The sequence below is a fragment of the Variovorax boronicumulans genome (assembly GCF_019352895.1).
GTDB classification, from domain to species: Bacteria; Pseudomonadota; Gammaproteobacteria; order Burkholderiales; family Burkholderiaceae_C; genus Variovorax; species Variovorax boronicumulans_A.
In genome coordinates, this window is the sequence record NZ_JAAAFX010000009.1 from 169,219 (window position 1) to 223,082 (window position 53,864).

Below are 53,864 nucleotides of genomic sequence, written 5' to 3' on the forward strand. Positions count from 1 at the left end.
GTTCGAATTTCATGAGGTGCTGGCCGCCATCCACCAGCAGCGTGGTGCCGGTGATGGAGCGGTTCTCCAGCGCGAATTTCACGGTGGCCGCCACGTCGGCGGCGGTCGAGGAGCGGCCCAGCGGGCTGGCCGAGTGCAGGTCGCGGAACTTCTCTTCGCTGAGCATGTGGCTGGTGAGCGTGAGGCCCGGCGCGACGCCCACCACCCGCAGCTGCGGCGCGAGTGCCAGCGCCAGGATGGTGTTGGCGGCCTCGAGCGCGGCCTTCGACAGCGTGTAGCTCAGGAAGTCGGGATTCTGGTTCCAGAGCTTCTGGTCGAGCAGGTTGACCACCGCACCCTGCGTGTCGGCGCCGCGCGTGAGCAGGTGCGTGTGCAGCGCCTGCGCCAGCAGCACCGGCGCCGCGGTGTTGGTGCGCAGGTGCGCGTCCAGCGTTGCGAAGCTCATCGTGGCGGCGTCGTCGTGCTCGAACAGCGAGGCGCTGTTGACCACCGCATCGAGCTGGCCGAACTGCGCCACCACCTGCGGCACCAGCGCGCGCACCGCCGCCTCGTCGGCCAGGTCGGCGCCGACCAGCGCTGCGGGCCTGCCCGAGCGCGCGGCGCAGTCGGCCGCGGTCTGGCGAGCCTCGTCGGCCGAATGGCGGTAGTGCACCGCGACCTGCCAGCCGCCGTCGGCCAGCGCGAGCGCGATCTCGCGGCCCAGCCGCTTGGCGGCGCCGGTGACGAGAACGGTGCGCAAGGGGGGCGCGGACGGGGAGGTGGAAGGGGGCAGGGGCATCGGGAGACAATCGGCGGCGTGAAGACCGCTCCTCCAATTTTAACGACCGCCCTCGACCGCCTGATCGGCCGGGCCATTCAGCGCGCCGGTGGCTGGCTGCCGTTCGACCGCTTCATGGCGCTGGCGCTCTACGCGCCCGGCATGGGCTACTACGCGAACGCCAGCCGCAAGTTCGGCCACATGCCCTCGTCCGGCAGCGATTTCGTCACCGCGCCCGAGCTCACGCCGCTGTTCGGCCAGGCGCTCGCGGTGCAGGTGGACGAGGCGCTCAAGCAGACCGGCACCGACGAGGTCTGGGAATTCGGCGCCGGCTCGGGCGCGCTGGCGCTGCAACTGCTGGACACGCTGGGCGAGCGCATCGCGCGCTACCGCATCGTCGACCTGTCGGGCTCGCTGCGCGTGCGCCAGCAGGAGACGCTGGCGGCGCATGCGGGCAAGGTCGAGTGGCTCAGCGAACTGCCCGCGGCGATGCGCGGCGTGGTGGTCGGCAACGAGGTGCTCGACGCGATGCCGGTGCAGCTGCTGGCACGCGCCGGCGGCCATTGGTTCGAGCGTGGCGTGGTCGCGGGCGCGCAGGGCGGCTGGGCCTGGGAGGATCGCCCGACGCTGCTGCGGCCGCCGCTGGACATCGAGGGCGAGCACGACTACCTGACCGAGATCCATCCGCAGGCGCAGGCCTTCGTCGCGACCCTGGCCGACCGGCTCACGCAGGGCGCGGCCTTCCTGATCGACTACGGCTTCCCCGAGTCGGAGTACTACCACCCGCAGCGCCACATGGGCACCGTGATGTGTCACCAGGGCCACCAAGCCGACGGCGACCCGCTGGTGGCGGTGGGCGCCAAGGACATCACGGCGCACGTCGATTTCACCGGCATCGCGCTGGCCGCGCAGGACGCGGGCCTGGCGGTGCTGGGCTATGCGAGCCAGGGGCGGTTTTTGATCAATTGCGGGCTGCTGGCGCTGTCGGACCAGGCCAGCATCGCACAGCGTGCGCTGGCCGCGCACCTGGTGCACGAGCACGAGATGGGCGAACTGTTCAAAGTGATCGCGCTGGGCGCCGGCGAGCCCTGGGAGCCGCTGGGCTTCGCCGAGGGCGACCGCAGCCACACGCTGTAGCCGCGGGGAACGTTCAGCGGTTGCGCACCTTGCGCAGTTCTTCCCGCAGGAACTCGCCGGCCTCGCGCGGCGGTGCATCGCCGACCTTCACCTTGTAGGGCTTGCCGGTCATCTCCGAGCGCGAGGCGCAGAGGTCGATGAAGTCCTCGGCGCTCGTGATCTTCTCCTTGAAGTAGGCGTACTTCGCCTGCATGTGCTGCGCCGCCTCGGCCGAGGTGTGGGCCGTGCCGTTGCGCATGAAGCTCAGCGTCGTCATCTGCTCCACGCGCTGGATCAGCGCGGTGATCGTCGCGTGCTCGTCGGCCGAGGGCGTGGCCAGCGCGAGCGACGCGCAGGTCAGCAGCACGGCGGGCAGCAGCCGCTTCAGCCATCGAACCCATGCCATGCCGTGTCTTTCGTGAACCTGAGATGAGCCCATGCTAGACAGGGCTGCCATGCCATGTCAAACGCGCTCGGGTCTAATCGACCCTCCGCAACGGCTTCCGTCCTCTTTGCTTCCCATGCGCCCCCTGCCCGACCTGCTCCGCACTGCCCATGCCCTCGCCGACGCGGCGGCGGCCCAATCGATGGCGTATTTCCGCACGCCGCTGGACATCATCACCAAGGCCGACGAAAGCCCGGTGACGCTGGCCGACCGCGCCGCCGAGACCGCCATGCGCACCGCGCTGGCCGCCGCACTGCCGGAAGACGGCATCTACGGCGAGGAGCACGGCCAGGAGCGGCTCGAGGCCGGCCGCGTCTGGGTCATCGACCCGATCGACGGCACGCGCAGCTTCATCACCGGCTCGCCGCTGTGGGGCACGCTGATCGGCGTGCTCGAAGGCGATCGCGTGGTGCTCGGCATGGTCGACATGCCGGTGCTGGGCGAACGCTGGGTCGGCCAGGCCGGCGTGGGCGCCCACCGCAACGGCGTGGCCGTGCGCGTGAGCGGCTGCAGCGAGATCGCCCAGGCGCGCATCGTCACCACCTCGCCCGACATCTTCGATGCCGCCGACTGGCAGGCCTTCGACGCGCTGAGCCGGCGCTGCGCGATGCGCCGCTTCGGCGGCGACTGCTACGGCTATGCGCAGCTGGCCGGCGGCACCATCGACCTGGTGGTCGAGACCGGCCTGCAGCCCTACGACTACCTCGGCCCGGCCGGGCTGATCGAGGCCGCGGGCGGCGTGATCACCGACTGGGAAGGGCGCGCGCTGGGCCTGCAGTCGAACGGCCGCGTGGTGGCCGCCGCCACGCCCGAACTGCATCGCCAGGCGCTGGCCGCGCTGGCGGCATCGGCCGCCGCTTGAGCGCTGCGCGATGATCCGCTGGCTGATCGTCGTGGTGCTGGCGCTGGTGCTCATGAGCGGGCTCACGACGTGGCTGCGGCGCTTCGGCTTCGGGCGGCTGCCCGGCGACTTCGTGTTCCGGCTCTTCGGGCGCGAGTGGCAACTGCCGATCGCCAGCACGCTGCTGCTGAGCATGATCGCCGCGCTGGTGGCGAAACTGATCTGACGACAGAGAAGAAAAGGAAGAGACGACATGAGAGCGTGCGTGGACATCGGCGGCACCAAGGTCGCCGTCAGCCTGGCCGAAGCCGGCAGCGAACAGCTGCAGGCCCGCCAGACCGAGCCGACCGCCAAGACCGGCGACAACGATGCGGTCGCGCAGCAGGTGCTGCGCCTCATCGATGCGGCCTGCGCCCAGGCCGGCGTGTCGGCCCAGACCATCGAGAGCGTGGGCGTCTCCTCGGCCGGCCCCTTCGTGCTCAAGGACGGCTGCGTCGAACTCGCCACCCCCAACATCTGCGGCGGCCTGGCCGGCCCGGCCCGAGGCCTGCCCAACGACTGGATGACCGCCGTGGTCGAGGCGCCCTTGCGCCAGCGTTTCGCCCGCGTGCGCGTCGAGAACGACGCGGTCGCGGCGCTCGAGGCCGAGCGCCGCTGGGGCGCGCTCCAGGGCATGGACCATTGCGCCTACGTGACCTGGAGCACCGGCGTGGGCGTCGGCCTGTGCGTCGACGGCCATGCCTTGCGCGGCAAGAACGGCAACGCCGGCCATGCGGGCCACACCTTCGTTTCGGACGACGACAACCATGACGCGCTGTGCGGCTGCGGCAACGTGGGCGACGTCGAGGGCCTGATCGCCGGCAACTCCGTGGAACGGCGCTTCACCCAACCCGCGGCCGCGCTGTTCGCCGCGGCCGTGGCCGGCGAGCCGCAGGCGCTGCAGCGCACCGACGCGCTGTGCCGCGTGATGGGCCGCATGCTCTACAACCTGGTGGCCACGCTCGACCTGCAGGCCATCAGCCTGGGCGGCAGCGTGTACTGGCACAACCGCGAATTCCTGCTGCCACGGCTGCAGGCCGAGATCGACGGCCGGCTGCTGCCGCTGACGCGCGGCGTGCGGCTGCTGTCGGCAGGGCTGGGCGACAAGGTCGGCGACTACGCGGCGCTGGCGCTGGTCGACTGAGTCGGCCTACAGGAACATGCCGCCCGACGCCTCGATGCGCTGACCGTTGATCCAGCCGTTGCCCGGCTGCAGCAGCAGCGAGATCGCGCCGCCGATGTCGTCAGGCAGGCCGACGCGTCCCAGGGCGGTCTGGCTGGCGATCATGGCGTTGAGCTGCGGGTTGTCGCGCACCATGCCGCCGCTGAAGTCGGTCTCGATCGCGCCCGGCGCCACCACGTTGACGGCGATGCCGCGCGGCCCCAGCTCCTTCGCGAGGTAGCGCGTCAGCACCTCGATGGCGCCCTTCATCGACGCATAGGCCGAAGAGCCGGGCAGGGTGAAGCGGGCCAGGCCGCTCGAGACGTTGACGATGCGTCCGCCGTCCGCGAGCAGCGGCAGCAGCGCCTGGGTCAGGAAGAAGGGCCCTTTGAAATGGACGTCGACCAGGGTGTCGAACTGCGCCTCGGTGGTGTCCGCGAAGGCCGCATGCGTGCCGATGCCGGCGTTGTTCACCAGATGATCGAAGGTCGCGCGCTGCCAGGTGCGGGCCAGCGCCGCCTTCACCTGCGCGGCGAAGGCCGGGAAGCTGGCGCTCTGCGCGACGTCCAGCGGCAGCGCCACCGCGCGGCGGCCCAGCGCTTCGATCTCGCCCACCAGCTGCTGTGCTTCGTCGGCGCCGCTGCGGTAGGTCAGGATCAGATCGGACCCTTGGCGGGCCAGGTGCTGGGCGGTGTTCCTGCCGAGGCCGCGGCTCGCGCCGGTGATGAGGGCGATGGGTGCGTTCATGGTCTGTCCTGAAGGGGTTGTGATCGGTGAATGGACTTTAGGAAAAGACAGTCCAGCGATAAATCCCCGAAAGAAGACCTGACTGTTCAGATGTGGAGAACAATGCGCCCATGAGCATGGACCTCGGCGCGCTGCGCACCTTCGTCAAGGTCGCCGAACTGGCGAGCTTCACCCGCGCCGCCGAGCAGCTGGGCATGCCCAAGGCACGGGTCTCGACCACGGTGCAGCAGCTCGAGGCCGAGCTGGGCACGCGGCTCCTGCACCGCACCACGCGCACGGTGCGCCTCACAGCCGATGGCGAGCAGTTCCGCGAGCGCTGTCTGCTGCTGCTGGCCGACGCGGACGAGTTGCAGTCGCTGTTCCAGCGCGCCCCCGGCGCCTTGCGCGGCCGGCTGCGGGTCGACGTGCCGATCGGCATGGCGCAGGCGGTGCTGATGCCGCGGCTGCCCGCCTTCCTGGCCGCGCATCCGCAGCTGGCGCTCGAACTCAGCACCACCGACCGCCGGGTCGACCTGGTGCACGAGGGTTTCGACTGCGTGCTGCGCGTGGGCGCGCTCGAAGCCTCCGAACTGGTGGCGCGCCGGCTGGGCGAACTGGCGCAGGTCAACGTCGCCAGTCCGGCCTATCTCGCGCTGCATGGCGTGCCGCACACGCTCGACGACCTGGCTTCGCACCGGCTGGTGCGCTACGCGCCGGGGTTGGGCGCCGGGCCGGCCTTGTGGGAGTACCAGGAAGAGGGCCAGTACCGGACGCTGGCCATGCCGAGCGCGCTGACCGTGACCAGCAGCGACGCCTACCAGTCGGCCTGCCTGGCCGGCCTGGGCCTGATCCAGGCGCCGGTCATCGGCATGCAGCCGCTGATCGACGCGGGCCGGCTGGTGCGGGTGCTGCCCGGCTTCGATGCGCCGGCGATGCCGGTGTCGCTGCTCTATGCGCACCGGCGCCAGCTGTCGAAGCGGGTGCAGGCGCTGATGGCCTGGATGGACGAAGTGCTCGCGCCCTTCCTGGCCGGCAAGCCCTGAACGCGGCGTTCAGCGCACCTGGGGCATGGCGCCGAGCGTGTCGAGGAAGGTGCGGCGCCACCAGTGCACGTCGTGCTCGCGGATGCGCTGCAGCAGCTTCTGATGGCGTGCGCGCCGCTCTTCCAGCGGCATCTGCAGCGCCTGCTGCACGGTCTCGGCCGTGCCGTGCACATCGTAGGGGTTGACCAGCAGCGCTTCCTTCAGCTGCTCGGCCGCGCCCGCGAAGCGCGACAGCACCAGCACGCCCGGATCGGCCGGGTCCTGTGCCGCCACGTACTCCTTGGCCACCAGGTTCATGCCGTCGCGCAGCGGCGTCACCAGGCCCACGGCCGCGGCGCGGCACAGGCCCGGGACGCGCTTGCGCGCGACCATGCGGTGGATATAGCGCACCGGCATCCAGTCGAGCTCGCCGTAGTCGCCGTTGATGGCGCCGCACAGCGACTCGAGCTCGCGCCGGATGTCGGCATAGGCGTCGACCGATTCGCGCGTGGGCGACGCGATCTGGATCAGCGTGGCGCTGCGGCGGTTCTCGGGATAGTTGGCCAGCAGCTCGCGGAAGGCGCGCACCCGGTGCGGAATGCCCTTGGAGTAGTCCAGCCGGTCGATGCCCAGCAGCAGGCGGCGGCTCGCGTACTCGCGCTTCATGGTGTCGTACATGTCGCGCGATTCCTTGGCGTGCGTGAGCGCCGCGAATTCGTCGACGTCGATGCCGATCGGGAAGGCGGTGCAGCGCACGGTCTGGCCGTAGGCGCGGTACATGTCGTCGCCCAGCGCCTCGCCGCGGGCCTCGTTCTGCACGTAGTGCGCGAAATGCTGCACGTCCTGGTTGGACTGGAAGCCGATCAGGTCGTAGGCGAACAGCGAACGCGCAAGCCATTCGTGCTGCGGGATCGCCGCCATGATGATCTGCGGCGGCAGCGGGATGTGCAGGAAGAAGCCGATGCGCTGCCTGCAGCCCATGGCGCGCAGTTCGGCGGCCAGCGGGATCAGGTGATAGTCGTGCACCCAGATGATGTCGTCTTCCTTGAGCAGCGGCATCAGCTTGCGGGCGAACAGCTGGTTCACGCGGCGGTAGCCGCCGATGAAGCCAGCGTCGAAATTGGCCAGGTCGAGGCGGTTGTGGAACACCGGCCACAGCACGTCGTTGCTGTAGCCCGCGTAGTAGCTGTCGTGGTCCTCGCGGCTCAGGTCGATGGTGGCCAGCGTGACCTTGCCGGCCTGCTGCTTGTGCAGTTCGCCTTCGCCGGTCGGTCCGTCCTCGACGATGGTGCCGCTCCAGCCGAACCACAGGCCGCCGGTCTGCTGCAGCGATTCGCCCAGCGCCACCGCCAGGCCGCCGGCAGCGGGCTTGCGCGGGTCGGCCACGCGGTTGGAGATCACGACCAGGCGGCTCATAGCTTGACCTCCGGGCGCGGCCCGTTGGCGAGCAGGTCGCGCGCCTCGAGAAGCCACTCGTAGACCGCCAGCGTTGAGTCGAGCCGGTGCAGCGCCTGCGTGGGCCCGGAGCCGACCTTGATCGCGATGCCGCCGCGCGGCTGCACGACGGCGAAGCCGCTCTCGTCGGTGGTGTCGTCGCCCGCAAAGACCGGCACCCGGCCGGCGAAGGGGGCCTCGTGCAGGAAGGCGTCGATGGCGATGCCCTTGTTGATGCCCGCCGGCTTGACCTCGAACACGAACTTGCCGTGCAGCAGTTCCAGCTGCGGCTGGCCATCGAGCACACGGACCATGGCCTCGCGGCAGATGGCTTCCAGGTCGGGCGCCATGCGGTAGTGCAGCGCGATCGCCGCATGCTTGCGCTCCACCAGCAGGCCGGGATGGGCGCCCGCGAGCTCGTTGCAGGCCTCGAGCACGAAGCCCAGGTCGGGCGCGCGCTGCTCCTGCATGTGGCCTTCGGCATCGCGGCGCTGCACGCCGTGCTCGCCGGCGGCCGGCAGGCGCAGCGGTGCGAGGAAACGGTCGATCGCGTCGATCTGCCGGCCCGACACGATGGCCAGTGCGCCGCCCAGCAGTTCGTGCAGATCGGTCAGCAGGGCGACGAGGGCGGGTGGGACTTCGATGGCCTCCGGCGTTTCGGCGAGGGCCACGAGGGTCCCGTCGAAGTCGAGGAAGAGGGCGGCGTCGGGGGTGAGTCTTGGAGGCGTCTGCATCGGTCTGTCACCTTAGCAGCGCGCCGTGCCGTGCCGCGTCGGCCAAAGCCGCGACCCTTGCGTTCAGCCCGAAGTCTGGAGCCAGGCGGCGACGGCGGCCGTGCGCGCACGTGCCACCGCCTCGCCGATCGCCGGCCCGGTGGCGCCGGCCGCCGCCGCAGCCTGCGCGATCGGGCGCGTGGCCACCGCCAGTGCGGCGTCCAGTGCGGCCTGCAGGCGGTCGCGCTGGGGGTAGGCGCGTTCCTCGAAGCCCAGCCGGCCGCGCGCGTCGCATTCGCAGGCCTGCAGCACCTGCGTGAAGCGCTGCGGCTTGCGCAGCGCGTCGCAGCGCTCCAGCAGCCGCATCAGCGCCGCGGCGCCCAGTTCGGCGCTGCGGTGGATGTTGCCGTGCTCGCGCGCCACCACCTCGGCCAGCTCGCGCAACTCGACCGGCACACGCCAGCGTTCGCACACCGCCTGCAGCAGCTTGACGCTGCGCTGCTCATGGCCGATGTGGCGCGGCAGCACGTCGGCCCGCGTCGTGCCCTTGCCCAGGTCGTGCACCAGGCAGGCGAAGCGCACCGGCAGGGGCGCTTCCAGCTGTGCCGCCATGTCGAGCACCAGCATCAGGTGCACGCCGGTGTCGATCTCGGGGTGGTGCGCCTCCGGCTGCGGCACGCCCCAGAGGCGGTCCACCTCGGGCAGCAGCACGGCCAGGGCGCCGCAGTCGCGCAGCACCTCGAACATGCGCGAGGGCTTGGCTTCCATCAGGCCGCGCGACAGCTCCTGCCAGACGCGCTCGGGCACCAGCGCGTCGACCTCGCCGGCGGCCACCATCTCGCGCATCAGCCCCAGGGTTTCCGGTGCGATCCCGAAATCGGCGAAGCGGGCCGCGAAGCGCGCCACGCGCAGGATGCGCACCGGGTCTTCGCGGAAGGCGTCGGTGACATGGCGCAGCACCTTGTCCTTGAGATCCCGCTGGCCATGGAAGGGGTCGACGAGGTCCGCCGCCTCGGGTGCGGCGGCGCCTGCGCGTTCCGCCGGCAGCGCGATCGCGTTGACCGTGAGGTCGCGCCGCGCCAGGTCCTGCTCGAGCGTGACGTCGGGCGACGCATGCACCACGAAGCCGCGGTAGCCCGGCGCGCTCTTGCGTTCGGTGCGGGCCAGCGCGTACTCCTCGCGCGTGCGCGGATGCAGGAACACCGGGAAATCGCGCCCCACGGGCAGGTAGCCGAGTGCGCCCATCTGTTCGGGCGTGGCACCCACCACCACCCAGTCACGGTCGCTCCCGGAGCGGCCCAGCAGCGCATCGCGGATCGCGCCGCCGACGAGGAAAGTCTTCATGGGTCAAGTGTAGGGAGAATCCCTTGGTGAAAAAAGCACGATCGTTCGTTAAGCTGCCGGAGCCGGTCAGCGGACCCCCCGCGGCGTGCCGGCGGCAATCCATGGAGGCTTTCGTCAAATGAAGAAAACAATGTATGCCCTCACGGCCCTGGCCGTTCTGGGATCGGGCAGTGCCCTGGCCCAGAACGCGGGCGACTGGGTGCTCGGCGCGGGCTGGATTCATCTCGCGCCCCAGGATTCGAGCAAGCCGCTGACCTTCACCTCGCCGATCAACGCGGTCGTGCCGGGCTCCGGCTCCGGCGTGGACAGCTCGAACACCCTGGGCCTGAGCGCGGTGTATTTCATCGACAGCCGCTGGGCCGTCGAGGGCGTGTTCGGCGTGCCGCCGAAGTTCAACCTGCAGGGGGAAGGCTCGCTGGCACCCATCGGCAAATTGGGCGAGGCCAAGCAATGGAGTCCGACGCTGCTGGCCAAGTACTACTTCGGCAACGGCAACGATGCCTTCCGTCCCTTCCTGGGCGTGGGCGCGACCTACGTCTGGTACAGCGACGTCAGCCTGACCCCGGGCCTGCAGGGTGCGCTGGGCGGTCGCCTGGGCCTGCCGCCAGGCGCCACCAGCACCAGCGCCAAGCTCGACAAGTCCTTCGCGCCGGTGTTCAACCTCGGCGCGGCCTGGCAGTTCGACAAGCACTGGGGCGTGTCCTTCTCGGTCTCGTACATCCCGCTCAAGACCACCGCCAAGCTCACCACGCGCACCCTCGGCGGGACCACCGTGGCGACCAGCGAGGCTCGCCTGAAGCTGGACCCGATCGTGACCTACCTGTCGGCCACCTACCGTTTCTGATCGTCATTGCTGTCACACACGAAAAAACGCCGCGCATCGCGCGGCGTTTTTCGTGGCACGCGGCCGTTGTTCAGTCGCGCAGGCGGTAGGGCTCGTCGACCACCACGAAGGCGTGCTCTTCGAGCGCCGCGTCGGTCCAGGTCTTGACGCCAGGCAGCGCATGCACGCGCGCGACATAGGCCGCGACCTCGGGCGGCACCGGCAGCGCGTAGGTCTTCAGGCGCGAAGCCATGGGCGCGTAGTAGGCGTCGGCGATGCTGAAGTCGCCGAACAGCATCGGCCCGCCATGGCGGGCCAGCAGGCCGCCCCACAGTTGCACCAGCCGCGCCAGTTCGCCGCGCACGTCGGCGCGGTCGCGCATCAGCAGCCGGCCCTGCGATGCCAGGTCGGCCTCGACGTTCATGCCGCAATGGTTGCGGATGGCGCGGAAGCCCGCATGCATCTCGGCGCAGGCGCTGCGCGCTTCGGCCCGCCGCGCCTTGTCCGCCGGCCACAGCGCCCTCTCGGGGAAGGATTCGGCCAGGTACTCGGCGATGGCCAGGGTGTCGGACACCACGATCTCGCCGTCGACCAGGAAAGGCACGGTGCCCGCGGGATTGAGCGGCTGCACGGTCTTCCTGAACTGCGAATCGGGCTCGGAGAAATCGTCGCCGAAGCGGACCATCACCTCCTCGAAGGGAATGCCGGCCTGGGTCATCAGCACCCAGGGGCGCATGGACCACGAGGAGTAGTTCTTGTTGCCGATGTAGAGCTGGAGCATGGCGATTCTTCCGCGACCAAAAGACACCATGCTAGCGCCGCCGCGGCCGCCGATTGATGCCCAAGCGCGGCGCCACTGATGCGTTCAGCGTGGCGGCGGCGGTCCGGGGTCCTTCGAGAGCAGGGTCTGCGACAGCGCGGTGGCGGGCCGGAAGCCCGGCACGCGGCCCAGCAGGGTCACGATGCGCGGCACCAGGCCCAGCACGACCAGGGCGAGCAGCGTGCTCAGCACCGCCGTCACCTCGCGTCCCAGGCCGCAGGCCATGCCGATGGCTGCGGTCAGCCAGAGGCCGGCCGCGGTGGTCAGGCCCTGCACCTGCTGTTCGTCGCGGCCCGACTTGAGGATGGTGCCGGCGCAGAGGAAGCCCACGCCCGCCACCAGCCCCTGGATGACGCGGCTCATGTCGGCCGGCAGAATGCCGGTCTGCTGCGGGATCAGCACGAACATCGCCGAGCCGATGGCCACCAGCATGTGGGTGCGCACGCCCGCGGCCTTGCCGTGCTGCTCGCGCTCGAAGCCCAGCATGAAGCCGAGCACGGAGGCGAGCAGCAGCCGCACGAGGATGCGCACGAATTGCGCGAGGTCGGGGACATCGGAGAACTCCGAGGCGATCACCGCAGTGACGTCGTTCCACCAGTCCATGGTCGTGCGTATCGGGCAGTTGAGAAGCCCGCGAGTGTCGCGCGACGGGGCGCCTCGGCCTGTAGGCTGGCGCCCTGTTCGGCGCGACCGCTCAGATGCGCGCGCCGGTCGGCGAGGCCGCCACGGGGGGCGGTGCCTCGTGATGCGCGGTGATGCCGACGTGCACCGGCAGTCCCGGCAGATGCCCGTGCCAGCGGCGCACGGCGCGCTGGAAGAACATGCTGTTGGGGATCTTCAGCGTGGTGCCGGCCTCGGCGCTGCCGCTTTCCTCGAGCGTGGTGTAGACCAGGTTGATGTCCAGCACGCGGCCGCGCAGGCCGGGCTTCTCGCCGTTCTCGAGCACCTCCACCACATCGTCGAGCCGGAACATCCGCGTCATGAAGATCAACAATGCGCAGAAGATGTTCGACAGCACGCTCCAGGCCGCGAAGAAGGCCACCGCGCCGACGGCCGCGAAGCCGGTGAAGGCGGTCCAGAGCACCGTGCCCGAGACGCCGATGCGTCCCAGGCTCCAGAGGATGGCACCGCCGTAGATCAGGAAGCCCGCGACCCGGCGCGAGGCCATGGCCACCTGGGTGGGCAGCGCATAGCCGGTCGCGACCCGCAGGATCAGGCGCCGGACGATGCGGTAGAGCAGCCAGGCGCCCAGCAGGATCAGCACGATCTGCACGGTGGGGACGATGAGCTCGAGCCATTCGAGCACCCACTCGGGCAGGCTGGCCCGCAGGTTCTGCAGCGATCGGTTCATGTCGTCGGCGCGGCGCTCAGGGCAGGTCCTTGCTGGGGTCGGGCTCGCCGGCGTTGCGCGGGCCCACACGGCCCAGGCGGCTCTTGAGCGACTGCGGCTGGCCGCTGATGATGGCGGCGTAGTTGGTGGTGTTGGCCAGCACCTTCTTCACGTAGTCGCGCGTCTCCGCGAAGGGCACGTTCTCGGCCCAGATGGCGGCGTCGAGCACCGGCCCGTTGCGCCAGTTGCGTGGCCGGCCCGGGCCGGCGTTGTAGGCCGCGGCGGCCAGCGCCATCGAGCCGTCGAAATCGTCGAGCGCCAGCTTGAGGTAGGCGGTGCCGATCGTGATGTTGGTCTCGCGGTCGTTGATCTGGTTGGGCGTGAAGCCGGCCAGGCCGATCTTGTTGGCGGTCCACTTGGCGGTGGCCGGCATCACCTGCATCAGGCCCGAGGCGCCGACGCCCGAGCGCGCGTCCATGATGAAGCGGCTTTCCTGGCGGATCAGGCCGTAGACGTAGGCCGGGTCGAGGCCGATGTCCTGGCTCTTGCGCAGCACCGTGTCGTGGAAGGGCATGGGGAAGCGCTGGTCGATGTCGATCGCACCCTTGGTGCGCTCGCTGGTGTTGATGCAGCGGTCCCAGACTTCGCGCTGGCAGGCCAGGTCGGCCGCGGCCAGCAGCTCGCGGTCGCCCAGGCCGCCGGCGTCGTGCAGGTTGGTGGCGTAGTTCCACTCGCGCACGCCTTCGGGCCGCAGGCCGATCGCGATCGCGTAGAGCCCGCGGGCCAGCGAGGGGTTGTTGCGCGCGGCCTGCTTTTCCTCGGCGGTCAGCGGGGCCGGCTTGGTCGGCACCACGGCGCGCTGGCCCAGGTCTTCCAGCGCCAGCAGTTCGTAGAAGCCGCGCGTGCCGGCGATGGTCTCGAGCAGCGTGCGGGCCTGCGCCTTGCGCTCCTCGCCGCCCATCGCGTTGAGCGCGCGGGCGCGCCAGTAGACCCAGGTCGGGTCTGCCTGGGCGGCCTCGCTCATGGCCGTGACCGAGGCGTTCACGTCCTTCCACTGGCCGGTGCGCAGCGCGGCGCGCACCTTCCAGCCGAGCATGTCGTCGGACAGGTCGCTGTTCTTCGTCACGTTGGCGAAATAGGCACTGGCCTGCAGCGACAGCTTGCCGGCCGACTGCCGGCCGATCGCGCCCCAGACCCAGTTGCGCTCCTCGGCGCTGAGCATCGGGCTCCACTTGCCTTCGAGCTGGGTGGCGGCCACGTCGGGATCGGCGATGGCGGTCTTGACGAGCGCCAGCACCACCATTTCCTTGCGGGCCTTGGAGGCGGCCATCACGGCGCTGGCCAGGAACTTGGGCGCGCTGGCGTTGACCTGCGCGAACATCGGCAGCGCCTCGGGCTCGACCAGCCCGATGGCATCGCGCGCCGCCTGCGGGCGGTTGGCCTCGATGGCCAGCCGCGCCTTCTTCCAGACGACGTCGGGCGAAAGCTGGCGCGCGGCCAGCAACTGACCGGCGGCGGTCAGGCAGCCGTCGTCGGCGTCGCGCTGGCGCAACCAGCCCTCGCGCACCTCTTCGACCTGGGCCTTGGTGACGCCGCCCGTGCGCTGCATGTCGGCCAGCGCCGCATAGCAGCGCACCTGCACGTCGTCGCGCATGCGGAAGCCCGCGTACATCGGCGCGAAGCTGTCCCAGTCGCGGCGCTTGCCCAGCAGCAGCAGCCAGTCGTTGCGCAGGCGGTCTTCCTGGTAGCTGCCCGCGTAGCGCGAGAGGAAATCCTGCACCTCTTGCGGGCTGGCGTCGTCCAGCCGTGCCTTGAGCTCCCAGTAGGCGGCCCAGGGTTCGAGCGCGTGGCCGCGGGCCTGCGGCAACAGGGCCGCGAGGCGGGCCTTGTCGCTGCGCTGGAACGCCTGTTTCATCTGGACGAGGACGTCGTCGTTGGCGTTCTGCGCGCACGCAGGTTGGAGAATGGATGCGATCGCGAGAGCGAATGCACCGAGGAGGTGGCGCCGGGGTGCCAGAATGCCAGGAACTTGCATCGGGGGATTATGGACAAGGCACACGATGGAAACGCGGCGGAAGGCCGCAAGGAAACGGCTGCTTTTCTCAAAGCGCAGCTGCGAGCCGCGCTGATCGAGCAACGCCTGGGGATGCCGGACCGCCTACAGCGCTCCGATCTTTTGCAGCGCGTGATGCGGATCTGGCTGGTCGGACGGCCCGATACCGTGATCGGCGCCTACTGGCCGATCAAGGGCGAATTCGACCCCTTGCCGGCACTGCACCGCTGGAAAGAGGACGGCGAACTGATCGACGAGCCGCACCGGCGCCGCATCGGCCTGCCGGTGGTCAACCGCGACCACAAGACGCTGACCTTCCATTCCTGGTACCCGGGCTGCCCGATGGAGAACGATGCCTACGACATCCCCAAGCCCAAGGACACCGAGCTGATCGTGCCGACGCTGCTGTTCGTGCCCTGCCTGGGCTACAGCGCTGGCGGTTACCGGCTGGGTTACGGCGGCGGTTTCTACGACCGCACGCTGGCCTCGCTCGAGCCGCGGCCCTTCACCGTGGGGTTGGGCTTCACCGACGGCTTCCTGGAGAACCTCGAGCCGGAGGCGCACGATGTGCCGCTCGACGCGATCCTCAACGACAACGGCGTGGTCTGGCCGATCAGCTGACTCGCCCCCGAGGGCTCGCGCACTGCGTGTCGCTTCGCCTTCCCCCGTCCGGGGGCGACACCGGCGGCCCGGCAAAGCCGGTTCCGCGGTAGCACGTGACTCGCCCCCGAGGGCTCGCGCACTGCGTGTCGCTTCGACTTCCCCCTTCCGGGGGCGACACCGGCGGCCCGGCAAAGCCGGTTCCGCGGTAGCACTGGGCTCCCCCCCGAGGGCTCGCGCACTGCGTGTCGCTTCGCCTTCCCCCGTCCGGGGGCGACACCGACGGCCGGCAAAGCCGGTTCCGCGGTGTCCCTGGCCTGAAACGCCGAGGCCTCAGTCCAGGTAGTCGATGGTGTCGGGGTCCGGCACTTCGCCGATGGTGGCGCGGGTGGTGGCCGCCTGTTGCTGCAGCCAGTCGCAGAAGGCCGTGATCTCGGGGCGCAGCGCGTTGCGCGGGCCGACCATGAGCCAGTAGGCCATGGGGGAGTCCAGCCGGTGCTGGGGCAGCACCTCCACCAGGTCGCCGTTGGCCAGGCTTTCGGCGATCAGCGAACTGCGGGCCAGCACCACGCCCTGGCCGGTCAGCGCGGCCTGGACCATCTGGTAGGCGTAGTTGAAGTAGAGCCAGCGCTTGGGCTGGGCGCGGCTCTGGCCGTTTTCCTCGAACCAGCGCCGCCAGGTGAGCCATTCGAGGTGCGAGCGGTGCGCATCGCCCGCCTCGATCAGCGTGAAGCCGGCCAGGTCGGCCGGCGACTTGATGGGCGGGCGGCTCTTGATGAGCCAGGGGCTGGCCACCGGCGTCAACGTCTCGCCGAACAGGCGGATCGCCTCGCGCGGCATGTTCTCGGGCGGCGCGTAGCGCAGCGCCATGTCGACGTCGGCCACGTCGAGGTCGACCGCGGTGTCGCTGGCGTCGATGCGGATGTCGATTTCCGGGTTGTCGCGCTGGAAGGCCTCGAGCCGCGGGATCAGCCACATGGATGCAAAAGACGCAAAGGTGGTGAGCGACACGCTCTTGCGCCCCGCGCTCTGCCGGATCTGACGCACCGCACCGTCGATGCGCGGCAGCGACTGCTGCACCGCCAGCAGCAGCTGCGCCCCGGCGCCGGTCAGTTCGACCGCCCGCGTGTGGCGCAGGAACAGCGCCACGCCCACTTCTTCTTCCATCGTCTGGATCTGCCGGCTGACGGCCGATTGCGTCAGCGCCATCTCCTCGGCGGCGGCGCGGAAATTCAGATGGCGCGCCACCGCCTCGAAGGCGCGCAGGTGGCCCGCGGAGATCGGCCGGGTGCGCAGATGGGTCTGGGAGTGCTGCATGGATTGATGCGGTCTGGGAATCAGTAGCGTACTTCCATTTCATTGGACCGCCAATGCCGGGAGGCAGATGATTCATTCCCGAAGCGCGCAATCTGCGCCTTGGAGAAATCGCCCCCCAGGAGTCCACCATGTCCGCCGTCTGCACCTCGCCATCGCTCTCTTCCCTGTCCTTGCCGTCCCAGGTCGCCGTGCCACCCGCCGTGCGCCGGGGCGCCTGGCAACTGGCTCCCGGCCAGGCCTTGAGCCTCAAGGCGCAGGGCGACAGCGTGCTGAGCGTGCGCCAGGGCCGGATCTGGGTCACGCGCGACGCGACGCGCCAGCAGGCCACCGAGGATCTGGTGCTGGCGCCCGGCGAGACGCTGCGGGTGGCGGCGGGCCAGCGCGTGGTGATGGAGCCGTGGGACGGCTTCGGCGCCACCTACAGCTGGGACGCCGTCTGACACCCCGGGGCGCCGCCTGACGCGGCGTCTCGTCAACCGTGGATGTCGAAGCCCGGCTTGAGCGCCAGAAAGCGCTGCAGCGCGGCGCTCCCCTCGAGGGCCTGGATGCCCGCCATGTCGTCGTCGGCGTCGCTCTGCGCAAAGCCCAGGTCGAAGCGCCGATAGCGGCGTTCGGTGCGCGAGCCCTCGTAGACCACCCGCAGATCGGTGTGGCGACCATCCCGCCGCAGGCTGTCGAGCAGCTTCAGGACCGCGTCGCGCGGCCCCTCGATGTGCTGGCAGAAATGAAGGCCGTCGAACACCAGCAGGCCGGTCAGACCCCGTTCCGTGTTGCGCGCGCGGGCCTGCGCCACGATCTGGCCCACCACGGTCGGCAATTGGTTCGGCGCGAGGACGCTGCAGTAGAGGAGTTCGTGGAGAAGCGGTTCGTTCGTGGACATAGGGGGGATGCGCAGGGCGTGCGGAGTGTAGGCAGCCGGGCCGCGCAATGAAATGTCAAAAGACACAGGCCGCGCGCCTATAGTCAGTGCGTGAAATTTGATCAAAATGCGCCGTCCGCGCCCCCGCCCATGCGCAGCGAAAGGCCTTGCGAGGCCTGTGCGCTGCGGAGCAATCCGGCTTTTCTGCAAGCCTCGCCGGAGGAGCTGCGCACCATCGAGAAGTTCCGCGTCGGCACCCGCACGGTGGCGGCCGGCCAGGCGCTCATCGAAGAGCACGTGCGCAGCCCGCAACTGTTCACGCTCTACAGCGGCTGGGCCTTCCGCTACAAGACGCTCAACGACGGCCGCCGCCAGATCCTGAGCTTCCTGCTGCCGGGCGACTTCATCGGGCTGCAGGACGAGTTCGCCGAGGGCCAGACCCACGGCGTCGAGGCCGCCACCGACGCGAGCTTCTGCGTGTTCGAGCGCGACCGGCTCTGGGACGTGTTCCATGCCCAGCCCAAGATCGGCTACGACATCACCTGGCTCGCGGCCCGCGAGGAGAAGATGATCGACGACAACCTCGTGACCACCGGCCGTCGCAATGCGGGCGAGCGGGTGGCGATGCTGCTGATGCACCTCTACCGGCGCGCCGAGCGGCTGGGCATGGTGCGCGACGGCTGGGTGCCTTTTCCCTTCAACCAGCAGCACATCGCCGACGCGCTGGGCCTGTCGCTGGTGCACACCAACAAGACGCTGCGGCGGCTGCAGCGCCTGGGCCTGCACAAGCTCGACGCCGACTGGCTGCGCATCCTCGAGCCGCATGCGCTGGAGACGCTGGGCGACTATTTCGAGCGGCCGCTGCGGCGTGTACCGCTGATTTGATCGATAGATGTAAACTTTTTGGCTACAAACTGTACTAATGCACGACAATTGGGGTCAGTGAGTCTCGGTCTCACAACCTTGCCCGCCCCTTAGGATATGGTCCGAAGTTGCGCGCCTGCGCATTCACTTCTTCCCCCGCATCCATGAACCTGCTGTCTCGTGTACGCCAAATTGCCATGGTCAGCGGGGTCGAATCACTCGGCGTTGTGGCAGCGGGTATCACGGGCCTGCTGATCGTCAACGTGGTCCCTAAAGATCAGTACGCGATCTATACATTCCTCGTCACCTGCATGCAGTTGATGCTGGGAATTGCCGATCTAGGGTTGTCGAACTGTGCATTGCCAATCGTCGGCGAGCGAAATAAGGAACCCCGATGGGTCGTTGGCGTCTGCAAGCAGATATTCCACCGGCGTTGGTTGATGCTTGGCGCGGCTTTCCTGATCGTCGGGCCGTACGTGGCCTACAGCTTTTCGCAGCACGGGTGGTTCAGCCCGGCGAATGTCTTGGCGGCGGTGATGGTGCTGGTCGCGTTGCTCGTCACGCTCCGAAATCACTACGCAAACGGTGTGCTTCTGATATTGGGCCATATAGCGACCATTTCAAAGGTCGGGTTCGCCGGCGCACTGGTTAGATTCGCTTTCGTCGGGATGGTCTTGCTCATGCCCAGCTCGGCACTGTCCATTGCCGGACTGTTCTTGGCGGTCATCGCAACTGAGGCCATCGTTGCGGTTCTTTATCGCAAGACATTCATTCGAAAAGATATTCAGGATCAACACCTTTCTGTAGAACAGCGGAGAGGCATCGATTCCAGGATCTTGAAGATAGCATTGCCGCTTGTGCCCTCTGCCATCTATTTTCAAGTTCAAGGTGCCGTGACGATTTTCTTGGTGTCACTTTTCGGCACCACGGAAATGCTCGCGGAAATTGGCGCGTTTGGTCGATTGGCAATCGTGTTGACCATCGTCGACCGCGTTGCCGGAATCCTGCTTTTTCCGGTGATTGCCCGCACGCCACAGGGGCCCAAGCTGGCGTCTCTGGTCATGCGAGTGCATTTCGTTTATTTGTTCACCATGGCGATTTTTCTTTCGACCGGATGGCTTTTTCCGGAATATTGGATACTTTTCCTGGGAGAGAAGTATCGTAGCCTGACACCTTATGTTTGGATGATGTTTTTATCCTCGATCCTCATGAATGCTGCTGGATTCGCTTTTCTGACGATGTCGGTCAGAGGGTTGACTGCAAAACAGGGCGTCGGGATAATTTTCGTCGTGACGGCTCAGTTGGCATATCTCGCGGCAGTCGGGATTTCTGACCTGAGATCGGTGCTCTTGTTTGGCGTCGTCACGTGTGCCGCACATTTTTTTTACCAATATTCATTGCTGTGTGCGAGGTGGAAAGGTTTGCGTTTCGCGGTTTGATCGCGCAGCGCCTGCATTTCTTTCCTGTTTGCTCATGTCGTCGAAAAGGAGCTTGATCTGATGAAAAAAACTGAAATAAGTATTGTTATTCCTTCGTACAATCAAGGAAAATACATTGAAGAGACTTTGCTTTCCGTCCTGAATCAAGGAATTGAGGGCCTTCAGTTGATCGTCATGGACGGCGGAAGTACTGACGAAACGGTATCGATTCTCGAAAAATACTCCGATCGCATTGATGTCTGGGTATCGGAGAAAGATCGCGGGCAGACCGATGCGATCAACAAGGGCATGAAGCATGTCAAGGGCGACATCATCGGTTGGATCAATAGCGATGACGTCTACATCCCCGGAGCGCTGCGCAAGGTAATGGATGTTTTCCGGTCTCGTCCTGAGGTCGATGTCATTCATGGTGATCGGCTTCTTCTCGACGCGGAATCACATGTGGTCGGTTGGGCATGCGGATCTCCATTCCAACCTCACCAATACGGTTTCAATGTCAACAGTGAAACGGCGTTCTGGCGGACCGGCGCTTTGGCGGAACCTCTGGACACGTCGCTGCGATTTGCCATGGACCTGGATTGGTTCAGCCGTCTCTACGCCTCTGGAGCGAAATTTCATTTCGTGCCGGATTTTTTGGGTGGCTTCCGTTGCCACGCCGAGAACAAAAGCTCGACCATGCAGGATGTGGCGCACGAGGAGACCGCACTATGCTGGGGCAAGCATTTCGGTAACGAGAAGTGGCGTGTAGCACCTCCAGGAAATCGCGCGCGATTTTATGGACGTTTGTTGACTCGGCCCCTGGTGCTGACGGCACCGTACGCACGTCACCGTTTCGCTCGCATCTTTCGCTGAATCCGCTGCGCTCGGTGTCGTTGAGATTGGCTGCATCAGCTTGGCGCAGAGGACAAGATTGGAATATGTTTCGTAAAAAACTGCGTTATCTTCTGTCCGAATCCGCGATCTATGCGACGAATCACGTGATCAACAGAATTCCATCTCATGCAATCCGTCATGCTTGGTACGTTGGCGTCATGAAATTCAAGATCGAAGCGGATGCATCCATTCTTTTGGGTTCAACCTTCGATACGCGCAGCCGCTTCAGCATCGGAAGTGGTTCGACGATCAACGAAAAGTGCCGTCTGGACAATCGCGGCATCCTGACGATTGGTTCGAACGTCTCGATCAGTTCGGAAGTGATGATCCTGACGGCGACCCATGATGTAAATTCTCCTTCCTTTGCAAGCGTGGAATCGCCAGTGACCATCGAGGACCATGCCTGGATCGGTGCGCGCGCTCTTATACTTCCGGGAAGCCATATCAAGCGCGGCGCAGTTGTCGCAGCGGGCGCTGTCGTCACCGGCGATGTCGAGGAATACACCATCGTCGCGGGCGTGCCCGCGCGGGTCGTCGGACGGCGCTCCGATGTTCTTGACTACAGACCCCTGTATAAACGAATTTTTCACTGAGTTCGATCTCCATCGAACTCGGCAAAGACCGAGAGTGTGCAATTGAAGGACTCCATAGAATCTCGCGTTTCCATGGCCCTGGATGTCGTGGTGATGGCCGCCGGCAAGGGCACACGCATGAAGAGCACCCGCCCGAAGGTGCTGCACCGCCTGGGCGGCCGGGCCCTGGTGGCTCGGGTGCTCGACACCGCCGCGCGCATCGGCGCGCGCCATGTCGTGGTCGTCACGGGCCATGGCGCCGAGGCGGTCGAGGCCGCCATCGGTGCGGATTTCACAGACATGGCCCCCCGCTTCGCGCGCCAGATGCCGCAACTCGGCACCGGGCACGCCGTTCAGCAGGCCATGCCCTGCCTGCCCGACGACGGCATCGTGCTGGTGCTGTCGGGCGACGTTCCCCTGATCGGTGAGCCCGCGCTGCAGGCGCTGGTTGCGGCCAGCGCCGGCGAACGCCTGGCCTTGCTGACCATCGAGTTCGACGACCCCACCGGCTACGGCCGCATCCTCCGCGCGCCCGATTCGGGCCAGGTGCTGGCCATCGTCGAGCAGAAGGACGCCAGCGAGGCGCAGCGCGCCGTGCGCGAGATCTACAGCGGCATCATGGCCGTGCCGGCGCGGCTGCTCAAGCCCTGGCTGGCGCGCCTGGACAACCGCAACGCGCAGGGCGAGTACTACCTGACCGACATCGTCGGCTTCGCGACCGCCGATGGCGTGCCGGTGGTGGCGCACCGCATCGACGACGCCGCGCAGGTGGCCGGCATCAACAGCCCGGCCCAGCTCGCGGCGCTGGAGCGGGTACTGCAGTCGCGCCATGCCGATGCCTTGATGACCGCCGGCGTGCGGCTGGCCGACCCCGCGCGCTTCGATCTGCGCGGCACGCTGGAGTGCGGTGGCGACGTCGAGATCGACGTCAACTGCATCTTCGAAGGCGCGGTGTCGCTGGGCGATGGCGTGCGCATCGGCGCCCACTGCGTGATCGCCAACGCCCGCATCGAGGCCGGCGCGGTGATCCATCCCTTCACCCACATCGACGGCGAGAAGGCCGGCGTGAGCGTCGGGCCCGATGCGCGGGTCGGTCCGTTCGCGCGGCTGCGTCCCGGGGCGCAGCTGGGCGCCGAGGTGCACATCGGCAACTTCGTCGAGGTCAAGAACTCGACGCTGGCCGCCGGCGCCAAGGCCAACCATCTGGCCTACCTGGGCGACGCCACGGTGGGCGCGCGCGTCAACTACGGCGCGGGCAGCATCACGGCCAACTACGACGGCGCGAACAAGCACCGCACCGTGCTGGGCGACGACGTGCACATCGGCAGCAACTGCGTGCTGGTGGCGCCGGTCACCATCGGCGCCGGTGGCACCGTGGGCGCCGGCTCGACGGTCGGCAAGAGCACCGAGCCCGGGGCGCTGACCGTGGCGCGCGCGCGGCAGACCAGTTTCCCGAACTGGCAGCGGCCGCTGAAGACCAGGGGCTAGGACCCGTCGCCCCTGTTTCCGGGGGCTCCGGACCTGGCCTGAGCCGACCCTAGATGGGGAACAGCGGCAGGCGCGGATCGAACTTCGCGCGCTTGACCGCGAAGAAGGCCTTGACGTTGCGCACATTGGCGTCGGCGTTGAACAGCCGTTGCGCCAGCGCCTGGTAGTCGGGCATGTCGCGCGCAATCACCACCAGGATGAAGTCCGGCCCGGGCGACACGCGCCAGCACTGCTGCACCGCATCGTCGGCGACCGCGCGCGCCTCGAAGGCATCGAGCGAGGCGGCGTCCTGGCGGTCCAGCGAGATCTCGGTCAGCGCCTGCAGGCCGTGGCCCAGCAAGGGCGCGAGCCGATCGGGGGAGAGCAGGGCGACCTGGCGCTCGATCATGCCGGCGGCGCGCAGGCGCTGGACGCGGCGCATGCAGGTGGGCGGCGAGATGTGGACGCTGGCGGCGAGTTGCTGGTTGGTTTGCAGCGCATCCTGCTGCAGGGCATCGAGCAGCCGCAGGTCGATGAGGTCGAGATCGATTTCTTCCATTGACAAGATCTTTGAGAAATTAAATTTCTCTTGTGGTGCATTTAGTAATTTAATTCCATTATTACCTAAATATTGACGACAAATGTCTTGAGGGCGAGCCTACGATCGCGGCCTTTCCAGCTCCATTCAAAGGCCCTCCCATGTGCGGCATCGTCGGCGCAGCTTCCCATCGCAACATCGTTCCGGTCCTGGTCCAGGGCCTTCAGCGGCTCGAATACCGTGGTTACGACTCCTGCGGGGTGGCCGTTCATGCAGGCAACCTGACGCGCACGCGCACGACTTCGCGCGTCGCGGACCTGGTCACCCAGGTGCGCGATGACCATGTCGAAGGGCTGACCGGCATCGCCCACACCCGTTGGGCCACCCATGGCGCCCCGGTGGTGCACAACGCCCATCCGCACTTCAGCTACGGCCCGGGCGAAAGCGCGGACAGCGCCAAGGCGCCCCGCGTGGCGCTGGTGCACAACGGCATCATCGAGAACCATGAAGTGCTGCGTGCCGCGCTGCAGGCCAAGGGCTACGTGTTCTCGAGCCAGACCGACACCGAAGTCATCGCGCACCTGATCGACAGCCACTATGAAGGCGATCTGTTCGAGGCGGTGAAGGCCTCGGTGCGCCAACTGCACGGCGCCTATGCGATTGCGGCCATCTGCCGCGACGAGCCGCACCGTGTGGTCGGTGCGCGCGCCGGCTCGCCGCTGATCCTGGGCGTGGGCGCCGACGGCGCCGAGAACTTCCTGGCCAGCGATGCCATGGCACTGGCCGGCGTGACCGACCAGATCGTCTACCTGGAAGAGGGCGACGTGGTCGACCTGCAGCCGGGCAAGTACTGGATCGTCGACCGCGACCACAAGCCGGTCAGCCGCACCGTGCGCACGGTGCTGGCCCACAGTGGCGCGGCCGAACTCGGCCCCTACCGCCACTACATGCAGAAGGAAATCTTCGAGCAGCCGCGCGCCATCGGCGACACGCTCGAGGGTGTGCAGGGCATCGTGCCCGAGCTGTTCGACGGCGTCGGCCAGGACGGCGCCACCGGCGCCAGCGCGCACCGCGTGTTCCAGGCCATCGACAAGGTGCTGATCCTGGCCTGCGGCACCAGCTACTACAGCGGCTGCACCGCCAAGTACTGGCTCGAAGGCATCGCCAAGATCCCGACCCAGGTCGAGATCGCCAGCGAATACCGCTACCGCGATTCGGTGCCCGACCCGAAGACCCTGGTCGTGACCATCACCCAGTCCGGCGAAACGGCCGACACGCTCGCCGCGCTCAAGCACGCGCGTTCGCTCGGCATGGAACACACGCTGACCATCTGCAACGTCGCCACCAGCGCCATGGTGCGCGAGTGCAAGCTGGCCTACATCACGCGCGCCGGCGTCGAGATCGGCGTGGCCTCGACCAAGGCCTTCACGACGCAGCTTGCGGGCCTGTTCCTGCTGACGCTGGCACTGGCGCAGGCCAAGGGCCGGCTCAGCGAAACCGACGAAGCGCGCTACCTCAAGGAAATGCGCCACCTGCCGGTCGCGCTGCAGTCGGTGCTGGCGCTCGAGCCGCAGATCATCAGCTGGGCCGAGGACTTCGCGCGCAAGGAGAACGCGCTGTTCCTGGGCCGCGGCCTGCACTACCCGATCGCGCTCGAAGGCTCGCTCAAGCTCAAGGAAGTGACCTACATCCACGCCGAGGCCTACGCCGCTGGCGAACTCAAGCACGGCCCGCTGGCGCTGGTGACCAGCGAGATGCCGGTGGTTGCGGTGGCGCCCAACGATGCGCTGCTGGAGAAGCTCAAGAGCAACCTGCAGGAAGTGCGCGCCCGCGGCGGCGTGCTCTACGTGCTGGCCGACGGCGATGCACGCATCGAAAGCAGCGAAGGCATCCACGTGATCCGCATGCCCGAGCACTACGGTGCGCTCAGCCCGATGCTGCACGTCGTGCCGCTGCAGCTGCTGGCGTACCACACGGCCTGCGCACGCGGCACCGACGTCGACAAGCCGCGCAACCTGGCGAAGAGCGTGACGGTGGAGTGAACGACGCGCCACAGCGTGCTGTGGCACTTTGCCGCCATGCGGGTCGGCGACGCGGTCCGCGCCGCGCGCCGCATGGCGTGGCTCGAGGCGAAGTCGACGTCGGATCCCCGCACCTCTGGTTGCGATGTGTTCGGATGAATACTACGTATCCGGGCGCTTCGCGCCGGTGAATTCCCTAGCCATGGCCGGCCGCGGTTGACGAATGATGGGGCATGAAGGCGAATGCGCTGCCAGACCGGCAGCGCTCGAACCGGCATTTCTGCTTCTCCTACTCATCCGAAGGACCCCATGAATTCACCTGTCGATCACCAGGCCCTCCAGTCGTCCGAAGCTTCGTGGCTGGCGAGCGCGACCTGGGAAGGGCGTGCCTTCAGCAACGGCTGGACATCGCTGGGCCAGACCGCCGACGTGCGCGAGCCGGCCACGGGCAAGCGCCTCGGTTCGGTGGCGATGGCCAGCGGCACCGACATCGCCACCGCATGCGCTGCCGCGCGGGCCGCGCAGCGCGCGTGGGCGGGCACGGCCTATGACAAGCGGGCCGCGGTGCTGCGCAAGGCGGCCCAGCTGGCCGAAACCCATCGGGCCGAGATCGTCGACTGGCTGGTGCGCGAAAGCGGCTCCATCGGGCCGAAGGCGGAGTTCGAACTCGCGGTCACCATCAAGGCGCTCTACGAGGCCAGCGCCATGCCGTCGCAGGCGCAAGGGCAGGTGCTGCCCTCGGAGCCCGGTCGCATGAGCCTGGCGCGGCGTCGGCCGATCGGTGTCATCGGCGTGATCTCGCCCTTCAACTTCCCGCTCTACCTGGCGATGCGCGCGGTTGCGCCGGCGCTGGCCATCGGCAATGCGGTGGTGCTCAAGCCCGATCCGCGGACCGCCGTGTGCGGCGGCTTCAGCATCGCGCGCCTGTTCGAGGATGCCGGCCTGCCGCCAGGCGTCCTGCATGTGCTGCCCGGGGCCGGGGACGCCGGCGAGGCGCTGTGCAAGGACCCGCACGTCGGCATGATCCAGTTCACCGGTTCGACCGCCGCGGGCCGGCGCGTGGGCAAGGTCGCGGGCGAGCACCTGAAGAAGCTGTCGCTCGAACTGGGCGGCAAGAACTCGCTGATCGTGCTCGACGACGCCGACATGGACCTGGCGATCGCGAACACGACCTGGGCGACCTATCTGCACCAGGGCCAGATCTGCATGTCGGCCGGCCGCGTGCTGGTGCATTCGAAGATCGCGGACGAGTTCGTGCGGCGCATGAGCGAGAAGGCCAGGAACCTGCCGGTGGGCGATCCGGCCAGCGGCCAGGTGGCCCTGGGCCCGCTGATCAACCAGCACCAGGTCGACCATGCGTTCGGCATCGTCAAGCGCTCGGTGGAGCAGGGCGCCACGCTCTCGGCGGGCGGAACGGCCGAAGGATTGTTCTTCAAGCCGACCGTGCTGACCGGCGTGAAGCCGGGCATGGCCGCCTTCGACGAAGAGATCTTCGGGCCGGTGGCGTCGATCACCACCTTCGACAGCGACGAAGAAGCCGTGAAGCTCGCGAACCAGACGGATTTCGGCCTGTCGGCCGCCATCCTGTCGCGCTCGGTCGGGCGCGCCATGGCGATCGGCGAACAGCTGCGGGTGGGGCTGCTGCACATCAACGACCAGACCGTGAACGACGAGGTGGTGAATCCCTTCGGCGGCGTCGGCGCATCGGGCAACGGCACCAGCATCGGCGGGCCGGCCAACTGGGAAGAGTTCACCCAGTGGCAGTGGGTGACGGTCAAGGACACCGCGCCGATGTATCCGCTGTGAGCGGCGGAAGGAGTCAGCCCGGGTCTGCCGACGCCTCAGCCGTGGCGCAGGCAGAAATGCGAAGGCGCCGGGGCCGGTGCATCGGCATGGGCGGCCTTGGCGGCCTGTGCGAGTCCGGCGATGAAGCTCGTGATGCTCGCCGTGCGCAGCGGCGTGAAAGGAATGCCCAGCCGCGTGCACTGGTGCTTGAGGTTGGTCGCCGAATCGTGGTCGATGCAGTCGACGGGAAACATCACGCGGTCGGCCCAGGCGATGGCGGATGCGAGCTGGCCCTTGCGATCTTCGAGGCCGCCGTCGTGCCGGCGCAGCTCTCCCTCTGCGCGTTCGACGAACTCGCGGATCGCCACCGCTGAACTGGGGCGCCCGCCGACATAGAGGATGCGCAGACCGCGCAGGCTGGAGACCACCGGCGACGCCGTGTCGCTGTCTGCATCGAGCAGGTGATGCCACTGCGTGTTCGATGCCTGCACCTCGTCGGCCAGGCGCTGCAGCTCGGTGTGCATGTGCGCGAGGTCCTCGCGCAGCCGCTGGTTCTCGCCAGCGGTGTGCAGCGCGGTCGACTCCGCGCGCTCGCGTCGTTCGGTCTGCAGCGCGACCCAGCTGGCGTCCTGCTCGCGGGGCGCACCCGGTGAGGCCAGCGATGCCAGCCGTTCGCGCGCGTCCTTCGACGCGACCGCCAGCAGCTGGTGCGCCTGTTCCAGCCGATCGTGCGAATCCACCAGCCGGTGGTAGCGGCCCTGCAACTGCTCCAGTTGTGCGCGCAGCGTGGCGTTGTCCGCTTCCAGCGCCACGCGTTGGCGAATGTCGGTACGGGTCGAGGTGCCCATGAGGTGCGACAGCATGTGGACTTCGCCGAAGACATGCTGGCGCAGCGAAGGGCCGGTGTGGCGATGCGACAGCACCGCCCAGTAGGCGCCGGGCACTTCGCCCCGGCGCAGGCAGTCGTGCCACAGCGTCTCTATGGCCTGCTCGTCCCGGGCCTTGGCAAAGCGCTTGACCACGGGGTCGTACCGACGGTCCAGCGCCTTGTGCAGCGCGCGCGCGGCCTGCGCATGCGTGCCCGCGAGCCGCACCGCCTCGTGGTGCACCTGCAGTTCGCTGGCATCGCCGAGGTCGACGAAGGCGCCGACGACCTTGCGCAGTTCCGCGTCGGTCAGGCAGGTACCGACCACCGAGCAGTGCAGGTGCGTGTCGAGGTCGGCCAGCCGGACACGGCCGGCCTTGCCGGCCTCGTCCGTGGCCTCCACCGGGTCGGCCGGTCCGGACCCCTGCACGGGATGTGATCCGCCTTCATGCAGGGCGTAGGTGTACTTGGGGCGAAAGACAGGGGGCGTCATGCGGGACTTTCGTGGACAGCGAGCGCGCGGGGACGGGACCGCGCACGGCGTGCCGGCTCCTCGATGCGAAATATACGACTGGATATAACGTAACGCAACGCGAGCGCCTGGGTCGACACGCGAGCGTGTCGGCGTGCCAAGAGGGCGGACACAGCGGCCCGGCATGCCGCTTCGATGGCCCAGGCGTGCGGACGAACCTAAACTCCGGCACAGAAAGCCCACCCATGTCCGAGCCGACAATTTCCACACCGTCCGCACCCGCCGCCCTGCGCGTGGTCGGCATCCTGCCGACGCCTCAGGCGCTGGCCTGGGCGGACATTGCCGCGCTGCCTCGGCGGGAAGTGGGTCCGCTGGCGGTCGTCTGCATGACGGGCCGACAGGTGCGCGCCGAGCGCACCTACGCCGGGCCGCTGCTCAAGGACCTGCTGGCGCACTGCGGCCTGGCGGGCCTGCCGCGCCCGCGCCTCAAGCAGTCGCTGGTGCTCTGCCGCGCCGCCGACGGCTACCGCGCCATCTTCACCTGGCACGAGCTGTTCAACACCCGGGTGGGCGAGGGCGTGCTCGTGGTGCAGGAGCGCGGCGGCGAAAGTGCAGGCGAGGCCGCCGACGAGCGCCTGACGCTGATCTCCGCGGAAGACCTCCGAGGCGGCCCGCGCAACCTGCAGCGGCTGGTCTCGGTCGAGCTGGCGGTGCTGCCGGGCGAGGGCGGCCTCAGCGCCCTTCCTTCTGGTCCAGGCTCAGCCGGTCGGACATGAAGTCCAGGAACGCGCGGATCTTGCTCGGCATGCCCTTGCGGCTCAGCACCAGGGCCGTGGCATGCATCGAGGGGCTCTCCCAGTCCTTGAGCACCCGGCGCAGCCGTCCCGAGCGCAGGTCGTTGGCGCACATCACGTTGGGCAGCATGCTGAGCCCCACGTGGCCGATCGCCATCTCGCGCGCGATCGAGATGTTGTTCACCACCACCTTGCCCTCGATGTGCGCGAAGCGGTGCGTGGCCTCGTTGCGCAGCGTCCAGATGCCGTCCGCGCGCTGCTGCGTGGTGATGATGCAGTCGTGCCGGTGCAGCTCGTCCACCGACAGCGGCACGCCGCGGCGTTCGAGGTATTCGGGGCTGGCGTAGACGCCGCGCGTGATCGTCGCGATGCGCCGGTAGGTGAGTTCCGTGTCCTTGAGCGGCCCCAGCTGGATCGTGAGGTCGTAGGGGTCTTCCCTTGGATTGACCGCGCGGCTGTTCACGTCGACTTCCAGTTCCAGCTCCGGATAGGCCAGCACGAACTCCGCGATCGCCTTGCCGATCCACGACACGCCGAAGTCGATCGGGATGCTCACCCGCAGCGCGCCGCGCATCGCGGTCTGCAGTTGCAGCGTCTCGAGGCCTGCCTGTTCGACCTCGTCGACCACACGCCGGCAGTGCTCGTAGAAACGCGCGCCGATCTCGGTGGTCGTGAGGCGACGCTGGCCCTTCTTCAGCAGCACCGTGCCCACCTGTTGCTCGAGTTGGGTGAGCTTGCGGCTGATGGTGGATTTGGGCATGTCGAGTTCCGCCGCCGCGCGCGTGATGCTCTGCGCGTTCACGACGTCGTAGAACAGTCGAAGCGAATTCAGATCCAGTTTTTCGGCCATGGCCCGGGTGTCTCTCTCGTGTGCTGAAACAGGCGCCGAGCGTAGTCGACATCGCCGCCCGTGGGGACTTCGTGCGTTCCACCGCTGGAACGCCCCGTCCAGATCTGACCCTATTCGGAACGCAGGCCCGTTCCTACCATTTGCCCACAAACGAGACAAAGCGCGCGGCCCCTGGTGCAGAGGCAGCGCCCCGGATTCATCACAAGACGGAGACAAGCCAATGAACAGACACGCACTGTCGCGCCGGACGCTGCTTCGGGCCGCCTCGGCCTGGGCACCCGCCTCGGTCCTGGGCCTGGGCACGCTGGCCGCGCGCACCGCGGCCGCCCAGCCGGCCCTCAAATGGGCCAACCTCGCACCCGGCTTCACCACGCTGCTGACCGACTACATGGTGGCCAAGGAGCTGGACAAGGCCAACGGGCTGCAGCTGGGAAAACCCACGTCGTACACCGCGGTCACCACCTACTACAACGACTTCGTCGCGGGCAACTACGACATCTGCATCGGCAGCTGGGACACCTTCGCCTCGCGCCACCTCGCGGGCGTGCCGCTGCAGTACGTGTGCTCGGTGACCACCGGCAACATGATCAACATCATCACCCAGGCCAAGGGTCCGGCGACGATCCAGGCGCTCAAGGGCAAGACCCTGGCGGCGCCGCAGTCGACCGGCACCTACCGGATGATGCGCGCCGTGGTCAAGGAGCTCGCGGGCATCGACCTCGAAAGCCATGCGGTGGTGCAGAACGTGGACAACCCCGCGGCCTCGGTCACGCTGGTGATGGCCAACCGCGCTGATGCCGGCCTGACCTGGGAGCCCAACGTCTCGGTCGGCCTGGCACGCGTGCCCGACATGCGCGTGCTCTACAACGCCGGCGAGGAGTACCGCCGCCGCGTGAACCTCGACCTGCCCTACTTCGGCGTGGCGGTGCGCAAGGACGCCATCGCGCGCGATCCGACGCTGGTGGCACGGCTCAACAAGGCCTTCGCGCAGTGCATCGACGGCATCACCGGCAAGACCGAAGAGGCGGTGGCCATCGCCGGCGCCAACTCGGGCATCCCGCCCGAGGTGCTCAAGACCGCGATCGCCTCCAAGCGGCTGGAGTTCAAGCACACCTCGATGCAGACCGAGGAGGGCCGCCGCAGCATCCGCACGGCCAACGAGTTCCTGGTGCGCAATGGCGCGCTGCCCAAGGTGGTCGACAACGGGTTCTTCGCAGAATGAAACAGGCCGACATCCAGATCCCCGGCGCGGCCAAGCCCGCGGCCTCCGTGTCGGCGCGCAAGCCGCCGACCACCGCCGCCATCGTGACGCCGAAGCCGCGCGACCGCAGCGACCTCAGGGCGCTCGCCGTGGTGGTGGTGCTCATCTTCGCCGCGATGGAGATCGGCAGCTGGTACGTGCCCGACTACGTGATGCCTTCGCCGGTGGTCATCGCCAAGGCGCTGGGCCAGCTGCTGAGCACCGACCTGCTGCACGTCGCGATCACCCTGGGCCGGCTCTGCGTGGCCATCGTGTTCTCGGCCTTCGTCGGCGTCGCGATCGGCCTGCTCATGGGCACCTCGAAGAAGGTCGGGCCCTACCTCAAGGCGCTGGTGGTGGTCGACACCGGCATCCCCGCGCTGTCGTGGATGCTGCTGGCGGTGTTCTGGTTCAAGGACCCGGAGGCGCGGATCTTCTTCATCCTCACCGTGATCCTGCTGCCCTTCTATGCGCTCAACGTGTACGAAGGCGTGCGGGCCCTGTCCACCGACTGGGTCGACATGCTGGAGAGCTTCCGGCCGAGCCGCTGGCAGATGCTGCGCTACCTGGTGGCGCCACACATCGTGCCCTACATCTTCCTCACCACCAAGTCGGTGATCGGCTATGCGATCCGGATGGTGATCTTCGCGGAGCTGGTGGCCTCGGCCTTCGGCATCGGCTCGCGCATGAGCTTCGCGCAGTCGACCTTCCGCATCGACCAGGTGCTGGCCTGGACCGTGCTGCTGGTGGTTCTCAACCTGGTGATTCAGTGGATCGCCACCCTGGCCGAGGCACGCTTCCTCGGCTGGCGCAAGGAAGCGAAGGTGCGCTGATGACGACCGTCCACACCCCCCTGATCGAGCTGCGCGACGTCAGCAAGCGCTTCGGCAGCCACACCGCGATCGACCACCTGTCGATGGAAGTGCGCGAAGGCGAGACCGTCGCACTGCTGGGTCAGACCGGCGCCGGCAAGAGCACCGTGATGTCGCTGCTCATGGGCACCTCTTCGGCCGACGACGGCACGGTGCGCGTGGCCGGCGCCGACCCGGCCCGCGACTTCGTGGCGCTGCGCGGCAAGCTGGCCGTGAGCTTCCAGACCGACCGGCTGCTGCCCTGGCGCACCGCGCAGGAGAACGTCGAGCTCGGCCTGCTGCTGCTCAACCGGCCGCGCGCCGAAGCCCGCGAACGCGCGGCGCAATGGCTGCAGCGCGTGAAGCTGGGCGATGCCGGCCACAAGTACCCGGCCGAGCTCTCGGGCGGCATGCGGCAGCGGGTGTCGCTGGCGCGCGCCCTGGCGGTCGACCCGGCGCTGGTGCTGCTCGACGAGTCCTTCAGCCAGCTCGACCACGTGACCTCGCAGACCCTGCGCCGCGACTTCGCCGAGATCGTGCGCGAGCAGCGCAAGACCTGCGTCTTCGTCACCCACCGCATCGAGGACGCGCTCGAGATCGCCGACCGCATCCTGGTGCTGGCCGCGCCGGCGCGCGTCTGCCTCGAGCTGTCGGTGAGCGCCGCGCAGCGCCAGGACGCGGCCTGCATGGCGCGCATGCACCAGCAGATCGAGCGCGCCATCGGCGGCGATATGGACGTCTCGGCCGACGCCGAATCCACCCCTTCTTCATTCACGACCACAGAGCACTAAGAGAAAGCGAAACTTCCCATGAGCTACCAGGACATCATCGTCGAGCAGGTGGAGGGCTGGCTGGAGGTCACCATCCACCGGCCCGAAAAAATGAACTCGCTGCGCGAGACCACCGCCGAGGAGATCCTCGACGCGCTGGGCGAGGCCGAGTCGAAGCGCGAGATCGCCGCCGTGATCCTGCGCGGCAGCGACAAGGCCTTCTGCACCGGCATCGACACCAGCGAATTCACCATCGGCGACAACGAGTACTTCGACTTCTATCGCAAGCGCCGGCGCGCGCGCAAGGTCAACGAGCTGTTCCGTTCGCTGCCCGGCTACAGCAAGCCCATCATCAGCGCCATCGAGGGCTTCGCGCTCGGCGGCGGCCTCGAGCTGGCGCTGGTGGGCGACATGATCGTGGCCGGCGCCAACGCCAAGTTCGGCCTGCCCGAGATCCGCCTGGGCCTGATGCCCGGCGGTGGCGGCACGCAGACGCTGCCACGCCTGATCGGCCCCGCGCTGGCCAAGGAACTGATGTGGACCGGCCGCCGCATCAGCGCGGCCGAGGCGCGCGAGTACCGGCTGGTCAACCATGTGACCGAGGCCGGCCAGGCGATCGAGAAGGCGCGCGAGCTGGCCCGCACCATCGCCGGCAACGCACCGCTGTCAGTGATGTTCACCAAGTCCGTGATCGACCGCGGCATGGACCTGCCGCTGGCCGAAGGCATGGCCGCCGAAGGCGACGTGTCCTTCATGTTGTATTTCACCCAGGACCGCAAGGAAGGCCTCAGCGCCTTCCGTGAAAAGCGCAGCCCTGGTTTCCGAGGAGAGTGAGAGATGAAGAAAAGAGACATCGTGATCGGCGGCTATGCCGAGACCGCCATCGACTTCAAGACCGGCCGCAGCGCCTACGACCTGGCGGGCGAAGCACTCGACCAACTGCTGGAGCGCACCGGCATCGACCGGAGCGAGATTGACGGCCTGTCGGTGACCACCGCGTTGTCGGAGGCGCAGAACCCCTTCTTCGCGGTCTACATGACCGAGGCGCTGGGCATCACGCCGACCTGGCTCAACTACGGCGGCATCGGCGGCTGCTCGGCCACCGGCGGCGTGGCGCGCGCCATGTCGGCCATCCGCGACGGCATGTGCAAGCTGGCGGTCGTGATGTCGTCCGACGCGCCCAGCTCCGACTGGCGTTCCAACTACGGCGCCTACCGCAGCGAGTTCCAGGACCCGCCCGGCGTGCAGGGCCCGCCCGCGACCTTCGGCCTGCTGATGAGCCGCTACATCCACCAGTACGGCCTGGACCCCGAGGCGCTGGGCAAGATCGCCATCACCCAGCGCGCCCACGCACTGCACAACCCCAACGGCTACAAGAAGTTCCAGAAGGAACTCACGATGGAGGAGTACCTGAAGTCGCGCGTCATCTCCGACCCGCTGCGCGTGCTCGACAGCGTGATGTTCTGCGACGGCGCCAACGCCTTCATCGTCACCACCGAGGAGAACGCCAAGCGCCTGGGGCTGAAGAAGATGGTCTACCCCGTGGCCTACGGCGAGGTCACCAACTTCAACGGCTCCGATCCGCTGGCCGACATCACGCAGTCGGGCTTCACCAGGATCGGCCCCGAGGTGCTGCGCAAGGCCGGCCTCGCGCCCAAGGACGTGCGCATGTTCCAGCCCTACGACGACTTCACCATCGCCGTGATGATGCAGTTCGAAGCCTTCGGCTTCTGCGAGCGCGGCGAAGGCTCGGCCTACACGCTGCGCACCGACCTGTCCTTCAACGGCGACCTGCCGCTCAACACCGGTGGCGGCCAGATCTCGGCCGGCCAGCCCGGCCTGGCCAGCGGCGGCCTCAACCTGGCCGAGGCCGTGCGGCAGATGTTCGGCGAAGGCGGCAGCCGCCAGGTGCCCGACCCGCGCAACGCGCTGGTCACCGGCATCGGCGTGATCCCTTACGGCCGCAACTGGGGCACCAGTTCGGCCATGGTCCTGGAGGCATGAAGAACACCATGAGCGATACCACCCCCACCACGCCGGCCGCGCCGGTCCGTCCCGTGCCCCGGCAGGGCGTCTACGTCGACAGCAAGCCCTTCTGGGACGGCATTGCCCAGGGCAAGCTGGTGCTGCAGTACTGCACCGTCGCGAAGCGCTTCCAGCACTACCCCAAGCCGGTCAGCGGCTTCACCGGGCGCCGCACGCTCGAGTGGCGCGAGGTTGCCGGCACCGGCACCATCTACGCCTGCACCGTGGTGCGCATCCCGGGCCCGGGCGTCGAAGGCCGCATCCCGCTGTGCGTGGCCACGGTCGAGCTCGACGAGGGCGTGCGCATCATCGCCAACGTGCTGCGCTGCGCGCCAAGCGACCTGGCGATCGGCAAGCGGGTCCGGCTGGCGATCGACCAGCTGACGCCCGAGCAGGCCTACCCGGCCTTCGAACTGGCCTAGGAACGTCATGCGTCTCGAACACTTCATGGCGGCGCATGCGCTGCGCACGCCCTCGAAGCCGGCCGTCGTCGTCGGCGCTCAGCGGCTGAGCTACGGCGAGCTGCTGTCGAGCGCTCGCTCGCTGGCGGCCGGCCTGCGGCGCGCCGGGGTGGTGCAGGGCGACCGCATCGTCGTGTACCTGCCCAACTGCATCGAGTTCGTGCAGATCATGTACGCGGCCTTCTCGGTCGGCGCGATCGTGATCCCGGTCAACACCCGCAACACGCCGCGCGAGCTGGTGTATTTCGCGCAGGACAGCCAGGCGCGCGTGCTGGTGTTCCATGCCGAGAGCGCACCGGCCATCGATGCGCTGTCGAGCGAGCTCGCGGGCATCCGCCGCGTGGCCGTGGGCGGCGCGGTGGCCGGTGCCGAGTCCTTCGAGACGCTGCGCACCCACTCCGACGAACGCCTGCCCGAACTCGCGCTGTCGCCCGACGACGCGATGATCCTCTACACCTCGGGCACCACCGGCAAGCCCAAGGGCGCGATCCTTACGCACGCCAACTTCGTGATCGGCAACGCCTTCATCAACGCGGTGGAGTGGGGCGTGACGGCCGACGACGTGTTCCTCGTGACCACGCCGCTGGCGCACCGCACCGGGCTGGCGCGGCTCATGAACTCGATGTGCCTGGGTTCCAAGCTGGTGGTGATGGAGCGCTTCGACGCCCAGGCCGCGGTCGACACCATCGAGCGCGAGCAGGTCAGCGCGGCGGGCATGGTGCCCACCGTGGCGCGCATGCTGATGCCGGTGCTGGCCGAACAGGCCGCGCGCTGCGCGAGCCTGCGCCACATCATCGTCACCGGCGAGGCCTTCCCGGTCGAACTCAAGCGCCGGATGATCGGTTACCTGCCGCAGGCGCGGCTGCATTCCTTCTTCGCGATGACCGAGGTCGGCTCGGTCACGGTGCTGGGCCACGAGGAGCAGTTCACCCATCCCGCCTCGGTCGGCCGCGTCACGCCCGGCGTGCAGGTCAAGCTGGTCGACGACAAGGGCCAGCAGGTGTCGGTCGACGACGTGGGCGAGATCCTGGTGCGCTCGGGCGAGGCCGGCCGCTTCACCACCATGAAGGGCTACTTCGGCCGGCCCGAGGCCACGGCCGCGACCATCATCGACGGCTGGATCCACACCGGCGACATGGGCCGCTTCGACGCCGACGGCTACCTCTACATTGTCGACCGCAAGAAGGACATGGTGCTGAGCGGCGGCTTCAACATCTACACCAAGGAAGTCGAGCAGGTGCTGGTCGAGCACGACGACGTGGCCGATGCGGCGGTGGTGGGCGTGCCCGACGAGATCTTCGGCGAGGCCGTGGTGGCCTTCATCGAACGCCATCCGGGCCGCGCGCTGAGCGTGGAGGCGGTGCAGGAGCACACCCGCTCGCGCATCGCCAGCTACAAGAAGCCCAAGCACGTGTTCTTCGTCGACGCGCTGCCGCGCAACGGCGTGGGCAAGGTGATGAAGGCCGAGCTGCGCGAGATGGCGCTGGCGCGGCTGGCGCCGCAGCCCGCGCGGCGCGTGCCCGCATGAGCGCCGAGGCCATGCGCTGGGACACGCAGGCCGCGCACTGGATCGGCGGCCAGTGGCTGCCCGCGGGCCCGTCCTTCGCGTCGACCAACCCGGCCGACGGCACGCTGGTCGGCCATGCGCCGGCCGGCGGCGCGGTCGAGGCCCGGGCCGCGATCGATGCCGCGCGCCAGGCCTTCGAGACCACGCCCTGGCGCCACAGCCCGCGGCTGCGCGCCCAGGTGCTGCTCGACATGGCGAACCGGCTGGCGGCCGACGCGGCATCGCTCGCGCTGCTGCTCACGCTGGAGAACGGCAAGGTGCTGCGCGAGTCGGCCGGCGAGGTCGAAGGCGCGGCCTCCGAACTGCGCTACTACGCGGGCATGGCGCGTAGCGCCGCCGGCCGCGTGCTCGAGCCCGCGCCGGGCGTGCGCTCGCTGATCACGCACGAGGCGGCGGGCGTGGTGGCGATCATCGTGCCCTGGAACGCGCCGCTGATCCTGTTCGTGCGCTCGCTCGCACCGGCGCTGGCGGCCGGCTGCACGGTGGTCGTCAAGGCGGCACCGCAGGCCGCGCTCTTCATGCACCGCGTGGCGCAGCGCCTGGCCGAGACCGAGGGCCTGCCGCCCGGCACCGTCAACATCGTGCACGAAGCCGGCAGCGAGGCGGCGCAGGCCTTCGTCACCGCGCCCGGCGTCGACGTGCTGAGCTACACCGGCAGCACGGCCGTCGGCAAGGCCATCATGGCGGCCGCCGCGCCGCAGCTCAAGCGGCTGTCGCTCGAGCTCGGCGGCAAGGCGCCCTGCGTGGTCTGCGGCGACGCCGACCTGGGCCTGGCGGTGCGCGAGATCCTCGCGGCCGGCACCATCCTGTCGGGCCAGCAGTGCACGGCCGCGAGCCGGATCCTGGTGCAGCGCAGCCTGCTGGGCGACTTCCGCGACGCGATGGCGGCGGCGATGCGCGACTTCCGCGTCGGCCCGGGCCACTTACCCGACAGCCGCATGGGCGCCGTGATCGACCTCGCGAACCGCGACCGCATCCTGGGCCTGGTCGAGCGACTGGGCGAGCGGCACCGGATGGTGGTGCGCGGCGGCCCGGTGGCGGACCTGCCCGCGCACGGCGCCTTCGTGTCGCCCACGCTGGTGGAGGTCGACGACCCGCAGTGCCCGGCGGTGCAGGACGAGCACTTCGCGCCGCTGATGACGCTCGAGGCCTTCGACGACGACCGCGGCGCGGTCGCACTGGCCAACGCCACCCGCTTCGGGCTGGGCGCGAGCGTGTGGTCGCGCGACAGTGCGCGCGCCCAGCGCATCGCGCGCGAGATCCGCTGCGGCACCGTCTGGATCAACGCCCACAACAAGCTGTTCGCGGAAGCCGAGGTCGGCGGCTACAAGGAGAGCGGCTTCGGCCGGCTCCATGGGGCCGAGGGCATGCACGACTTCCTCGAGATCAAACACGTCTACCAGGAGATCGGCAGCCTCTGAGGCGGCCGCGATTGCCACCATGCTCAGACCCGAATCGGCCGCCGACGCGGCCTTCCGCCACGAGGTGCGCGACTGGCTCGCGGCCCATGTGCCCGAGGCCTTGCGCCACAAGACCTTCCGTCCGCTGCCCGTCGAGGGCATGCCCTGGTACCGCGCGCTGTCGCAGCGCGGCTGGATCGCGCCGCACTGGCCGCGCACGCACGGCGGCATGGGCGCGAGCCCGGTGCAGCAGGTGATCCTGATGGAGGAGATGGCGCGCGCCGGCACCCCCGACTTCCCGACCCAGGGCCTGAACCACATCGGCCCGATGCTGATCGCGCGCGGCACGCCCGCGCAGCAGCAGCGCCACCTGGGGCCGATCCTCGCGGGCGACGCGATCTGGTGCCAGGGCTACTCCGAGCCGGGCGCGGGCTCCGACCTGGCCAGCCTGCGCACCCGCGCCGAGGTGCGCGGCGACACCCTGGTCATCAACGGCCACAAGATCTGGACCACCTGGGGCCACCACGCCGACTGGATGTTCGCGCTGGTGCGCACCGCCAGCAGCGGCAAGCCGCAGCACGGCATCACCTTCGTGCTGATCGACATGAAGACGCCGGGCATCCGTCGCCGGCCGATCCGCACCATCGCGGGCGACGAGGAGTTCGCCGAGGTGTTCCTCGACGAGGTGGTGGTGCCGCTGGAGAACGTGGTCGGCGAGATCGACAAGGGCTGGCAGGTGGCGACCGCGGTGCTCAGCGAGGAGCGTCTGCGCATCGGCGCGCCCGCGCAGGCCCTGCGGGCGCTGGAGCGGCTGCGCATGATGCTGCGCGCCACGCCCGCGGAGCGCCTGCCGCCCGGTGTGCACGAGGCCGTGGCGCTGGCCGAGGTGGAGGTCGAGACGCTGGTCGCGGCCTACCTCGAAGCCGCCGAGGCCACCGAACAGGGCCTCGCGGCCGACAGCTCCTACCTCAAGCTGCTGGCCACCGACACCGTGCACCGGCTGCTCGAGCTGGTGCGGCAGGTGGCGGGCCCGGCGGCCGCGCTGCGCGACGCCACCCGCCATGGCGCCGACCTGCTCGATGCCACCGAGATGTTCCTGCAGGCGCGCCGCCTGGGCATCTACGGCGGCAGCAGCGAAGTGCAACGCAACATCATCGCGACGCGGGTGCTGGGCCTGCCGGTCGCCGGAGCCAAGCCATGAACGCCGAAGCGAGCGCACCCCTGCGCATGATTGCCGAGAGCGCCGCCGATTTCGCGGCCTCGCACGGTGGACCGGGCGCCGCGCGCCGCGTGCACGAAGGCGGGCCTGCATGGGAGGCCAATGCGTGGAAGGCCATCGCCGGACTCGGCTGGCTCGGGATCGCGGTGCCCGAGGCGGCAGGCGGGCTGGAACTCGGTGCACCGGCGCTCTGCGTGGTCGCCGAGGAAGCCGGACGCGCGCTGCTGACGCCGCCGCTCACGGCGGGCATGGCCGCGGCCGCGGTGCTGGCCGAGGGCGGCGATGCCGCTGCGCCCACGCTGCAGGCATTGATCGACGGCACGGTCCATGTCGCGCTGGCGCAGGCCGAGCTCGCCACCGACGGCACGCGCGCAGCGGCGCTGGTGCCCGAGGGCGATGCGGCGGCGCAGTGGCTGGTCGCGAGCGGACAGGGCGCCGACTTCGAGGCGCGGCGGCTCGACCCGGCCGCCGTCGGCATCGCCCTGCACGTGCGCCACGCGGTGGACGGCAGCCGCCTGGCCGACCTGGCCATCGAGCCCGCCGCCTGGGCCGATGCGCCGTCGCTGCTGTCGGGCCTCGCCGGCGAAGCGGCCTGGGCACGCGGCCGGCAGCTCGCCTGGCTGGGCGATGCGGCCTATCTCTGCGGCCTGATGGACGCAGCCTTGCGCCTCGCGCTCGACTACCTGCGGCTGCGGCGACAGTTCGGCGTGCCGATCGGCAGCTTCCAGGCGCTGCAGCACCGCGCCACCGCCTGCCATGTGGACGTCACCGCCACCCGGGCGCTGGTGCACGAGGCCGCGCGCGCCATCGGCACGGCGCGCGCGGCCTGGGCTGCGGCGGCCGCGGTACAGCGCGCGTCCGCGGCGGCGCTGCGCGTCACGCAGGAGGTGGTGCAATTCCATGGCGCAATCGGCTTTGCCGACGAGCACGATGCGGGCCTCTACCTGCGCCGCGCCATGAGCGTCGGCGCGCGCCATGCGGACGCGGCGCTGGCGGCGCTGCAGGTCCGCTGATAACGAGCGAGAAGAACAACAGGAGACAAAAGAATGAGCTACCCGACAATCGTTTTTTCAGGACGGACCTTCACGCCCGAATGGATGGAGGCCGAGGTCGAGCGCCTCTGCGCCGGCCTCGAGGCCGCGGGCGTGGCGCACGGCCAGACCGTGGCCGTGATGATGCGCAACAGCCCGGCCTATGCGGCGCTGATCCTGGCCTGCCGCCGGGCCGGCGTCTATTTCGTCTCGCTCAACTGGCACTGCAAGCCGCCCGAGGCCGCCTTCATGCTCGAGGACAGCGGCGCCGCGATGCTGTTCGTGCACGACGACCTGCTCGCGCAGGTGCTGGTCGGCGTGCCGGCCGGTGTCGCGCTGGTGGCCGTGCCGGCCGACCCGACGCAGCCGCTGCCCGATGCGTCGGGCCGGGCCGCGCGCTGGGACAGTTTCGGCGTCGGCGTGCCGCCGATGGCGCCGCGCCCGCGGCTGCATTTCGGCTCGGTGCAATACACCTCGGGCACCACCGGCAAGCCCAAGGGCGTGCGCCGGCTGGCGCTGGCGCCCGAACTGCGCGATGCGCTCGAGCTGGAGTCGCGCCGCATCGGCCGCATTGCCTCGGGCATGGCGTCCGGCGTCACCGCCATGCTGTGCGCGCCGATCTACCACAGCGCCTCCACCATGTACCTGGTGCAGGCCTGCGACGCGGGCGCGACCCTGATCCTCGAGCCCGCCTTCGATGCGCTGCGCACGCTCGAGCTGATCGAGCGCCATGCGGTGACCCACGCCTACCTGGTGCCCACCATGTACCGCCGGCTGCTGGCGCTGGACGAGGCCGAGCGCGCGCGCTTCAGCGTGGCCACGCTGCGCCACGTGGCCTCCACCGGCTCGCCGTGCCCACCCGAGGTCAAGCGCCGCATGATCGACTGGTTCGGCCCGGTCATCACCGAGGCCTACGGCGCCAGCGAGACCGGCTACGTGACCTTCATCGACTCGCCCACCTGGCTGGCCAACCCGGGCTCGGTCGGCCAGGCGCTGGGGCCGGCGCAGCTGCGCATCGTCGACGAGGCGGGCCGCGCGCTGCCCGCGGGCCAGGTCGGCGCGATCCATGTGCGCCAGCCGGCACTGCCCGACTTCACCTACGTCAACAACCAGGCGGCGCGCGACGCGATGGCGCAGGACGGCCTGGTCGCGCTCGGCGACGTGGGCTACCTCGACGAGCGCGGCTTCCTCTACATCTGCGACCGGCGCACCGACATGATCATCTCGGGCGGCGTGAACATCTACCCGGCCGAGGTCGAGTCGGTGCTGCAGGGCATGCCCGGCGTGGCCGACTGCGCGGTGTTCGGTATCCCCGACGAAGAGTTCGGCGAGGGCGTCGCGGCCGCGGTGCAGCTGCAGCCCGGCACCGAACTCGACGCGGCCCGCATCCAGGCCTTCCTGCGCGAGCACATCGCCAACTTCAAGGTGCCGCGCACCATCGACTTCCACGCCGCGCTGCCGCGCGAGGACACCGGCAAGATCTTCAAGCGCCTGCTGCGCGAACCCTACTGGCGCGACCAGACGCGCCGCATCTGAAGCCCCCCCGTCTGGGCGCGTCCCGCGGGACGTGCGCCGCCGGTGTGCCCCGTCCATCGCCTCCAGGAGTCCACGCATGCGCCTTCCCCCGATCCTTTCCGAGCGGCTGCGGCTGCCGGTGATCGCCTCGCCGCTGTTCATCATCTCGAACCCCGAACTGGTGATCGCCCAGTGCAAGGCCGGCATCGTCGGCTCATTCCCGGCGCTCAATGCGCGGCCGCAGGAAGAGCTCGCGCACTGGCTGCAGCAGATCACCGAGGCGCTCGCCGCGCACGACCGCGCCCATCCCGAGCGGCCGGCCGCGCCCTTCGCCGTCAACCAGATCGTGCACCGCTCGAACGACCGGCTGCAGCACGACCTCGAGGTGTGCGCGCGCTTCAAGGTGCCGATCGTGATCACCTCGCTGGGCGCGCGGCCCGAGGTGAACGACGCGGTCCATGCCTATGGCGGCATCGTGCTGCACGATGTGATCGACAACGCCTTCGCGCGCAAGGCGATCGAGAAGGGCGCCGACGGCCTGATCGCGGTGGCGGCCGGCGCTGGCGGCCACGCGGGCACGCAGTCGCCCTTTGCACTGGTGCAGGAGATCCGCCAGTGGTTCGACGGCCCGCTGGTGCTGTCGGGCGCGATCGCCAGCGGCCGTTCGATCCTGGCGGCGCGCGCGATGGGCGCCGACCTGGCCTACATGGGCTCGGCCTTCATCGCCACCGAAGAGGCCAGTGCCGCGGCGGCCTACAAGCAGATGATCGTCGACAGCGCGGCCCGCGACGTGGTGCACACCAACCTCTTCACCGGCGTGCACGGCAACTACCTGCGACCCTCGATCGTTGCTGCCGGGCTCGACCCCGACAACCTGGCGGCCGGCGACCCGGGCGCCATGAACCTCGCCTCCGGCCGCATCAAGCCAAAGGCCTGGAAGGACGTCTGGGGCTGCGGCCAGGGCATCGGCGCCATCGACCGCGTGCTGCCGGCCGCAGCGCTGATCGATCGCCTGGCCGCCGAGTACGACGCCGCGCTCGGTGAGGGGCTGGGCCGCCAGCGCGCCGCGGGCTGAGCGCCGCCCGCCTCTCGAAACAAACAACAGAAGGAGACAAGCATGACGAAGCATCTTTGGATTCGGGCCGCGCTGTGCACGGTCGTGGCGTTGGCGCTGCAGCCGCCGGCCTGGGCGCAGCCCGCGCCCACGCTGAACAAGCCCGGCCGCATCGTGGTCACCGTGCCGCCCGGCGGCGGCATCGACACCATTGCGCGCCGGCTCGCGACCAAGGTGGCGCCGGCCATGGGCCAGCCCGTGATTGTCGAGAACCGCCCGGGCGCATCGGGCGTGCTGGGTGTCGACAACATCGTGCGCTCCGCGCCCGACGGCAGTTCGCTGATCCTCGCGGCCGGTTCCACCATCACGGTGCTGCCGCACCTGATGAAGAAGATGCCTTACGACGCCTCGAAGGACCTCACGCCGATCGCGCAGATCGGCGTCACGCCGCTGGTGATGCTGGTCAACGCCGACAACCCCGCGAAGACCCTCGGCGAATTCGTGGCCGCGGCCAAGGCCAGGCCCGGCACCATGAGCTATGGCTCCTATGGCAATGGCACGCTGGGGCACCTGATCGGCGAGGCCTTCAAGCACGCCGCTGGCGTCGACCTGGTGCACGTGCCCTACAAGGGCTGCGCGGCCGCGATCAACGACCTGATCGGCGGCCAGCTGAGCGCCGTGATGTGCGACATCGGCTCGTCGGCCGCCTTCCTGCAGCCGGGCAGCCGGCTGCGCGGGCTGGCGATCACCGGCACCGGCCGCGTCGCCGCCTTCCCCACGATTCCCAACTTTCCCGAGGCCGGCTATCCCACGCTCGGTCCGCTGGTCGGCTGGCTGGGCATCTTCGGCCCTGCGAACATGCCCAAGCCGCTGGTCGCGACGCTGATGGCGGACTTCGCGGCCGTGATGAAGACCGAGGACATGCGCGCCGCGCTGGCCCAGATCGGCTACGAGATCGGCGACCCCGACCCGGCGCGCTTCGCCCGCACGGTGCGCGAGGACACCGTCCTCTGGGGCAAGCTGATCCAGAGCATCGGCGGCATCGCGCTGGAATGACGAGGAGCAACCGCACCATGCGCGAAGTCTTCATTGCCTTCATCGGCCGCACGCACGGAGTCCGCTGACGATGGACCTCGATTTCACCGCCGTCGAAGAGGCCTTCCGCGCCGAGGTGCGCGCCTTCCTCGCCACGCAGCTGCCGGCCGCGCTGCGCACCCGCGTGGCCGAGGGCCGCACGCTGACCAAGGCCGAGATGGTGCAGTGGCACGCGATCCTGCAGTCGCGCGGCTGGCTCGCGAGCCACTGGCCGCGCGAGCATGGCGGGCCGGGCTGGACCGCGGTCGAGCGCTTCGTCTTCGAGTACGAATGCGCGCTGGCCGATGCGCCACGCACCTTGCCCTTCGGCCTGATCATGCTGGGGCCGGTGCTGATCCGCTACGGCACGCCGGCGCAGAAGGCGCACTGGCTGCCGCGCATCCTCGACGGCAGCGACTGGTGGTGCCAGGGCTATTCCGAGCCCGGCGCCGGCTCGGACCTGGCCGCGCTGCGCACCCGCGCCGTGCGCACAACCGACGTGCGGGGCGAACACTACCTCGTGAACGGCCAGAAGACCTGGACCACGCTCGCGCAGCATGCCGACATGATCTTCTGCCTGGTCCGTACGTCGATGGAGGCGCGCCCCCAGCGCGGCATCAGCTTCCTGCTGATCGACATGAAGTCGCCCGGGGTGGAGGTGCGCCCCATCGTCACGCTGGACGGCGAGCACGAGGTCAACGAGGTGTTCTTCACCGACGTGCGCGTGCCGCTGGAGAACCTGGTGGGCGAGGAGAACGAGGGCTGGACCTGCGCCAAGTACCTGCTCACGCACGAGCGCAACGCCGGCATCGGCTTCTGCGTGGCGGCGCTGCAGCGGCTGAAGACGGTGGCGGCGCGCGTGCAGCGCCAGGGCCGCCCGCTCGACCAGGACCCGCTCTTCGCGGCCCGCATGGCGCGGGTCGAGATCGCGCTGGAGAACCTCAAGACCACCAGCCTGCGCGTCACCGCCACGGTGGCCGCGGGCGGCTCGCCCGGCGTGCAGAGTTCGGCGCTCAAGGTGCTGGGCAGCGAGATCCGCCAGGAACTGTCGTCGCTGATCCGCCGCGCGGTTGGGCCGCGCGCCCAGGCGCAGCTGGCCGATGCGCTGGCACTCGACGGCAGCCCGCCCGAGGCCGCCACCGCCGCCGCGCAGTACCTCAACAACCGCAAGCTGTCGATCTTCGGCGGCTCCAACGAAGTGCAGCGCGGGATCATCGCGAAGACGATGCTGGGCCTGTGAGCCATGGAGGAGGTGGAGGTGGCGCGGCGTTCAGTGGGCGGGCCGCAGGCTGCGCAGCATGTTCACCAGTCGCGGGCCGATGTCGTGCACCAGGTCTTCCCGAGTGCAGCGGAAAGTGGGCACGACGCAGTTGAAGATCAGCTGGCGGCCCTCGGGCGTGGTGTCGAAGGGTGCTGCGACCGCGGCCACCTCGGGTCGGAGTTCGCCGTGGTTCGCGCAGAAGCCGGCGCTGGCATAGAAGTTCAGGTTGGCACGGATGTTGGGCTCGTACTGGGCCCACAGCGCCGGCTGCCGCAGCCGGACCTCGTGGATCAGCGCCTGCCGCTCCGTCGCGGGGCAGGCCGCGAGGTAGGCCCAGCCGATGGCCGTGGCCGCGATCGGGTAGCTCAAACCGATGTCGGCGATGCGTGCCGAGAAGGCCGAGCGGCTGCGGCTGACCTCGATGAAGACCATGTCCAGCCGGTCGCGGATCGCCAGCGACACCGAGCCGCGCACCGAGGCCGAGAGCTCGTGCATCGGCGCGCGCGCGGCCTGGCGCAGCCCGATGTTTGCCAGCAGTGGATAGGCCAGCGACACCACCGCCGAACCCAGTGCGTAGCGCTGCGAGGCCGGCACGTTGCGCAGGTAGCCCAGTGCGCAGAGCGTGTAGGTGAGGCGGGAGATGGTGGCCTTCGGCAGGCCGGTCTGGTCCGACAGCTCGCGGTTGCTCAGGCTCGGCCGCGCGGGCGTGAAGCACTTGAGCAGCGCGAGGCCGCGCGCCAGTGTGGTGGCGAACTGGCGATCGCCGCCGAAGTCGGCGTCCTCGGCCAGCACGCGCCGCGACGGGAGTGATTTTTCAATCCTGGTGGATGACATAGCAAAACATCGATGGAGATCCAAATGGAATATTCATATCTTGGACATCCCTATTAAACCGGAGACAAGCCATGTTCTACGAACCCGGCCGCACCGCCAGCGGTCTGCCCTACAACCCCTTCAAGTCCTGCTGCGTGCCGCGACCCATCGGCTGGATCTCGACCGTCAGCCCGCAGGGCGTGCACAACCTCGCGCCCTACAGCCAGTTCCAGAACCTGACCTGGGACCCGCCGACCGTGACGGTGGCGGTCAACTGCCGGCCCGACGGCTCGATGAAGGACACCGCCGCCAATGCGCTGGCGACCGGCGAGTTCGTCTGGAACATGGCGACCTACGATTTGCGCCAGTGGGTGGTGTCCTCGGCCCAGGCCTTCGGGCCGGAGGTCGACGAGTTCAGCCAGCTGGGCATTCCCACGGTGGCCTCGCACCGGGTCAAGCCCCTCCGCGTAGCGGCCTCGCCCGTGCACTTCGAATGCCGGCTTCGACAGTCGCTCTACATCCCGGCCAACACGCCGGAGGCCAGCACCTACCTGCTGATCGGCGAGGTGATCGGCGTGCACATCCAGGAGGACGTGATCGACGCCGACGGCGTGCTCGACATCCTCAAGATCAAGCCGCTGGCGCGCGTCGGCTACCTCGACTACGTGACCGTCGAGTCGAAGTTCCAGGTGGTGCGGCCGGACTTCGAGGGCCTGGACACCGTGCCGTACATGCAGGAGGCGATGAAATGAGAAGACGCCTGATGCTGCGCGTCGCCGCCGCTGGCGGACTGGCGGCGTCGACGGCCATGTTGCCGGCGCGGGCCGCCGACTATCCGAGCAAGGCACTGCGCATCGTGGTGCCATGGGCGGCTGGTACCGGAACCGACTTGAATGCGCGCGCAATCGCGCAGCAGATCACGGCCGACAGCAGGCAGGTGGTGGTGGTCGACAACAAGGCCGGCGTGGGCGGATCGATCGGCACCGCCGAGGTCGCGCGGCTGCCGGCGGACGGCTACACGGTGCTCGCGACCTCCAATGCCCATGTGGCGAACCTGTTCCTGATCAAGAACCTGCCGTATGACCCCTTGCAGGATTTCGTGCCCGTGGGCAGCACGCGGCGGCTGCCCTCGTTGCTGGTGGCGCGGCCGAGCCTCGGGGTGTCGACCATCGCGCAGCTCACCGAACTCGCGCGGCGCGAGCCCGGCAAGATCAGTTTCGGGGCCGGCACCTCGGCCGGCCGTATGGGCATGGAGCTCTACCAGCAGATGGCGGGCGTCAAGCTGCTGCACGTGCCCTACAAGAGTGCGACCGCGGCGCTCAATGACGTGCTGGGCGGGCATTGCGACGTGATGTTCGTCGACATCTTCAACAGCCTCACGCAGATCCGAGCCGGCACGCTGGTGCCGCTGGCGGCCTCGGGCCGCACGCGGCTCAAGGTGCTGCCCGAACTGCCGACCGTGGCCGAGTCGGGCCTGCCCGGCTACGAGATGACGAGCTGGAGCGGCCTGTGGCTGCGCAAGGGCGCGCCCGAGGCGGCCGTGGCCTACCTCAACCGGATGGCGCGCAAGGCGGCGGAGGCCGAGCGCGAGAGCGTCGAGGCCACCGGCGGCGAGGTCTTCGTGGACACGCCGGAAGCCTTCGCGCGCTTCGTCGACGCCGAGGTGGCGCTGTGGCGACGCACCGCGGCGGCGGCGAAGATCGTGCCCGAGTGAGTCACGGCGCGCCCTGGCGCCGCTAAGCTCGCGCCATGTCCCATGACCGTTTCTCCGACCTCGCCGTGTTCGTCCGCGCGGTCGAAAGCGGCAGCTTCTCGGCCGCCGGGCGCCAGCTGGACCTCAGCGCCTCGGCTGTCAGCAAGGCGATCTCGCGCCTGGAGGAGCGGCTGGGTGCGCGCCTGCTCCACCGCACCTCGCGCTCGCTGCAGCTGACCTACGAGGGCGAGGTCTTCATCGTCGGTGCGCGCCGGGTGCTGGAGGCGATGGACGATGCGCAGCGCAGCCTCAGCGAACTCACGGCCGAGCTGAGCGGCAGGCTGCGCATCTACACGCTGCCCAGCTTCGGCTACACGCTGGTGCCCTTCATCGCCGAGTTCGTGCGGCGCTTTCCGCGCATCAAGATCGACATCCAGCTGGGGGCCGAGCGGGTCGACCTTGTGGAGCGCAACATCGACCTCGCGATCCGCCTGGGAGTGCTGCAGGACAGCGCGTACTTCGCGCGCAAGATCGGGCTGACCAAGCACGTGATCTGCGCCGCGCCGGCCTACCTGGCGCGCCGCGGCACGCCGGCCACGCCGGCGGCGCTGAAGGACCACAACTGCCTTAACTTCTCGATCCGCACGCATGACATCCACTGGGGTCTGCGTGCCGAGTCGGCGCTCAAGCCGGCCTCGGTCGACGGCGACATCACCTCGAACCAGGCCGAGATGCTGCACCGCCTGTGCGTGGCCGGCGTGGGCATCACCGAGCTGCCCTACTACGTGGTGGAGCGGGACATCGCCAGCGGCGCTCTGGTGACCCTGCTCGACAGCGACGCGCAGCCCGAGCACGACCCGATCTGGGCGATCTACCCGCACAACCAGAACCCGAGCCCTCGCACCACGGCCTTCATCGAGTTCCTGCGCGAACGCATCGCGGCCTCGCCCGGTTTCCTGCCGCCGGGCTGAAGCGCGTGGGTCAGGCCGCCTGCGGCCCGGGCCACAGCAGCGTGCGGCCGTCCCAGTCGCGCGCCTGCCGCGCGATACCCGCATAGAAGGCCTCGCTGGTGTCGGTGATCTCGATCAGTTCCTTCATCGCGTGCAGCGGCGTGGCGCCCTCGAAGTAGGCGATGCGCGCGCCGCGCGCGGTGCGCGCCGTGTAGAGCGCCTCGCGACCCTGCGCCCGTTCCTCGGCCACGCGCGCATCGAACTGTCGTGTGCCGATGCCCCAGTGATGGAAGCCGTGGCCGCGGCGCGCTACGCCGTCGCGGAACACCGAGGGCTGGTCGTCGTGCTGCTGGATCAGCTCCAGCATCAGCGTGCCGTGGAAGGCCAGCGCGATGGACAGGTCGTGGTTCACCTCGCGGCCGCGGTAGAACGCGCCGGGCCGTGGCTGCGAGGTGCGGAAGCGGTACCAGGGCCCCACCTGGAGGTTGGCGCTGAAACTGGCGATGGCCTGGTCGATGTCTTCGACCACGTGGCCGGCCTGGATCGCGGTCTCGGGTCGGCCGCCGAAGAGAAAGTCGTTCATGGTGTCGGTGTCTCGAAGGAATGAGGGAAGAGCAGCGCCTTGGTCGCGACGCGGCTGTGCGCCGCTTCGAAGGCCTGCAGGCCGTCGCGCAGCGCATAGCGGTGCGTGATCAGCGGCGCGAACTGCGCCGGGTGCGCGGCCACCGTGTCGATCACCTGCTGCCAGCCCTCGCGCGTGTTGCCGTAGCTGCCGCGCAACTGGAGCTGGCGCCGCACCAGGCGGGTGATGTCGATGGCGCCCGGTGCCGGGTGGATGCCGGTGGCCACCAGGGTGCCCTGGCGGCGCAGCAGGCCCAGGCCCTCGTCGATGGTCGAGGCCACGCCGGTCATTTCGATCACCGCATCGAAGCCCTCGCCGGCCAGGGCCGCGAGCCGTTCCTCCGAACCGGCCTCGGCGCGGTCGACCAGCGTGTCGAAGCCCATGCGGCGCAGCACGGCGAAACGGTGCGTGTCGGCATGGCCGGTGACGACGATCTGGCGTGCGCCGGCCAGGCGTGCGAACAGCGCCGCGCCCTGTGCGATGGCGCCCGCGCCCATGATCAGCAGCCGCTGGCCGGCCGCGATTTCCGACAAGGCAATGGCATGGTGCGCAACCGTCAGCGGCTCGATCAGCGCACCGAGTTCGCGGTCGAGCGTGTCGGGGATCGGCAGACAGTGGGCGGCCGGCACCGTGACCGAGGGCGCGAAGCAGCCGTCGCGCTGGGTGCCGATGCCGACCGGCAGCGCGACCACGCGCCGGCCGAGCAGTCCGGCCGGCGCACCTTCGCCGAGTCGGACCACGCGGCCGCAGAACTCGTGGCCCAGCGTGAGCGGCAGCCGCGGCCACATGAAGTCGTAGGCCGAACCCTTGGCGTCATAGATGTGCAGGTCGCTGCCGCAGATGCCGGCGGCCTCGACTTCGATCAGGACATCGCCGGGCGCCGGCGTCTGTGGCGTGGGGGCCTCGGCCAGCGCAACGCCGAAGCCGGGCGACAGTTTTCGCAGTGCAAGCATTGATCCGTTCTCCCGCTTAGGCACTGTTGGCGCGCAGGCCGCCGTCGATCACGAAGGGCTCGCCGGTCACATAGGGCACCAGTCCGGCAGCCAACGTCGCGACCAGCCGGCCTACGTCCGCGGCCTCGCCCCAGCGCCGCAGCGGCACCTCGCCGCTTGCGATGCGCGCGTCCTGCGGGCCGGTATCGAGCGAACCGGTCATCTCGGTGCGGATGAAGCCGGGCCGGACGTCGTGCACATGGATGCCGTGCGGCGCGAGCCGCAGCGCCATGATCTTGGCCATCATCGCCACCGCGGCCTTCGACATGCAGTACTGCGAGCGGTTGAGCCGTGCATAGTGCGCCGCCATCGACGAGATCACGATGACGCTGCGGTAGGGCCGCGGCGCCGGGTCTTCGAGCATGCGCCGCGCGACGGCCTGGGTCAGGAAGAAGGTGCCGCGGATGTTGACGTCGAAGTTGTGGTCGAAGTCCGCGGGCGTGATGTCCAGCACGTCCTTCAGCGGCCGCGCGGCCACGCCGGCGTTGTCGACCAGGCAGTCGATGCGTCCGTGCAGCGCGAACACATCGGTCACCAGGGGCGCGTGGCTTGCCAGGTCTGCGATGTCGGCCGTTCGGAGATCGGCCCGGGCGCCGAGCGCGCGCAGTTCGGCCAGCGTGGCCCGTGCACGTTCGTCGTCGTGCAGGTCGACCAGCACCAGGTCGAAGCCCTGGCGGGCCAGGGCGAGCGCGCAGGCGCGGCCAATGCCCTGGCGCCCGCCGGTGACCAGGGCCACGGGGCGGTCGGTGGACGCGCTCATTTGCCACCGCCCAGCTGGCTCGGCCGGCTGCTGTAGGCGGTGAGCGGCGGACAGGCAGCCGGGTCGACGATGACGTCGATCACCGTTGCCCGGTCGGCCGCCAGCGCGTCCTGCAGCGCGGCGCGCAGCGCGCCCGGCGCCTCGACCGTGACACCGTGCAGGCCGCAGGCGCGCGCCACCGCGGCGTGGTCCACCCGTTCGAAGCGCGTGTCGGTGTGCCCACCGTAGCGGAATACCTCCATGTCCTCCTGCATGCCGAGGACGCCGTTGTTGAGCACCAGCAGCACCAGCTTGATGCCGTGGCGCCGGATCGTCTCGAGTTCGCTCCAGACATGGCCGAAACCGCCGTCGCCCACCACCGACACCACGATCGCGCCGGGTTGCGCGAGCTGCGCACCCATCGCAAGCGGCAGGCCCCAGCCCAGGCCGGCCAGGCCGCGCGGCACCAGGAAGCGGTCGCCCGCGCGGCGTGCCGTGAGGTAGAGCGTGGTCCAGACCGAGGCATAGCTCGCATCAGCCGTGACGATCGCATCGGCCGGCAACAGCTGCTCGAGTTCGTGCATCAGCCGCTCGGGGCGGATCGGCAGGCGGTCCTCTGTGCGTACGCCCTTCTGCAGCCGTCGCGCTTCGGTGCGCGAAGACGCGATGCGCTCCTGCAGTGCGGCGCGTCCCGCGTTGCGCAGGCCAGGTTCGTGGTGCGCCATCGCCTCGGCCAGGGCCTCAAGGCCCAGCCGCGCATCGCCGACCAGGCGCAGCGCCTCGTAGTTGCGGTCGATCTCCACCGGGTCGATGTCGAGGTGGATGAAGCGCGCGTGGCGTGGGTACTGAGCCCAGGTGTCGGTGCCGTTGGCCGCGGTGCGCGTGCCCACCAGCAGCACCACGTCGGCGTCGGCGATCAGCGAGCGCGCCTCGTAGGCTGGCGCACCGACCGCGAGTACGTTGCCGACCACGCCGAGCGACAGCGGATGCAGTTCCGACACCGCGCCCTTGCCCATCATGGTGGTCGCGACCGGCAGGCCGAAACGCTCCTGCATGTCGGCCAGGGTCTGCGCCGCGCCCGACAGGTGGACGCCGCCGCCGGCGATGACCAGCGGGCGCTGTGCGGCCATGAGCAGGCGCGCGGCCTCGCGTACGCGCTCGGGCGCCGGCACCACCGGGTCGAGCGGGAAGCGGCCATTGTTCGCCTGGCGCGTCGGCACGCCCGTGGCCTCGCTGTCGGCGATGTTCACGGGCAGCAGCAGCACCGCCGGGCCGCAACGGCCGCTGGTCGCGGCGCGGAAGGCCATGTCGACCCATTCGTCGACACGGTCGGCCGTGTCGATGCGGCCGACCCACTTGGCGCAGCCGGCGAACAGCTTGAGGTGGTCGTACTCCTGGAAGGCATTGCGCTCGCGCAGCGCCACCGGCACGTCCTGGACCAGCGCCACGATGGGCACCGAGGACTTGAGCGCCTCGGCCAGCGGCGCGACCAGCAGCGTCGCGGCCGGCCCGTTCTGCGCGGTCACGACCGCAGTCTGCCGGCTGATGCGCGCATAGCCGTCGGCCATCGCACCGCCTGCGTTCTCGGTGCGGTAGCCGATGTTGCGCATGCCTTGCTTGGGCACCGCGAGGTGGAAGCGCACGGGGTTGCATTGGCCGAAGACGACTTCGACGCCGTGGCGACGGCAAGCCGCTGCCACACGGTCGGCCACGCTGCCACCGTTCTGTTCGGAAATGGACATGAAATACCTACTTGGGGGAAGAACTGGGGAAGCGACTCTTGAGCTTGGTGACGTCGTCCTGCGAGCGTTCCAGCACCACGCGGTACTGCGCGCCCGTGAGCGGCGCGGGCTCGATGCCGTAGGTGTCGCGCAACTGGGCCTGGAAGGCCGGGTCGTTGACGACCTTGAGCGTGGCCGTCTCGAGGCGCTTGCGGATAGGCTCGGGCAGGTTGGCGGGCCCGCCGACGCCGAAGTAGACGTCGGTCACCACGTCGTAGCCGAGCTCGCGCAGCGTGGGCACCTCGGGCAGTTCGCGCAGACGTGTCTCGCTCGCCACCGCGAGTGCGCGCAGCTTGCCGTTCCGGACGTGCGGCATGAAGTCGGTGGGGTTCTGCAGCACCATGTCGATCTGCTTGCCCAGCAGCGCCACCACCGAGTCGGAGCCCGAGCGGTAGTTGGCGGTCTCGAACTGCAGCCCGGTCTTTTCCGCCAGAAGCAGCATGCCAAGCGTGTTGACCGAACTGGGCGCGCCGAAGTTCAGGCCGCCCTTGGTCTTCTTCGAGGCCGCGATCAGGTCGTCGATGTCGCGGTAGGGTGAGTCGGCGTTCACCACGATCGCGTACAGGTAGCGGCCGACGCTGGCGATCGAACTGAAGTCCTTGACCTTCTGCGGCGTGTCGGTCACGAGCTGCCAGGTAGACATGCCGGAGGACAGCATGCCGATCTGGTAGCCATCGGGTTGGGCGCGGGCCAGCAGCCCGCCCATCACCGTGCCCTGTCCGCCGGGACGGTTGAGCACGATCACCGGCTTGCCCAGGTCCTTGGACAGTTCGGCGCCGAGTGCGCGGCTCACCAGGTCGGTCGTGCCGCCGGGGCCGAACTGGACCATGAAGCTGATGTCGCGCTGGGGCCATTCCGCGCAGGC

54 protein-coding genes (2 of these 54 only partly in view) are annotated in these 53,864 nt (G+C 69.1%); 33 read left to right on the forward strand and 21 right to left on the reverse strand.

What is annotated here, in order from left to right; all coding sequences use genetic code 11:
• Positions 1 to 778, reverse strand: the 5' portion of a protein-coding gene (locus tag K0H49_RS20025) for an SDR family oxidoreductase (RefSeq protein ID WP_219216189.1). It extends 20 nt beyond the left edge of the window; the window shows 778 of its 798 coding nt (coding positions 1-778); its start codon is at positions 776 to 778; its stop codon lies beyond the left edge, outside the window.
• Between the two features lie 9 nt (positions 779 to 787).
• Here K0H49_RS20025 and K0H49_RS20030 point away from each other — a divergent pair, with 9 nt between their 5' ends.
• Complete coding sequence (locus tag K0H49_RS20030) at positions 788 to 1,894, forward strand: class I SAM-dependent methyltransferase (protein ID WP_374122425.1); 1,107 nt, start codon at positions 788 to 790, stop codon at positions 1,892 to 1,894.
• 13 nt (positions 1,895 to 1,907) lie between these two features.
• Here the strand turns inward: K0H49_RS20030 and K0H49_RS20035 are convergent, their stop codons facing one another.
• Positions 1,908 to 2,279: a DUF5329 family protein gene (locus K0H49_RS20035; protein ID WP_219216191.1), complete on the reverse strand. Its 372-nt coding sequence runs from the start codon at positions 2,277 to 2,279 to the stop codon at positions 1,908 to 1,910.
• A gap of 115 nt (positions 2,280 to 2,394) precedes the next feature.
• Here K0H49_RS20035 and hisN point away from each other — a divergent pair, with 115 nt between their 5' ends.
• The 3 genes from hisN to K0H49_RS20050 are packed head-to-tail and all read left to right on the forward strand — an operon-like array spanning position 2,395 to position 4,342.
• Positions 2,395 to 3,180, forward strand: coding sequence for a histidinol-phosphatase (hisN, locus tag K0H49_RS20040; RefSeq protein WP_219216193.1), 786 nt, complete (start codon positions 2,395 to 2,397; stop codon positions 3,178 to 3,180).
• Between the two features lie 10 nt (positions 3,181 to 3,190).
• Entirely contained in the window at positions 3,191 to 3,385 is a 195-nt protein-coding gene (locus tag K0H49_RS20045; RefSeq protein ID WP_219216195.1) for a DUF2905 domain-containing protein, read from the forward strand.
• A gap of 27 nt (positions 3,386 to 3,412) precedes the next feature.
• The gene (locus K0H49_RS20050) at positions 3,413 to 4,342 is read left to right on the forward strand and encodes an ROK family protein (RefSeq protein WP_219216197.1); all 930 of its coding nucleotides are present in this window, start codon (positions 3,413 to 3,415) and stop codon (positions 4,340 to 4,342) included.
• 6 nt (positions 4,343 to 4,348) lie between these two features.
• Here the strand turns inward: K0H49_RS20050 and K0H49_RS20055 are convergent, their stop codons facing one another.
• A complete protein-coding gene (locus K0H49_RS20055) occupies positions 4,349 to 5,107 on the reverse strand; it encodes an SDR family NAD(P)-dependent oxidoreductase (protein WP_219216199.1) in 759 nt (252 codons plus the stop codon).
• Positions 5,108 to 5,217: 110 nt separating this feature from the next.
• Here K0H49_RS20055 and K0H49_RS20060 point away from each other — a divergent pair, with 110 nt between their 5' ends.
• Positions 5,218 to 6,129: a LysR family transcriptional regulator gene (locus K0H49_RS20060; protein WP_219216202.1), complete on the forward strand. Its 912-nt coding sequence runs from the start codon at positions 5,218 to 5,220 to the stop codon at positions 6,127 to 6,129.
• A 9-nt stretch (positions 6,130 to 6,138) separates the two neighbouring features.
• Here K0H49_RS20060 and otsA read toward each other — a convergent pair whose 3' ends face one another.
• From otsA to K0H49_RS20075, 3 genes are all read right to left on the reverse strand, one after another.
• On the reverse strand, positions 6,139 to 7,524 hold the full coding sequence (otsA, locus tag K0H49_RS20065) for an alpha,alpha-trehalose-phosphate synthase (UDP-forming) (protein ID WP_219216204.1): 1,386 nt from the start codon (positions 7,522 to 7,524) through the stop codon (positions 6,139 to 6,141).
• Entirely contained in the window at positions 7,521 to 8,276 is a 756-nt protein-coding gene (gene otsB / locus K0H49_RS20070; protein WP_219216207.1) for a trehalose-phosphatase, read from the reverse strand. Before otsB ends, otsA begins: the two co-directional genes overlap by 4 nt.
• A 63-nt stretch (positions 8,277 to 8,339) precedes the next feature.
• The gene (locus tag K0H49_RS20075) at positions 8,340 to 9,599 is read right to left on the reverse strand and encodes a multifunctional CCA addition/repair protein (RefSeq protein ID WP_219216208.1); all 1,260 of its coding nucleotides are present in this window, start codon (positions 9,597 to 9,599) and stop codon (positions 8,340 to 8,342) included.
• 118 nt (positions 9,600 to 9,717) lie between these two features.
• Here K0H49_RS20075 and K0H49_RS20080 point away from each other — a divergent pair, with 118 nt between their 5' ends.
• A complete protein-coding gene (locus tag K0H49_RS20080; protein WP_219216210.1) occupies positions 9,718 to 10,443 on the forward strand; it encodes an OmpW/AlkL family protein in 726 nt (241 codons plus the stop codon).
• A 70-nt stretch (positions 10,444 to 10,513) separates the two neighbouring features.
• On the opposite strand, the gene K0H49_RS20085 is transcribed toward K0H49_RS20080, so the two are convergent.
• From K0H49_RS20085 to K0H49_RS20100, 4 genes are all read right to left on the reverse strand, one after another.
• Positions 10,514 to 11,203 carry a glutathione S-transferase family protein gene (locus K0H49_RS20085; protein ID WP_219216212.1) on the reverse strand — a complete coding sequence of 230 codons (690 nt, stop codon included), beginning with the start codon at positions 11,201 to 11,203 and terminating at the stop codon, positions 10,514 to 10,516.
• A gap of 84 nt (positions 11,204 to 11,287) precedes the next feature.
• Positions 11,288 to 11,845 carry an MgtC/SapB family protein gene (locus K0H49_RS20090; protein ID WP_219216214.1) on the reverse strand — a complete coding sequence of 186 codons (558 nt, stop codon included), beginning with the start codon at positions 11,843 to 11,845 and terminating at the stop codon, positions 11,288 to 11,290.
• Positions 11,846 to 11,936: 91 nt separating this feature from the next.
• Positions 11,937 to 12,593 carry a mechanosensitive ion channel domain-containing protein gene (locus K0H49_RS20095; protein ID WP_219216215.1) on the reverse strand — a complete coding sequence of 219 codons (657 nt, stop codon included), beginning with the start codon at positions 12,591 to 12,593 and terminating at the stop codon, positions 11,937 to 11,939.
• A 16-nt stretch (positions 12,594 to 12,609) separates the two neighbouring features.
• Positions 12,610 to 14,607 carry a lytic transglycosylase domain-containing protein gene (locus K0H49_RS20100; RefSeq protein ID WP_219216217.1) on the reverse strand — a complete coding sequence of 666 codons (1,998 nt, stop codon included), beginning with the start codon at positions 14,605 to 14,607 and terminating at the stop codon, positions 12,610 to 12,612.
• A 9-nt stretch (positions 14,608 to 14,616) separates the two neighbouring features.
• Between K0H49_RS20100 and K0H49_RS20105 the strand changes: the two genes are divergently transcribed.
• Entirely contained in the window at positions 14,617 to 15,246 is a 630-nt protein-coding gene (locus K0H49_RS20105; RefSeq protein WP_219216219.1) for a 5-formyltetrahydrofolate cyclo-ligase, read from the forward strand.
• A gap of 312 nt (positions 15,247 to 15,558) precedes the next feature.
• On the opposite strand, the gene K0H49_RS20110 is transcribed toward K0H49_RS20105, so the two are convergent.
• Positions 15,559 to 16,542, reverse strand: coding sequence for a LysR substrate-binding domain-containing protein (locus K0H49_RS20110; RefSeq protein WP_219216220.1), 984 nt, complete (start codon positions 16,540 to 16,542; stop codon positions 15,559 to 15,561).
• A gap of 128 nt (positions 16,543 to 16,670) precedes the next feature.
• Between K0H49_RS20110 and K0H49_RS20115 the strand changes: the two genes are divergently transcribed.
• Complete coding sequence (locus K0H49_RS20115; RefSeq protein WP_219216222.1) at positions 16,671 to 16,982, forward strand: DUF2917 domain-containing protein; 312 nt, start codon at positions 16,671 to 16,673, stop codon at positions 16,980 to 16,982.
• 32 nt (positions 16,983 to 17,014) lie between these two features.
• Here K0H49_RS20115 and K0H49_RS20120 read toward each other — a convergent pair whose 3' ends face one another.
• Positions 17,015 to 17,422 carry a BLUF domain-containing protein gene (locus tag K0H49_RS20120; protein WP_219216224.1) on the reverse strand — a complete coding sequence of 136 codons (408 nt, stop codon included), beginning with the start codon at positions 17,420 to 17,422 and terminating at the stop codon, positions 17,015 to 17,017.
• 129 nt (positions 17,423 to 17,551) lie between these two features.
• Here K0H49_RS20120 and K0H49_RS20125 point away from each other — a divergent pair, with 129 nt between their 5' ends.
• From K0H49_RS20125 to glmU, 5 genes are all read left to right on the forward strand, one after another.
• The gene (locus tag K0H49_RS20125; protein WP_219216226.1) at positions 17,552 to 18,286 is read left to right on the forward strand and encodes a Crp/Fnr family transcriptional regulator; all 735 of its coding nucleotides are present in this window, start codon (positions 17,552 to 17,554) and stop codon (positions 18,284 to 18,286) included.
• Positions 18,287 to 18,429: 143 nt separating this feature from the next.
• Complete coding sequence (locus K0H49_RS20130) at positions 18,430 to 19,704, forward strand: hypothetical protein (protein WP_219216228.1); 1,275 nt, start codon at positions 18,430 to 18,432, stop codon at positions 19,702 to 19,704.
• A gap of 60 nt (positions 19,705 to 19,764) precedes the next feature.
• Positions 19,765 to 20,556 carry a glycosyltransferase family 2 protein gene (locus tag K0H49_RS20135; RefSeq protein ID WP_219216230.1) on the forward strand — a complete coding sequence of 264 codons (792 nt, stop codon included), beginning with the start codon at positions 19,765 to 19,767 and terminating at the stop codon, positions 20,554 to 20,556.
• A 179-nt stretch (positions 20,557 to 20,735) separates the two neighbouring features.
• A complete protein-coding gene (locus tag K0H49_RS20140; RefSeq protein WP_257625034.1) occupies positions 20,736 to 21,170 on the forward strand; it encodes an acyltransferase in 435 nt (144 codons plus the stop codon).
• Between the two features lie 72 nt (positions 21,171 to 21,242).
• A complete protein-coding gene (gene glmU / locus K0H49_RS20145) occupies positions 21,243 to 22,637 on the forward strand; it encodes a bifunctional UDP-N-acetylglucosamine diphosphorylase/glucosamine-1-phosphate N-acetyltransferase GlmU (protein WP_257625035.1) in 1,395 nt (464 codons plus the stop codon).
• Between the two features lie 49 nt (positions 22,638 to 22,686).
• Here glmU and K0H49_RS20150 read toward each other — a convergent pair whose 3' ends face one another.
• A complete protein-coding gene (locus K0H49_RS20150) occupies positions 22,687 to 23,175 on the reverse strand; it encodes an Lrp/AsnC family transcriptional regulator (RefSeq protein WP_219216234.1) in 489 nt (162 codons plus the stop codon).
• 140 nt (positions 23,176 to 23,315) lie between these two features.
• Here K0H49_RS20150 and glmS point away from each other — a divergent pair, with 140 nt between their 5' ends.
• On the forward strand, positions 23,316 to 25,196 hold the full coding sequence (gene glmS / locus K0H49_RS20155) for a glutamine--fructose-6-phosphate transaminase (isomerizing) (RefSeq protein ID WP_219216236.1): 1,881 nt from the start codon (positions 23,316 to 23,318) through the stop codon (positions 25,194 to 25,196).
• A 288-nt stretch (positions 25,197 to 25,484) separates the two neighbouring features.
• Positions 25,485 to 26,981: a benzaldehyde dehydrogenase gene (locus tag K0H49_RS20160; protein ID WP_219216237.1), complete on the forward strand. Its 1,497-nt coding sequence runs from the start codon at positions 25,485 to 25,487 to the stop codon at positions 26,979 to 26,981.
• A 35-nt stretch (positions 26,982 to 27,016) separates the two neighbouring features.
• Here K0H49_RS20160 and K0H49_RS20165 read toward each other — a convergent pair whose 3' ends face one another.
• On the reverse strand, positions 27,017 to 28,318 hold the full coding sequence (locus tag K0H49_RS20165; protein ID WP_219216239.1) for a DUF2325 domain-containing protein: 1,302 nt from the start codon (positions 28,316 to 28,318) through the stop codon (positions 27,017 to 27,019).
• A 224-nt stretch (positions 28,319 to 28,542) separates the two neighbouring features.
• On the opposite strand from K0H49_RS20165, the gene K0H49_RS20170 reads away from it, so the two are divergent.
• Entirely contained in the window at positions 28,543 to 29,073 is a 531-nt protein-coding gene (locus K0H49_RS20170) for a hypothetical protein (protein WP_219216241.1), read from the forward strand.
• On the opposite strand, the gene K0H49_RS20175 is transcribed toward K0H49_RS20170, so the two are convergent.
• Entirely contained in the window at positions 29,030 to 29,941 is a 912-nt protein-coding gene (locus K0H49_RS20175; RefSeq protein WP_219216243.1) for a LysR family transcriptional regulator, read from the reverse strand. The two genes, K0H49_RS20170 and K0H49_RS20175, sit on opposite strands and share 44 nt — an antisense overlap.
• 220 nt (positions 29,942 to 30,161) lie before the next feature.
• On the opposite strand from K0H49_RS20175, the gene K0H49_RS20180 reads away from it, so the two are divergent.
• The 14 genes from K0H49_RS20180 (at position 30,162) to K0H49_RS20245 (ending at position 45,388) form a co-directional block, all read left to right on the forward strand.
• Positions 30,162 to 31,163: an ABC transporter substrate-binding protein gene (locus K0H49_RS20180; protein WP_219216245.1), complete on the forward strand. Its 1,002-nt coding sequence runs from the start codon at positions 30,162 to 30,164 to the stop codon at positions 31,161 to 31,163.
• Positions 31,160 to 32,014 (forward strand): ABC transporter permease, encoded by an 855-nt coding sequence (locus tag K0H49_RS20185; RefSeq protein ID WP_219216247.1) that lies wholly within the window; start codon positions 31,160 to 31,162, stop codon positions 32,012 to 32,014. The genes K0H49_RS20180 and K0H49_RS20185 overlap by 4 nt, the downstream gene beginning before the upstream one ends.
• Positions 32,014 to 32,823 carry an ABC transporter ATP-binding protein gene (locus tag K0H49_RS20190; protein ID WP_219216249.1) on the forward strand — a complete coding sequence of 270 codons (810 nt, stop codon included), beginning with the start codon at positions 32,014 to 32,016 and terminating at the stop codon, positions 32,821 to 32,823. Before K0H49_RS20185 ends, K0H49_RS20190 begins: the two co-directional genes overlap by 1 nt.
• An 18-nt stretch (positions 32,824 to 32,841) precedes the next feature.
• Positions 32,842 to 33,636, forward strand: a complete 795-nt coding sequence (locus tag K0H49_RS20195; RefSeq protein WP_219216251.1) for an enoyl-CoA hydratase/isomerase family protein — start codon at positions 32,842 to 32,844, stop codon at positions 33,634 to 33,636.
• A gap of 3 nt (positions 33,637 to 33,639) precedes the next feature.
• A complete protein-coding gene (locus K0H49_RS20200; protein ID WP_219216253.1) occupies positions 33,640 to 34,806 on the forward strand; it encodes a thiolase family protein in 1,167 nt (388 codons plus the stop codon).
• A gap of 8 nt (positions 34,807 to 34,814) precedes the next feature.
• Positions 34,815 to 35,249 carry a Zn-ribbon domain-containing OB-fold protein gene (locus K0H49_RS20205; protein WP_183028981.1) on the forward strand — a complete coding sequence of 145 codons (435 nt, stop codon included), beginning with the start codon at positions 34,815 to 34,817 and terminating at the stop codon, positions 35,247 to 35,249.
• Between the two features lie 7 nt (positions 35,250 to 35,256).
• Positions 35,257 to 36,816, forward strand: coding sequence for a class I adenylate-forming enzyme family protein (locus K0H49_RS20210; RefSeq protein WP_219216255.1), 1,560 nt, complete (start codon positions 35,257 to 35,259; stop codon positions 36,814 to 36,816).
• Positions 36,813 to 38,276, forward strand: a complete 1,464-nt coding sequence (locus tag K0H49_RS20215) for an aldehyde dehydrogenase family protein (protein ID WP_257625036.1) — start codon at positions 36,813 to 36,815, stop codon at positions 38,274 to 38,276. Before K0H49_RS20210 ends, K0H49_RS20215 begins: the two co-directional genes overlap by 4 nt.
• Positions 38,277 to 38,295: 19 nt before the next feature.
• Entirely contained in the window at positions 38,296 to 39,456 is a 1,161-nt protein-coding gene (locus tag K0H49_RS20220) for an acyl-CoA dehydrogenase family protein (protein WP_219216256.1), read from the forward strand.
• Positions 39,453 to 40,487: an acyl-CoA dehydrogenase family protein gene (locus tag K0H49_RS20225; RefSeq protein ID WP_219216258.1), complete on the forward strand. Its 1,035-nt coding sequence runs from the start codon at positions 39,453 to 39,455 to the stop codon at positions 40,485 to 40,487. The genes K0H49_RS20220 and K0H49_RS20225 overlap by 4 nt, the downstream gene beginning before the upstream one ends.
• Positions 40,488 to 40,520: 33 nt before the next feature.
• Positions 40,521 to 42,041: an AMP-binding protein gene (locus K0H49_RS20230; protein WP_219216260.1), complete on the forward strand. Its 1,521-nt coding sequence runs from the start codon at positions 40,521 to 40,523 to the stop codon at positions 42,039 to 42,041.
• A 76-nt stretch (positions 42,042 to 42,117) separates the two neighbouring features.
• The gene (locus tag K0H49_RS20235) at positions 42,118 to 43,095 is read left to right on the forward strand and encodes an NAD(P)H-dependent flavin oxidoreductase (RefSeq protein WP_219216262.1); all 978 of its coding nucleotides are present in this window, start codon (positions 42,118 to 42,120) and stop codon (positions 43,093 to 43,095) included.
• A gap of 42 nt (positions 43,096 to 43,137) precedes the next feature.
• Positions 43,138 to 44,130 carry a Bug family tripartite tricarboxylate transporter substrate binding protein gene (locus K0H49_RS20240; protein ID WP_219216263.1) on the forward strand — a complete coding sequence of 331 codons (993 nt, stop codon included), beginning with the start codon at positions 43,138 to 43,140 and terminating at the stop codon, positions 44,128 to 44,130.
• A 70-nt stretch (positions 44,131 to 44,200) separates the two neighbouring features.
• Positions 44,201 to 45,388 carry an acyl-CoA dehydrogenase family protein gene (locus tag K0H49_RS20245; RefSeq protein WP_219216266.1) on the forward strand — a complete coding sequence of 396 codons (1,188 nt, stop codon included), beginning with the start codon at positions 44,201 to 44,203 and terminating at the stop codon, positions 45,386 to 45,388.
• Between the two features lie 30 nt (positions 45,389 to 45,418).
• Here the strand turns inward: K0H49_RS20245 and K0H49_RS20250 are convergent, their stop codons facing one another.
• Positions 45,419 to 46,201 (reverse strand): IclR family transcriptional regulator, encoded by a 783-nt coding sequence (locus K0H49_RS20250; RefSeq protein ID WP_374122388.1) that lies wholly within the window; start codon positions 46,199 to 46,201, stop codon positions 45,419 to 45,421.
• Between the two features lie 113 nt (positions 46,202 to 46,314).
• On the opposite strand from K0H49_RS20250, the gene K0H49_RS20255 reads away from it, so the two are divergent.
• From K0H49_RS20255 to K0H49_RS20265, 3 genes are read left to right on the forward strand one after another with little or no spacing between them, the layout of a single operon-like run.
• Positions 46,315 to 46,974: a flavin reductase family protein gene (locus tag K0H49_RS20255; protein WP_219216270.1), complete on the forward strand. Its 660-nt coding sequence runs from the start codon at positions 46,315 to 46,317 to the stop codon at positions 46,972 to 46,974.
• Entirely contained in the window at positions 46,971 to 47,936 is a 966-nt protein-coding gene (locus tag K0H49_RS20260; protein ID WP_219216272.1) for a Bug family tripartite tricarboxylate transporter substrate binding protein, read from the forward strand. The genes K0H49_RS20255 and K0H49_RS20260 overlap by 4 nt, the downstream gene beginning before the upstream one ends.
• A 35-nt stretch (positions 47,937 to 47,971) precedes the next feature.
• Complete coding sequence (locus K0H49_RS20265; protein WP_219216273.1) at positions 47,972 to 48,886, forward strand: LysR family transcriptional regulator; 915 nt, start codon at positions 47,972 to 47,974, stop codon at positions 48,884 to 48,886.
• A gap of 10 nt (positions 48,887 to 48,896) precedes the next feature.
• Here the strand turns inward: K0H49_RS20265 and K0H49_RS20270 are convergent, their stop codons facing one another.
• The 5 genes in view from K0H49_RS20270 to K0H49_RS20290 are tightly spaced (at most 16 nt apart) and all read right to left on the reverse strand, a layout consistent with a single transcriptional unit that may run on beyond the window.
• Entirely contained in the window at positions 48,897 to 49,448 is a 552-nt protein-coding gene (locus tag K0H49_RS20270; protein WP_219216274.1) for a VOC family protein, read from the reverse strand.
• Positions 49,445 to 50,440, reverse strand: a complete 996-nt coding sequence (locus K0H49_RS20275; protein ID WP_219216276.1) for a zinc-dependent alcohol dehydrogenase — start codon at positions 50,438 to 50,440, stop codon at positions 49,445 to 49,447. Before K0H49_RS20275 ends, K0H49_RS20270 begins: the two co-directional genes overlap by 4 nt.
• Positions 50,441 to 50,456: 16 nt before the next feature.
• Positions 50,457 to 51,239, reverse strand: a complete 783-nt coding sequence (locus tag K0H49_RS20280; protein WP_219216278.1) for a 3-ketoacyl-ACP reductase — start codon at positions 51,237 to 51,239, stop codon at positions 50,457 to 50,459.
• The gene (locus K0H49_RS20285) at positions 51,236 to 52,960 is read right to left on the reverse strand and encodes an acetolactate synthase catalytic subunit (RefSeq protein ID WP_219216280.1); all 1,725 of its coding nucleotides are present in this window, start codon (positions 52,958 to 52,960) and stop codon (positions 51,236 to 51,238) included. The genes K0H49_RS20280 and K0H49_RS20285 overlap by 4 nt, the downstream gene beginning before the upstream one ends.
• A 7-nt stretch (positions 52,961 to 52,967) precedes the next feature.
• A protein-coding gene (locus K0H49_RS20290) for a tripartite tricarboxylate transporter substrate binding protein (protein WP_219216282.1) crosses the window boundary here: on the reverse strand, positions 52,968 to 53,864 show its 3' portion. The gene runs 78 nt beyond the window's last position; the window shows 897 of its 975 coding nt (coding positions 79-975); the start codon falls outside the window, past its right edge; its stop codon occupies positions 52,968 to 52,970.

Excerpts from the sequence above, each read along its gene's own strand:
- hisN (WP_219216193.1), top strand. The coding sequence starts at position 2,395 with ATGCGCCCCCTGCCCGACCTGCTCCGCACTGCCCATGCCCTCGCCGAC.
- K0H49_RS20035 (WP_219216191.1), bottom strand. The coding sequence starts at position 2,279 with ATGGCATGGGTTCGATGGCTGAAGCGGCTGCTGCCCGCCGTGCTGCTG.
- K0H49_RS20190 (WP_219216249.1), top strand. The coding sequence starts at position 32,014 with ATGACGACCGTCCACACCCCCCTGATCGAGCTGCGCGACGTCAGCAAG.
- K0H49_RS20275 (WP_219216276.1), bottom strand. The coding sequence starts at position 50,440 with ATGCTTGCACTGCGAAAACTGTCGCCCGGCTTCGGCGTTGCGCTGGCC.
- K0H49_RS20280 (WP_219216278.1), bottom strand. The coding sequence starts at position 51,239 with ATGAGCGCGTCCACCGACCGCCCCGTGGCCCTGGTCACCGGCGGGCGC.
- K0H49_RS20140 (WP_257625034.1), top strand. The coding sequence starts at position 20,736 with ATGAAATTCAAGATCGAAGCGGATGCATCCATTCTTTTGGGTTCAACC.
- K0H49_RS20235 (WP_219216262.1), top strand. The coding sequence starts at position 42,118 with ATGCGCCTTCCCCCGATCCTTTCCGAGCGGCTGCGGCTGCCGGTGATC.
- K0H49_RS20075 (WP_219216208.1), bottom strand. The coding sequence starts at position 9,599 with ATGAAGACTTTCCTCGTCGGCGGCGCGATCCGCGATGCGCTGCTGGGC.
- K0H49_RS20150 (WP_219216234.1), bottom strand. The coding sequence starts at position 23,175 with ATGGAAGAAATCGATCTCGACCTCATCGACCTGCGGCTGCTCGATGCC.
- K0H49_RS20200 (WP_219216253.1), top strand. The coding sequence starts at position 33,640 with ATGAAGAAAAGAGACATCGTGATCGGCGGCTATGCCGAGACCGCCATC.
- K0H49_RS20115 (WP_219216222.1), top strand. The coding sequence starts at position 16,671 with ATGTCCGCCGTCTGCACCTCGCCATCGCTCTCTTCCCTGTCCTTGCCG.
- K0H49_RS20135 (WP_219216230.1), top strand. The coding sequence starts at position 19,765 with ATGAAAAAAACTGAAATAAGTATTGTTATTCCTTCGTACAATCAAGGA.
- K0H49_RS20220 (WP_219216256.1), top strand. The coding sequence starts at position 38,296 with ATGCTCAGACCCGAATCGGCCGCCGACGCGGCCTTCCGCCACGAGGTG.
- K0H49_RS20090 (WP_219216214.1), bottom strand. The coding sequence starts at position 11,845 with ATGGACTGGTGGAACGACGTCACTGCGGTGATCGCCTCGGAGTTCTCC.
- K0H49_RS20195 (WP_219216251.1), top strand. The coding sequence starts at position 32,842 with ATGAGCTACCAGGACATCATCGTCGAGCAGGTGGAGGGCTGGCTGGAG.
- K0H49_RS20080 (WP_219216210.1), top strand. The coding sequence starts at position 9,718 with ATGAAGAAAACAATGTATGCCCTCACGGCCCTGGCCGTTCTGGGATCG.
- K0H49_RS20045 (WP_219216195.1), top strand. The coding sequence starts at position 3,191 with ATGATCCGCTGGCTGATCGTCGTGGTGCTGGCGCTGGTGCTCATGAGC.
- otsA (WP_219216204.1), bottom strand. The coding sequence starts at position 7,524 with ATGAGCCGCCTGGTCGTGATCTCCAACCGCGTGGCCGACCCGCGCAAG.
- K0H49_RS20130 (WP_219216228.1), top strand. The coding sequence starts at position 18,430 with ATGAACCTGCTGTCTCGTGTACGCCAAATTGCCATGGTCAGCGGGGTC.
- K0H49_RS20205 (WP_183028981.1), top strand. The coding sequence starts at position 34,815 with ATGAGCGATACCACCCCCACCACGCCGGCCGCGCCGGTCCGTCCCGTG.
- K0H49_RS20095 (WP_219216215.1), bottom strand. The coding sequence starts at position 12,593 with ATGAACCGATCGCTGCAGAACCTGCGGGCCAGCCTGCCCGAGTGGGTG.
- K0H49_RS20240 (WP_219216263.1), top strand. The coding sequence starts at position 43,138 with ATGACGAAGCATCTTTGGATTCGGGCCGCGCTGTGCACGGTCGTGGCG.
- K0H49_RS20225 (WP_219216258.1), top strand. The coding sequence starts at position 39,453 with ATGAACGCCGAAGCGAGCGCACCCCTGCGCATGATTGCCGAGAGCGCC.
- K0H49_RS20100 (WP_219216217.1), bottom strand. The coding sequence starts at position 14,607 with ATGCAAGTTCCTGGCATTCTGGCACCCCGGCGCCACCTCCTCGGTGCA.
- K0H49_RS20230 (WP_219216260.1), top strand. The coding sequence starts at position 40,521 with ATGAGCTACCCGACAATCGTTTTTTCAGGACGGACCTTCACGCCCGAA.
- K0H49_RS20180 (WP_219216245.1), top strand. The coding sequence starts at position 30,162 with ATGAACAGACACGCACTGTCGCGCCGGACGCTGCTTCGGGCCGCCTCG.
- K0H49_RS20245 (WP_219216266.1), top strand. The coding sequence starts at position 44,201 with ATGGACCTCGATTTCACCGCCGTCGAAGAGGCCTTCCGCGCCGAGGTG.
- K0H49_RS20050 (WP_219216197.1), top strand. The coding sequence starts at position 3,413 with ATGAGAGCGTGCGTGGACATCGGCGGCACCAAGGTCGCCGTCAGCCTG.
- K0H49_RS20085 (WP_219216212.1), bottom strand. The coding sequence starts at position 11,203 with ATGCTCCAGCTCTACATCGGCAACAAGAACTACTCCTCGTGGTCCATG.
- K0H49_RS20055 (WP_219216199.1), bottom strand. The coding sequence starts at position 5,107 with ATGAACGCACCCATCGCCCTCATCACCGGCGCGAGCCGCGGCCTCGGC.
- K0H49_RS20120 (WP_219216224.1), bottom strand. The coding sequence starts at position 17,422 with ATGTCCACGAACGAACCGCTTCTCCACGAACTCCTCTACTGCAGCGTC.
- K0H49_RS20165 (WP_219216239.1), bottom strand. The coding sequence starts at position 28,318 with ATGACGCCCCCTGTCTTTCGCCCCAAGTACACCTACGCCCTGCATGAA.
- K0H49_RS20265 (WP_219216273.1), top strand. The coding sequence starts at position 47,972 with ATGTCCCATGACCGTTTCTCCGACCTCGCCGTGTTCGTCCGCGCGGTC.
- otsB (WP_219216207.1), bottom strand. The coding sequence starts at position 8,276 with ATGCAGACGCCTCCAAGACTCACCCCCGACGCCGCCCTCTTCCTCGAC.
- K0H49_RS20110 (WP_219216220.1), bottom strand. The coding sequence starts at position 16,542 with ATGCAGCACTCCCAGACCCATCTGCGCACCCGGCCGATCTCCGCGGGC.
- K0H49_RS20160 (WP_219216237.1), top strand. The coding sequence starts at position 25,485 with ATGAATTCACCTGTCGATCACCAGGCCCTCCAGTCGTCCGAAGCTTCG.
- K0H49_RS20210 (WP_219216255.1), top strand. The coding sequence starts at position 35,257 with ATGCGTCTCGAACACTTCATGGCGGCGCATGCGCTGCGCACGCCCTCG.
- K0H49_RS20175 (WP_219216243.1), bottom strand. The coding sequence starts at position 29,941 with ATGGCCGAAAAACTGGATCTGAATTCGCTTCGACTGTTCTACGACGTC.
- K0H49_RS20255 (WP_219216270.1), top strand. The coding sequence starts at position 46,315 with ATGTTCTACGAACCCGGCCGCACCGCCAGCGGTCTGCCCTACAACCCC.
- K0H49_RS20185 (WP_219216247.1), top strand. The coding sequence starts at position 31,160 with ATGAAACAGGCCGACATCCAGATCCCCGGCGCGGCCAAGCCCGCGGCC.
- glmU (WP_257625035.1), top strand. The coding sequence starts at position 21,243 with ATGGCCCTGGATGTCGTGGTGATGGCCGCCGGCAAGGGCACACGCATG.
- K0H49_RS20125 (WP_219216226.1), top strand. The coding sequence starts at position 17,552 with ATGCGCAGCGAAAGGCCTTGCGAGGCCTGTGCGCTGCGGAGCAATCCG.
- glmS (WP_219216236.1), top strand. The coding sequence starts at position 23,316 with ATGTGCGGCATCGTCGGCGCAGCTTCCCATCGCAACATCGTTCCGGTC.
- K0H49_RS20215 (WP_257625036.1), top strand. The coding sequence starts at position 36,813 with ATGAGCGCCGAGGCCATGCGCTGGGACACGCAGGCCGCGCACTGGATC.
- K0H49_RS20270 (WP_219216274.1), bottom strand. The coding sequence starts at position 49,448 with ATGAACGACTTTCTCTTCGGCGGCCGACCCGAGACCGCGATCCAGGCC.
- K0H49_RS20060 (WP_219216202.1), top strand. The coding sequence starts at position 5,218 with ATGAGCATGGACCTCGGCGCGCTGCGCACCTTCGTCAAGGTCGCCGAA.
- K0H49_RS20170 (WP_219216241.1), top strand. The coding sequence starts at position 28,543 with ATGTCCGAGCCGACAATTTCCACACCGTCCGCACCCGCCGCCCTGCGC.
- K0H49_RS20105 (WP_219216219.1), top strand. The coding sequence starts at position 14,617 with ATGGACAAGGCACACGATGGAAACGCGGCGGAAGGCCGCAAGGAAACG.
- K0H49_RS20285 (WP_219216280.1), bottom strand. The coding sequence starts at position 52,960 with ATGTCCATTTCCGAACAGAACGGTGGCAGCGTGGCCGACCGTGTGGCA.
- K0H49_RS20260 (WP_219216272.1), top strand. The coding sequence starts at position 46,971 with ATGAGAAGACGCCTGATGCTGCGCGTCGCCGCCGCTGGCGGACTGGCG.